Source organism: Spiroplasma endosymbiont of Phycita roborella (genome assembly GCF_964031195.1).
In the GTDB taxonomy this organism is placed as follows: Bacteria; Bacillota_I; Bacilli_A; order Mycoplasmatales; family VBWQ01; genus Spiroplasma_E; species Spiroplasma_E ixodetis_A.
Genome location: NZ_CAXIQJ010000006.1, coordinates 173,014 through 230,684 on the forward strand (window position 1 = coordinate 173,014; position 57,671 = coordinate 230,684).

General features: G+C 23.3%; 68 protein-coding genes and 3 pseudogenes (2 of these 71 only partly in view). 31 read left to right on the top strand and 40 right to left on the bottom strand.

What is annotated here, in order from left to right; genetic code table 4:
- From AAHM95_RS08670 to AAHM95_RS08695, 6 genes are all read left to right on the top strand, one after another.
- Positions 1-331, top strand: partial view of a hypothetical protein gene (locus AAHM95_RS08670; protein WP_342274658.1) — the 3' portion only. 239 nt of this gene lie to the left of the window's left edge; 331 of the gene's 570 nt are visible here — the last part of the coding sequence; its start codon lies off the left edge, out of view; it ends in the stop codon at positions 329-331.
- A 99-nt stretch (positions 332-430) separates the two neighbouring features.
- Positions 431-1,651, top strand: coding sequence for a hypothetical protein (locus tag AAHM95_RS08675; RefSeq protein ID WP_342274659.1), 1,221 nt, complete (start codon positions 431-433; stop codon positions 1,649-1,651).
- A gap of 148 nt (positions 1,652-1,799) precedes the next feature.
- Complete coding sequence (locus tag AAHM95_RS08680; protein WP_342274660.1) at positions 1,800-3,137, top strand: hypothetical protein; 1,338 nt, start codon at positions 1,800-1,802, stop codon at positions 3,135-3,137.
- An 86-nt stretch (positions 3,138-3,223) separates the two neighbouring features.
- Complete coding sequence (locus tag AAHM95_RS08685; protein WP_342274661.1) at positions 3,224-4,210, top strand: hypothetical protein; 987 nt, start codon at positions 3,224-3,226, stop codon at positions 4,208-4,210.
- Between the two features lie 483 nt (positions 4,211-4,693).
- Positions 4,694-5,365 (top strand): hypothetical protein, encoded by a 672-nt coding sequence (locus AAHM95_RS08690; RefSeq protein ID WP_342274662.1) that lies wholly within the window; start codon positions 4,694-4,696, stop codon positions 5,363-5,365.
- 20 nt (positions 5,366-5,385) lie between these two features.
- Positions 5,386-6,246 (top strand): hypothetical protein, encoded by an 861-nt coding sequence (locus AAHM95_RS08695; RefSeq protein WP_342274663.1) that lies wholly within the window; start codon positions 5,386-5,388, stop codon positions 6,244-6,246.
- On the opposite strand, the gene AAHM95_RS08700 is transcribed toward AAHM95_RS08695, so the two are convergent.
- The 9 genes from AAHM95_RS08700 to AAHM95_RS08740 all read right to left on the bottom strand — a co-directional run bounded on the left by AAHM95_RS08700 (position 6,202) and on the right by AAHM95_RS08740 (position 11,226).
- Positions 6,202-6,999, bottom strand: a complete 798-nt coding sequence (locus tag AAHM95_RS08700; protein ID WP_342274664.1) for an IS3 family transposase — start codon at positions 6,997-6,999, stop codon at positions 6,202-6,204. The two genes, AAHM95_RS08695 and AAHM95_RS08700, sit on opposite strands and share 45 nt — an antisense overlap.
- A gap of 41 nt (positions 7,000-7,040) precedes the next feature.
- Positions 7,041-7,211 (bottom strand): hypothetical protein, encoded by a 171-nt coding sequence (locus AAHM95_RS08705; RefSeq protein WP_342274665.1) that lies wholly within the window; start codon positions 7,209-7,211, stop codon positions 7,041-7,043.
- Positions 7,211-7,339 (bottom strand): hypothetical protein, encoded by a 129-nt coding sequence (locus AAHM95_RS08710; protein ID WP_281749165.1) that lies wholly within the window; start codon positions 7,337-7,339, stop codon positions 7,211-7,213. Before AAHM95_RS08710 ends, AAHM95_RS08705 begins: the two co-directional genes overlap by 1 nt.
- A gap of 16 nt (positions 7,340-7,355) precedes the next feature.
- A complete protein-coding gene (locus tag AAHM95_RS08715; protein WP_342274333.1) occupies positions 7,356-7,775 on the bottom strand; it encodes a hypothetical protein in 420 nt (139 codons plus the stop codon).
- Position 7,776: 1 nt separating this feature from the next.
- The gene (locus tag AAHM95_RS08720) at positions 7,777-8,640 is read right to left on the bottom strand and encodes a hypothetical protein (RefSeq protein WP_342274666.1); all 864 of its coding nucleotides are present in this window, start codon (positions 8,638-8,640) and stop codon (positions 7,777-7,779) included.
- Positions 8,641-8,985: 345 nt separating this feature from the next.
- Entirely contained in the window at positions 8,986-9,189 is a 204-nt protein-coding gene (locus tag AAHM95_RS08725; protein ID WP_342274667.1) for a hypothetical protein, read from the bottom strand.
- A gap of 60 nt (positions 9,190-9,249) precedes the next feature.
- Positions 9,250-9,525 carry a hypothetical protein gene (locus AAHM95_RS08730; protein WP_342274668.1) on the bottom strand — a complete coding sequence of 92 codons (276 nt, stop codon included), beginning with the start codon at positions 9,523-9,525 and terminating at the stop codon, positions 9,250-9,252.
- Between the two features lie 216 nt (positions 9,526-9,741).
- Complete coding sequence (locus tag AAHM95_RS08735) at positions 9,742-10,236, bottom strand: hypothetical protein (RefSeq protein ID WP_342274669.1); 495 nt, start codon at positions 10,234-10,236, stop codon at positions 9,742-9,744.
- A 69-nt stretch (positions 10,237-10,305) separates the two neighbouring features.
- Complete coding sequence (locus tag AAHM95_RS08740; RefSeq protein ID WP_342274670.1) at positions 10,306-11,226, bottom strand: rolling circle replication-associated protein; 921 nt, start codon at positions 11,224-11,226, stop codon at positions 10,306-10,308.
- 189 nt (positions 11,227-11,415) lie between these two features.
- Between AAHM95_RS08740 and AAHM95_RS09680 the strand changes: the two are divergent.
- Positions 11,416-12,662, top strand: a pseudogene (locus AAHM95_RS09680) (ISNCY family transposase).
- A gap of 119 nt (positions 12,663-12,781) precedes the next feature.
- Here the strand turns inward: AAHM95_RS09680 and AAHM95_RS08755 are convergent.
- From AAHM95_RS08755 to AAHM95_RS08785, 7 genes are all read right to left on the bottom strand, one after another.
- A complete protein-coding gene (locus tag AAHM95_RS08755) occupies positions 12,782-14,020 on the bottom strand; it encodes an IS256 family transposase (RefSeq protein ID WP_342274703.1) in 1,239 nt (412 codons plus the stop codon).
- 179 nt (positions 14,021-14,199) lie between these two features.
- Positions 14,200-14,607 carry a hypothetical protein gene (locus AAHM95_RS08760; protein WP_342274673.1) on the bottom strand — a complete coding sequence of 136 codons (408 nt, stop codon included), beginning with the start codon at positions 14,605-14,607 and terminating at the stop codon, positions 14,200-14,202.
- Between the two features lie 346 nt (positions 14,608-14,953).
- Positions 14,954-16,450, bottom strand: coding sequence for a dihydrolipoyl dehydrogenase (lpdA, locus tag AAHM95_RS08765; RefSeq protein ID WP_338975260.1), 1,497 nt, complete (start codon positions 16,448-16,450; stop codon positions 14,954-14,956).
- A 16-nt stretch (positions 16,451-16,466) separates the two neighbouring features.
- Complete coding sequence (locus AAHM95_RS08770) at positions 16,467-17,768, bottom strand: dihydrolipoamide acetyltransferase family protein (protein ID WP_342274674.1); 1,302 nt, start codon at positions 17,766-17,768, stop codon at positions 16,467-16,469.
- Positions 17,769-17,798: 30 nt separating this feature from the next.
- On the bottom strand, positions 17,799-18,839 hold the full coding sequence (locus AAHM95_RS08775) for an alpha-ketoacid dehydrogenase subunit beta (RefSeq protein WP_342274675.1): 1,041 nt from the start codon (positions 18,837-18,839) through the stop codon (positions 17,799-17,801).
- Positions 18,840-18,841: 2 nt separating this feature from the next.
- Positions 18,842-19,999, bottom strand: coding sequence for a thiamine pyrophosphate-dependent enzyme (locus AAHM95_RS08780; protein ID WP_281749245.1), 1,158 nt, complete (start codon positions 19,997-19,999; stop codon positions 18,842-18,844).
- Between the two features lie 449 nt (positions 20,000-20,448).
- Positions 20,449-20,775: a hypothetical protein gene (locus AAHM95_RS08785; protein ID WP_338987022.1), complete on the bottom strand. Its 327-nt coding sequence runs from the start codon at positions 20,773-20,775 to the stop codon at positions 20,449-20,451.
- 347 nt (positions 20,776-21,122) lie between these two features.
- Between AAHM95_RS08785 and AAHM95_RS08790 the strand changes: the two are divergent.
- The 3 genes and pseudogenes from AAHM95_RS08790 (at position 21,123) to AAHM95_RS08800 (ending at position 24,905) form a co-directional block, all read left to right on the top strand.
- A pseudogene (locus AAHM95_RS08790) lies at positions 21,123-22,241 on the top strand (IS3 family transposase).
- A gap of 56 nt (positions 22,242-22,297) precedes the next feature.
- Positions 22,298-22,933, top strand: a complete 636-nt coding sequence (locus AAHM95_RS08795) for a hypothetical protein (protein ID WP_342274676.1) — start codon at positions 22,298-22,300, stop codon at positions 22,931-22,933.
- Positions 22,884-24,905 carry a hypothetical protein gene (locus tag AAHM95_RS08800; protein ID WP_342274677.1) on the top strand — a complete coding sequence of 674 codons (2,022 nt, stop codon included), beginning with the start codon at positions 22,884-22,886 and terminating at the stop codon, positions 24,903-24,905. The genes AAHM95_RS08795 and AAHM95_RS08800 overlap by 50 nt, the downstream gene beginning before the upstream one ends.
- Positions 24,906-24,915: 10 nt before the next feature.
- Here AAHM95_RS08800 and AAHM95_RS08805 read toward each other — a convergent pair whose 3' ends face one another.
- Both AAHM95_RS08805 and AAHM95_RS08810 read right to left on the bottom strand, forming a co-directional pair.
- Positions 24,916-25,149 carry a hypothetical protein gene (locus AAHM95_RS08805; protein ID WP_342274678.1) on the bottom strand — a complete coding sequence of 78 codons (234 nt, stop codon included), beginning with the start codon at positions 25,147-25,149 and terminating at the stop codon, positions 24,916-24,918.
- Positions 25,150-25,282: 133 nt separating this feature from the next.
- On the bottom strand, positions 25,283-25,456 hold the full coding sequence (locus AAHM95_RS08810; protein WP_342274679.1) for a hypothetical protein: 174 nt from the start codon (positions 25,454-25,456) through the stop codon (positions 25,283-25,285).
- A 162-nt stretch (positions 25,457-25,618) separates the two neighbouring features.
- Here AAHM95_RS08810 and AAHM95_RS08815 point away from each other — a divergent pair, with 162 nt between their 5' ends.
- Positions 25,619-26,866: an ISNCY family transposase gene (locus AAHM95_RS08815; protein ID WP_342273919.1), complete on the top strand. Its 1,248-nt coding sequence runs from the start codon at positions 25,619-25,621 to the stop codon at positions 26,864-26,866.
- 156 nt (positions 26,867-27,022) lie between these two features.
- On the opposite strand, the gene AAHM95_RS08820 is transcribed toward AAHM95_RS08815, so the two are convergent.
- Positions 27,023-28,096, bottom strand: coding sequence for an ankyrin repeat domain-containing protein (locus AAHM95_RS08820; protein WP_342273918.1), 1,074 nt, complete (start codon positions 28,094-28,096; stop codon positions 27,023-27,025).
- Positions 28,097-28,618: 522 nt separating this feature from the next.
- Between AAHM95_RS08820 and AAHM95_RS08825 the strand changes: the two genes are divergently transcribed.
- Entirely contained in the window at positions 28,619-29,740 is a 1,122-nt protein-coding gene (locus AAHM95_RS08825) for an Mbov_0401 family ICE element transposase-like protein (protein ID WP_342273833.1), read from the top strand.
- A 652-nt stretch (positions 29,741-30,392) separates the two neighbouring features.
- Positions 30,393-30,851 (top strand): annotated as a pseudogene (locus AAHM95_RS08830) (transposase); the annotation flags it as partial.
- On the opposite strand, the gene AAHM95_RS08835 reads toward AAHM95_RS08830, so the two are convergent.
- A complete protein-coding gene (locus AAHM95_RS08835) occupies positions 30,838-31,440 on the bottom strand; it encodes a UPF0236 family transposase-like protein (RefSeq protein WP_342274680.1) in 603 nt (200 codons plus the stop codon). The pseudogene AAHM95_RS08830 and the gene AAHM95_RS08835 overlap by 14 nt on opposite strands.
- 63 nt (positions 31,441-31,503) lie before the next feature.
- Between AAHM95_RS08835 and AAHM95_RS08840 the strand changes: the two genes are divergently transcribed.
- The 3 genes from AAHM95_RS08840 to AAHM95_RS08850 all read left to right on the top strand — a co-directional run bounded on the left by AAHM95_RS08840 (position 31,504) and on the right by AAHM95_RS08850 (position 33,913).
- Positions 31,504-33,210 carry a hypothetical protein gene (locus tag AAHM95_RS08840; RefSeq protein WP_342274681.1) on the top strand — a complete coding sequence of 569 codons (1,707 nt, stop codon included), beginning with the start codon at positions 31,504-31,506 and terminating at the stop codon, positions 33,208-33,210.
- 150 nt (positions 33,211-33,360) lie between these two features.
- The gene (locus tag AAHM95_RS08845) at positions 33,361-33,567 is read left to right on the top strand and encodes a hypothetical protein (protein WP_338987812.1); all 207 of its coding nucleotides are present in this window, start codon (positions 33,361-33,363) and stop codon (positions 33,565-33,567) included.
- Between the two features lie 106 nt (positions 33,568-33,673).
- Complete coding sequence (locus AAHM95_RS08850) at positions 33,674-33,913, top strand: hypothetical protein (protein ID WP_338987811.1); 240 nt, start codon at positions 33,674-33,676, stop codon at positions 33,911-33,913.
- A 20-nt stretch (positions 33,914-33,933) separates the two neighbouring features.
- Here AAHM95_RS08850 and AAHM95_RS08855 read toward each other — a convergent pair whose 3' ends face one another.
- Positions 33,934-35,286: a hypothetical protein gene (locus AAHM95_RS08855; RefSeq protein ID WP_342274682.1), complete on the bottom strand. Its 1,353-nt coding sequence runs from the start codon at positions 35,284-35,286 to the stop codon at positions 33,934-33,936.
- 178 nt (positions 35,287-35,464) lie between these two features.
- Here AAHM95_RS08855 and AAHM95_RS08860 point away from each other — a divergent pair.
- Positions 35,465-36,582 (top strand): IS3 family transposase gene (locus AAHM95_RS08860; RefSeq protein WP_342273950.1). Its coding sequence is split into 2 segments (ribosomal slippage): positions 35,465-35,735 and positions 35,735-36,582, totalling 1,119 coding nucleotides; the frame shifts between segments, so codons are not numbered across the junction.
- 2 nt (positions 36,583-36,584) lie between these two features.
- On the opposite strand, the gene AAHM95_RS08865 is transcribed toward AAHM95_RS08860, so the two are convergent.
- The 19 genes from AAHM95_RS08865 to AAHM95_RS08955 form a co-directional block, all read right to left on the bottom strand.
- Complete coding sequence (locus tag AAHM95_RS08865; protein WP_342274683.1) at positions 36,585-37,175, bottom strand: hypothetical protein; 591 nt, start codon at positions 37,173-37,175, stop codon at positions 36,585-36,587.
- Positions 37,126-38,367, bottom strand: a complete 1,242-nt coding sequence (locus AAHM95_RS08870; RefSeq protein WP_342274684.1) for a hypothetical protein — start codon at positions 38,365-38,367, stop codon at positions 37,126-37,128. The genes AAHM95_RS08865 and AAHM95_RS08870 overlap by 50 nt, the downstream gene beginning before the upstream one ends.
- A 16-nt stretch (positions 38,368-38,383) precedes the next feature.
- Complete coding sequence (locus AAHM95_RS08875) at positions 38,384-38,506, bottom strand: hypothetical protein (RefSeq protein ID WP_338973392.1); 123 nt, start codon at positions 38,504-38,506, stop codon at positions 38,384-38,386.
- Between the two features lie 4 nt (positions 38,507-38,510).
- Positions 38,511-41,144 (bottom strand): hypothetical protein, encoded by a 2,634-nt coding sequence (locus AAHM95_RS08880; protein WP_342274685.1) that lies wholly within the window; start codon positions 41,142-41,144, stop codon positions 38,511-38,513.
- Between the two features lie 3 nt (positions 41,145-41,147).
- Positions 41,148-42,845 (bottom strand): hypothetical protein, encoded by a 1,698-nt coding sequence (locus AAHM95_RS08885; RefSeq protein ID WP_342274686.1) that lies wholly within the window; start codon positions 42,843-42,845, stop codon positions 41,148-41,150.
- Between the two features lie 14 nt (positions 42,846-42,859).
- Positions 42,860-44,041: a hypothetical protein gene (locus AAHM95_RS08890; protein ID WP_342274687.1), complete on the bottom strand. Its 1,182-nt coding sequence runs from the start codon at positions 44,039-44,041 to the stop codon at positions 42,860-42,862.
- 18 nt (positions 44,042-44,059) lie between these two features.
- On the bottom strand, positions 44,060-44,437 hold the full coding sequence (locus tag AAHM95_RS08895; RefSeq protein ID WP_342274688.1) for a hypothetical protein: 378 nt from the start codon (positions 44,435-44,437) through the stop codon (positions 44,060-44,062).
- A 17-nt stretch (positions 44,438-44,454) separates the two neighbouring features.
- Entirely contained in the window at positions 44,455-44,640 is a 186-nt protein-coding gene (locus tag AAHM95_RS08900) for a hypothetical protein (protein ID WP_342274689.1), read from the bottom strand.
- Position 44,641: 1 nt separating this feature from the next.
- On the bottom strand, positions 44,642-44,830 hold the full coding sequence (locus AAHM95_RS08905) for a hypothetical protein (RefSeq protein ID WP_342274690.1): 189 nt from the start codon (positions 44,828-44,830) through the stop codon (positions 44,642-44,644).
- A gap of 41 nt (positions 44,831-44,871) precedes the next feature.
- Positions 44,872-45,030 (bottom strand): hypothetical protein, encoded by a 159-nt coding sequence (locus AAHM95_RS08910; RefSeq protein ID WP_281748859.1) that lies wholly within the window; start codon positions 45,028-45,030, stop codon positions 44,872-44,874.
- Positions 45,031-45,044: 14 nt separating this feature from the next.
- Complete coding sequence (locus tag AAHM95_RS08915) at positions 45,045-45,869, bottom strand: hypothetical protein (RefSeq protein ID WP_342274691.1); 825 nt, start codon at positions 45,867-45,869, stop codon at positions 45,045-45,047.
- A gap of 11 nt (positions 45,870-45,880) precedes the next feature.
- On the bottom strand, positions 45,881-46,117 hold the full coding sequence (locus tag AAHM95_RS08920; protein WP_174480108.1) for a hypothetical protein: 237 nt from the start codon (positions 46,115-46,117) through the stop codon (positions 45,881-45,883).
- A 3-nt stretch (positions 46,118-46,120) separates the two neighbouring features.
- Complete coding sequence (locus AAHM95_RS08925) at positions 46,121-46,279, bottom strand: hypothetical protein (protein ID WP_342274692.1); 159 nt, start codon at positions 46,277-46,279, stop codon at positions 46,121-46,123.
- A gap of 3 nt (positions 46,280-46,282) precedes the next feature.
- Positions 46,283-46,576, bottom strand: a complete 294-nt coding sequence (locus AAHM95_RS08930; protein ID WP_342274693.1) for a hypothetical protein — start codon at positions 46,574-46,576, stop codon at positions 46,283-46,285.
- A 2-nt stretch (positions 46,577-46,578) separates the two neighbouring features.
- Positions 46,579-47,043 carry a hypothetical protein gene (locus AAHM95_RS08935; RefSeq protein WP_342274694.1) on the bottom strand — a complete coding sequence of 155 codons (465 nt, stop codon included), beginning with the start codon at positions 47,041-47,043 and terminating at the stop codon, positions 46,579-46,581.
- Between the two features lie 2 nt (positions 47,044-47,045).
- Positions 47,046-47,207, bottom strand: a complete 162-nt coding sequence (locus tag AAHM95_RS08940; RefSeq protein ID WP_338960339.1) for a hypothetical protein — start codon at positions 47,205-47,207, stop codon at positions 47,046-47,048.
- A gap of 134 nt (positions 47,208-47,341) precedes the next feature.
- On the bottom strand, positions 47,342-47,860 hold the full coding sequence (locus AAHM95_RS08945; RefSeq protein ID WP_342274695.1) for a hypothetical protein: 519 nt from the start codon (positions 47,858-47,860) through the stop codon (positions 47,342-47,344).
- 726 nt (positions 47,861-48,586) lie between these two features.
- Positions 48,587-50,869: a hypothetical protein gene (locus AAHM95_RS08950; RefSeq protein ID WP_342273752.1), complete on the bottom strand. Its 2,283-nt coding sequence runs from the start codon at positions 50,867-50,869 to the stop codon at positions 48,587-48,589.
- A 3-nt stretch (positions 50,870-50,872) separates the two neighbouring features.
- A complete protein-coding gene (locus AAHM95_RS08955) occupies positions 50,873-51,415 on the bottom strand; it encodes a hypothetical protein (RefSeq protein WP_342274696.1) in 543 nt (180 codons plus the stop codon).
- An 871-nt stretch (positions 51,416-52,286) separates the two neighbouring features.
- Here AAHM95_RS08955 and AAHM95_RS08960 point away from each other — a divergent pair.
- From AAHM95_RS08960 to AAHM95_RS09025, 14 genes are all read left to right on the top strand, one after another.
- Entirely contained in the window at positions 52,287-52,799 is a 513-nt protein-coding gene (locus tag AAHM95_RS08960; protein ID WP_338979028.1) for a hypothetical protein, read from the top strand.
- A gap of 208 nt (positions 52,800-53,007) precedes the next feature.
- On the top strand, positions 53,008-53,169 hold the full coding sequence (locus tag AAHM95_RS08965) for a hypothetical protein (RefSeq protein ID WP_338975224.1): 162 nt from the start codon (positions 53,008-53,010) through the stop codon (positions 53,167-53,169).
- Between the two features lie 8 nt (positions 53,170-53,177).
- On the top strand, positions 53,178-53,651 hold the full coding sequence (locus AAHM95_RS08970; RefSeq protein ID WP_338975223.1) for a hypothetical protein: 474 nt from the start codon (positions 53,178-53,180) through the stop codon (positions 53,649-53,651).
- Positions 53,605-53,898: a hypothetical protein gene (locus tag AAHM95_RS08975; RefSeq protein WP_338975222.1), complete on the top strand. Its 294-nt coding sequence runs from the start codon at positions 53,605-53,607 to the stop codon at positions 53,896-53,898. Before AAHM95_RS08970 ends, AAHM95_RS08975 begins: the two co-directional genes overlap by 47 nt.
- 3 nt (positions 53,899-53,901) lie before the next feature.
- Positions 53,902-54,060 carry a hypothetical protein gene (locus AAHM95_RS08980; protein ID WP_342273952.1) on the top strand — a complete coding sequence of 53 codons (159 nt, stop codon included), beginning with the start codon at positions 53,902-53,904 and terminating at the stop codon, positions 54,058-54,060.
- Position 54,061: 1 nt separating this feature from the next.
- The gene (locus AAHM95_RS08985; RefSeq protein WP_342273888.1) at positions 54,062-54,205 is read left to right on the top strand and encodes a hypothetical protein; all 144 of its coding nucleotides are present in this window, start codon (positions 54,062-54,064) and stop codon (positions 54,203-54,205) included.
- Positions 54,192-54,509, top strand: a complete 318-nt coding sequence (locus tag AAHM95_RS08990; RefSeq protein ID WP_342273889.1) for a hypothetical protein — start codon at positions 54,192-54,194, stop codon at positions 54,507-54,509. The genes AAHM95_RS08985 and AAHM95_RS08990 overlap by 14 nt, the downstream gene beginning before the upstream one ends.
- A complete protein-coding gene (locus tag AAHM95_RS08995) occupies positions 54,502-54,777 on the top strand; it encodes a hypothetical protein (RefSeq protein ID WP_342273890.1) in 276 nt (91 codons plus the stop codon). Before AAHM95_RS08990 ends, AAHM95_RS08995 begins: the two co-directional genes overlap by 8 nt.
- Positions 54,746-55,507 (top strand): hypothetical protein, encoded by a 762-nt coding sequence (locus tag AAHM95_RS09000; RefSeq protein ID WP_342273891.1) that lies wholly within the window; start codon positions 54,746-54,748, stop codon positions 55,505-55,507. Before AAHM95_RS08995 ends, AAHM95_RS09000 begins: the two co-directional genes overlap by 32 nt.
- A 16-nt stretch (positions 55,508-55,523) precedes the next feature.
- Positions 55,524-55,682 (top strand): hypothetical protein, encoded by a 159-nt coding sequence (locus AAHM95_RS09005; protein WP_174480523.1) that lies wholly within the window; start codon positions 55,524-55,526, stop codon positions 55,680-55,682.
- A gap of 34 nt (positions 55,683-55,716) precedes the next feature.
- Positions 55,717-55,905 carry a hypothetical protein gene (locus AAHM95_RS09010; protein WP_338975562.1) on the top strand — a complete coding sequence of 63 codons (189 nt, stop codon included), beginning with the start codon at positions 55,717-55,719 and terminating at the stop codon, positions 55,903-55,905.
- Between the two features lie 13 nt (positions 55,906-55,918).
- Complete coding sequence (locus AAHM95_RS09015) at positions 55,919-56,296, top strand: hypothetical protein (protein WP_338975557.1); 378 nt, start codon at positions 55,919-55,921, stop codon at positions 56,294-56,296.
- A 17-nt stretch (positions 56,297-56,313) separates the two neighbouring features.
- Positions 56,314-57,498, top strand: coding sequence for a hypothetical protein (locus AAHM95_RS09020; protein WP_342273892.1), 1,185 nt, complete (start codon positions 56,314-56,316; stop codon positions 57,496-57,498).
- Between the two features lie 14 nt (positions 57,499-57,512).
- Positions 57,513-57,671: the 5' portion of a hypothetical protein gene (locus AAHM95_RS09025; RefSeq protein WP_342273949.1), read on the top strand. Its footprint extends 1,560 nt past the window's final position; 159 of the gene's 1,719 nt are visible here — the first part of the coding sequence; the start codon lies at positions 57,513-57,515; its stop codon lies beyond the right edge, outside the window.

Consider the following 57,671-nt stretch of genomic DNA (forward strand, 5'->3'; position numbering starts at 1 on the left):
ATATCCAACATTAACTTTTGATGATAATTCATTTTTTTCTGTTTATTGTCAATATGGTAAGGAACAATATAGTGGTTCAAAATTAAGCATTGATACTTCTAAAATTGATACTAGTTACAATTTTAATCATAACTTTTGATCAGTAAGTGTTAATCATGATGGAGGAATATTTGGGGCTCATGTTGAAATAAAAGCTGATGCACAAATTTGACATGATGATCATAATATTTATATTAGTTATAGATGATATGAATATTCTAAATTTGCAACGGAAGGTGCTTTTTTCTCAACTACACTAAATCAATCATCTTTTATTAACATTATGAAATAAAATTTATAAAATGTTATATCTATTATTATAGATTAATAAGATATTTTAATTTATAAAAAATATTATTTTAGGATACTAAAAATAGAAAGGAAAAATACAATGAAACAATTATTAATTACTTTAAGTACATTAACAACATTAACTTTAACAAGTAATAGTATTATTAATACTATTGATGCTACTAATACTACCATTAATAAATTATTAGCAAATAAATCATCAATAAGTGATTCTGTAACTTCATTATTTAATAATCAATATGGCTATTTAAATGATAGTGATATAATAACTAATCAATCAATAACTGATCATAAGTTTTATAGTTATGACACATCAGCTTTAAAAAGTTATACTTTTGCTAATGCAAGAGATGTTTTTTTAGTAAATAATGAAGGAACTTTAATTTATAATCCTGATGTTATTATTCCTACTGATCAAAAATTAAATATTGAAAATACGATGCAAGAAATGATTAGTCATAAAAAAATAACTACAGTTAAAGCAAATTACAATTCTTATAGTAATAGTCAGTATTCATCTACCGATTTTAGTGGTGATAATACTGATTGACAATATATTCAATTTGGTGGTGTTAATAAACATATTGATATTTCCCAACAAGCAGGTGCTGATAAAGTTGAACATAGCAATAGTTTAAGTGAAACATCAGGTTTATATTATATTGCAAAAGCAGTAATTGAAAATAAGATTAGTCAGTCAGTTGCTATTAATTTGGGAATATATTTTATAGCACAAAGTAGTTTAAAAGGAAAAATTAATAATGACTTAATTACTAAAATTATTGATTTAATTATTAATAATAAATATGTTTATAATTTTATGTTAAATATGCCATTTTCAAATGATGATACGAGTTATGCCATTAGTTATATTTTTGATCATAATAATAATAATATTAAGTTAAATTATAATCATTATAGTTACGAAAAAAGTAATACAAGTAATTTTGAAACTCATGTTAGTCCTGGTCCTTTTGCTTCAGTTGATTATACAGGTGATATTTATATTAATTATCAAGATTTATATTATTTAATTAATAATCAAAATAATTGAGATGTAATTTATAAGTATTTTACTAATGGAAACTTATTTGATTATAGTAATATGGAGCATGAAATTGGTGATAATTGAACTTTTAAAAATTTTTGAAATTCTATATTTAAAGATAATTTAACAAAATTTTTAAATAATGTGGGTGTTAATGGAATAATAATTCATATTGACTGTTATGGTACAGATATATGACATCCTTCATTAGTTGATAAATTTTATATTAAAAGTATTTCTCAATGAAATTAAATACTTACATACTAAATTTACTTTTTAAAATGAGCATTTTATTAATCTTCTTAAATAAAATTAATAAAGTGTTATATTTAGTATAGATTAGCCAGATATTTTTTATAAAATAATTTTTAGTAAACTTAAAACGAAAGGAGAATGTAACATGAAACAATTACTAATGACATTAAGTACATTAACAACATTAACTTTAACAAGTAATAGTATTAATAATACTATTGATGTTGCTAACACTACTGTTAATAAACTATTAACAAATAAATTATCAATAAGTGATTCTGTAACTTCAATATTTAATAATCAATATGGTTATTTAAGTAGTAGTGATTGAATTACTAATCAAATAGATAATAACTATTATAGTTATGATACTAGTCATGCTAATTATTTATTAAGTGATGGTAAGACATCAGCACGAACATTATTTACTGTTGATAATAAAGGTGAATTAGTTTATAAAAAGGATGCTGTAATACCACCAAAAGATAAAATCGAAGTTGATGCTACTAAACAAGAAATGATTACTCATAAAAAAATTACCACAGTTAAAGATAAATATAATCTATATAGTAAAAGTGAATATTCTCATACATATTTTAGTGGTGATAATACTGATTGACAATATATTCAATTTGGTGGAGTTGAAAAACATATTGATATTTCACAACAAGCAGGTGCTGATAAAGTTGAACATAGCAATAGTTTAAGTGAAGCATTAGGTTTATATTATATTGCAAAAGCAGCAAAAAATAATTTAATTGATAATGCTATTGCTAATAAAATAGGTCAATATTTTATGACGCAAAGTAGTTTAAAAGGACAAATTAATGATAATTTAATTAATATTATTATTAATTTAATTAGTAACAATAATAATATTTTTAATTTTATATATAGTGCACCAATGAATGTAAATGATAAAAATTATTCAATTAATTATATTTTTGATAAAGATAATAATTTAATTGAAGTTTATTATACTGAATTTGATAAATCAAATATAGAAAATAACTTAAATTATAAATGAAATGATTCATATAATTGATTTAGTTCAAATTATAGTGATTATTCTAATACATATACAATAGTAAAATGAACTGACTATGCAAGTGATTGAAATACTTTTACTAATAAATATCCAACTTTTAATTTTGATGCTAATTCATATTTAAAAGTTTCAACGGGAAGTGGTAAAGAAGACTATAAATCTTTAAATTCTCAAGTCGCAACAACAAATATAAAAACTAATCAACAAAAAGATATTGATAATTCAATTTTTCAAGTCAATATTAGTACGTGACCACCATATGATCCAAATTACCCAGGAGGTGTAGGAACTGCTATTGATATTTATTTAGAACTTTGACGTGATGATAATAATATTTATTGAAAATGACATATAATGACAGCTACTTTTTTAGGTTCAACTTCATATTCTGATGTTAAATTAAATAATATAACATTTAATAATATTATGAATTAAATAAATATGTTTTTTCAAAGTAATTATTTATTATTAAATTTAATTACGATTTTAAAAATGGTAAAAAGTAAAAGAAGGTATTGTAAATGAAACAGTTTTTATTAACTCTAAGTACAGTAACAACATTAACAATAGCAAGTAATACAATGTTTAATAGTATGATGATAGTGGATCAAAAAAACAATAGTGCTAGTAAAAAGAAAATACTACCTGTCATTCCAATAAATCAAAATAAATCATTATTTAATAATCAATATGGTTATTTAAATAATAATGATTGAATTACTAATCAATCAATAATAGACAATAAGTATTATAGTTATGATACTAGTCATGCTGATTATCCATTAAGTGATGGTAAGACATTAGCACGAACATTATTTACTGTTGATAATAAAGGTGAATTAATTTATAAAAAAGATGCTATGATAACAGACAAAGATAAAGTTGACGTTAATAATACTAAACAAGAAATGATATTTCATCGTAAAGTTGCTACTATTAATAATCCAACTAACAGTTATAGTGGTAGCCAATATGATATTAATTATTTTGCTGGTGACGGTATTAATTGAAAATATGTTCAACAAAGTGAAGTGGAAACTCATATTGATATTTCACAACAAGAAAATGCTAATAATGTTGAAAATAATAATAGTTTAAGTGAAGGTTTAGGACTATATTATATTGCTAAGGCAGTAAGAGAATCAGATGGCTCTTTTAAAGAACAAGATGCTGATATTTTAGCACACTATTTTATTACTCAAAGTAGTCTAAACGGTAGTTTAAGTGATGTTTTAATTGACAAAATTGTTCATTTATTGATTACTAATGATAATGCTTATGATTATATGACTAATGTTCCGTTTTTAACTAATGATAATAGTAAGTATACAATTAATTACATTTTTGATGAGTTTAACAATATCATTCAAATTTATTACAGTTATTATGATAAAGCTTTTGATCTTTCAACTTTGTCATTAATAATTCCACAACAAGTAATATCAGTAAAAACACCAGAAGCAACTCCAATTACTGATATAAAAGTTAATTTAGTTAGTAAAATTTAAACAGAATTTAAACAAAAATTAAGTCAGCAATTAAAAATTAATTCAGAAGATATTAATGATAAATATTACAATATTTTTATTAAAGATAATAAACAAAATCAAGATTTTACTAAGGCAGTAAATATTGATTATAAAATAACTAGTTCTTGAAAAAATGCTAATCAATTAAATTTTGCAGGTACTTATCAAGGACAAGTTAGTGTAATTAATAAGTGTGTTGATTTAAGTAATGAAACAGATTTAAAAAATATTATTGAAAATGCTTACTATCATCAAAATGATAAATCTAAATGATTAAATGTTGATGTTGATAATACTATTGATAATAAAAATGTTGACACTAAATTAACACAAACTACTTTAGATTTAATTAATACTAATATTAGTACTACTATTAAAGTTATTGTTCAAAATTATTTTAAAACTCATGATACTGAACTTATTATTGATGAAACAGATTATGATGTAACAACTACTTTAGCGGTGGGTGATAATATTTTTAATAATAAATTAGGTAAAGATTTTACAATTAGTATTAAAGATAACGGTTCTACTTATAAATTAAAAAATAGTTTAGATAATATTAACGTTACTATTCATGGTCATAATAAAAAAAGTATTGCTGGTAATTTTTCAAGAACACCTTTTGATTTAGATGGTATTTGGTTAAAAGATGGTAAAGATGCAAACGTTTTACAGGAAGGTCAACATTTTTATGAACAAAACAAATTATTAGATAAATGAATTTCTAATAAAGATAGTTTATTAAATACAATTGTTAATAATTCTTATTATCCAATTGCTGATAGTTTTGGTGGAAACTTTATTATTAATTATATATTAGATGGCAAAAATAAAGGTAGTATGACAGCTGATATTAGTAAAGATATTACTAGCGATAAGGTAACTAATTTTTGAGATTTAATTACTAAAACTAAAAGTATTTTTTTAGAAACTGATGTTTCAGTAAGTTCAGATTGAGCTTTAAATAATGTAAAATTGATATTTACTAATGATGAAATACAACCAGCCAAAGATAATACGCTTTATATTTTTGATTTATCAGACAGATTTAAAGGTGAAACTGTTAGTGAACGTGCTACTTTAACATTTCCTGATTTTAATTTTAATTTTAATTACCAATTAATGAGTTAATAAAGAAAAGAGAATATAAAATGAAACAATTATTAATAACTTTAAGTACATTAACAACATTAACTTTAACAAGTAATACTATTATTAATAATATTAATGATAATACTGTTATTAACAGTAGATTAATAAACAAATCATCAATAAATAATATTTCAACTTCATTATTTAATAATCAATATGGTTACTTAAGTGATGATGATTGAATTACTAATCAATCAATAATAGACCATAAGTATTATAGTTATGATACTAGTCATGCTAATTATTTATTAAGTGATGGTAAGACATTAGCACGAACATTATTTACTGTTGATGATAAAGGTGAATTAGTTTATAAAAAAGATATTATAATACCAGAAAAAGATAAAGTTGATGTTAATAATACTAAACAAGAAATGATAACTAATTGTCAAGTAACAATAAATAATAATGATAATTTTTATAGTAATAGTCAATATTCAACAAATTATTTTACTGGTTTTAATAGTAATAAGTGAATGTTTTTTCAAGAAGGTGGAATTGAAAATCATATTGATATTTCACAACAAGCCGGTGGTCACAAAGTTGAACATAGTGATAATTTAAGTGAAACATTGGGATTATATTATATTGCTAAAGCAGTGCGACAAACAGGAGGAATTGATGAAAAAATTGCTGATTTATTAGCAAGTTATTTTATGGAACATAGTAGTTTAAAAAAAACATATGGAATAGTAAATAATATTATTAATTTAATTATCAATAATAATGATTTATATAATTTTATTAATCAAACTCCAATGTGTGATGGTACAAGTAATTTATATAAAAATTTGGAATGGCAACCCTTTTTAGGACTATTTTTTGGTAGACATTTGTTTTTGATAACTAATTGGAGTTAGGTAGTTTAGAGTACTGTGAATTCTTATGTTGTTATATCAATTGATGTAATCAAATAATTCTAATTTTAATTGGATTAATGATGTAAAATTTTTATCATTAATAAATTCAATTTTGAAAGTTTTAAAAGTTGCTTCAGCAACAGCATTGTCATAAGGACATCCTTTTTTGCTTAAAGATCGAGTTATGTTGAAAGCTAATAAAAGTTTATCAATAGTTTTATTATTGAATTCATTACCGCGATCAGTATGAAATATTTCAATATCTTTTAAACAGTGATTTGATTGCATAAATGCTTGATATACTAATGATGCATCTTTTTTAACTCCAACACTATGTCCAATAATTTCGCGGTTAAATAGGTCGATTAATAGGCAAATATAGTTTCATTTACCATTAACTTGAACATAAGTTAAATCACTAACAATAACTTCATTTTTAATTCTATTATTAAAGTTTCTATTAACAAGATTGGTTATTTGACTATCATTGACTTTATTATGATAATTTTTGAATGATAATTTAGTGTATTTTGATATTAAATTATGCTTATTCATAATTTCTTTAATTTTTCTGCGTGATAAATAAATTTCTTGGTTTGCTAGTATGACTTTTAATCTTCTAGTACCATAAACTTCTTTATTTTCTTTAAAAGCACTAATAACAGCTTGTTCATAAATATTATTTTGAATTTTATTTTTTTTCTTTAAATTAAAATAATATGTTGATTTAGAGAGTTTTAAAAAATGACACATTGTGCGAATTTTATATTTAGATTTATTATTTGCAATAATCTCTACTTTCTGCCTATTAGGAAATCTAAACCAATAAAAAAATCAAAATTACCATTTATAATATTATGTATTTCAGCAACAGTTCAAACCATAGAAAAGAAACCAACAATAAAACAAAAAACATGAAATTTAGAAGTGTCATACCACTTTTTTTTAATTTCTTTATTTTCCATTATTTTTTACCCCCTAATAAAAAATCATCATAATTCATATTTTCACTTAATCTTTGGTCAAAATTTCTTTTTGCCTTTTTCTTATGCAACTTTTGTCTTGACATATTTTTTCATTTATCTTTTTTCATAAAATTAATTCACTCCTTATAAAATAAACGTTTTTATTGTTTTATTTTGTTCATTAATCTTTGAATTTTCATTATTAATTTCTAATAATTTATTTTGAAATTCTAATGTTTGTTTTAAATCTTTTATTTGATTATTTAAATTTTCAAATTTTCTTTCTAATTTTTGTTTTTCATATCTTTTTCTTTCAACTTTTAAATCATTCTTTTTACTAAATTTATTTTCTTTTCTCTTAAAAACTCAATTTGTTATTTTAGTTTTAATATTATTTCATGGAATACCAATATAACCTACAACAATACCAATTAAAATAGATACTGGTTTAATTGCAACAATTCCTAAAACTATAATGCTAGGAATTAATCCTAAAAATATACTAAATGTAATACATCCAGTTAATGCCATAAATTTTAAAATTCATCACATATATATTTTCACTTTAAACACCACCTAGTGTATAAGCATAAGAATAATCCCAATTTAAACTTGCTCTATCTAAATTAATCTCCGACATACTATCATCATTTAAATCAACATCAGCCATACCGTCATCTGTACTTTGATAATCATTAACACTGCCATTAATTAATCTTGCTCTTTCATCTGTAAATACTTCTTGTAACTCTGTATTATTATGTGTATTTCCTAACGGTAATAATAAAGTATTAATAATCTCACTTGCTCCGGCAATAATTGTAGGAATAGCAAAATAATTATTAAAATTATTGTTTATACCCATAGCAACACCACTACTAATCAAACAGCCACCAGTAGCCATATTACAAATCTTTCTTATATTTTGAAATTTATTAGGTATTAATTCAGTTAAACCACTAATAACATTTGTTATACCAAAACTATTTAAAGATATATAAGTATCTCAATCTACAAAAGGAACATTGATTATCGGTTTAACAGTTGTAAAAGGTGGATAAGTTGGTCTTGGGGGTTCAGTAGGGCAAGGTGGTCAAAAATATGGTTCATCTCTTAATAAAGAAACTGACTTATCTACATACTGAACAAATTTAGCATAATTTATTAAACCAATTGTTCCTAATCCTAAAAATATCTTTTTATAACTATTAATAACTTTATTTCTAGTAGTAGGTCTTTGATTAATATTCCATATATCAATTCCTAACTTTTTACTAAATAATAATGAATTAATAGAACCTAATACTGGGTCTTTTAAATATTGACCATAATAAGCACTAACTCCTACCATAGCACTTAATGGGCTTAATCCAGTTCTTAAAATTTTAGTTAAAGTATAATTACTAGTTTGTTCTAATTCATTAGGCATATTTACTGTCTCCTTTATTTTTCACTTAATTTTTTTAAAATCTCTTGCAAACACTTATCTTGCTTAACATCTTTAAATGCCTTATCAATTAGCATATAGTCATACTTAAACTGTTTTCTTTTTTCCATAAATAAAACTCCTTACTTTATATACTAATAAGGAGCTTATTTATGAATTATAATCTAATCCATTGGGGCTTAATGAAAAATATATAATCCATATATAAGCCCCTTATTTAATTTTTATTTATTTCTTTTATTCTCTTTTCTTATTCGTTCCATTTCATTAGCAACTCTGTAACACATTTCACAACCAAATACTCTTTCATAAGTTCAATCACTACACTTATGTCTCATAATTTAACTTACTTTCTTGTTGTCTCATTGATTTATTTAAAGCAATATCTAATATACAATTTGGACAATAATATTTTCTAGTATATAAGTTTTGCAAAACTCTTTTAGGACAAATAACTTGGTCGCAAAGTTTACATATATAAACTGCTAAATGAAATGCTTGCTCACATGAACAATTATCATTTTTAGCCATAATTTAAACTTAACTCCTAACCTATTAATAATTATTTAAAATTACCCTTTTAATAAATAACTATTTTCAATTAGAAAGTTTTTTAATATTACCGCTTAAATCAAGTTCAAGTGAATAAAAATTACCAACTTTTAAATCAACAGTAGATAAACAATTATTAAAATCACTAGCAAATTCTGGATTATATCATTTATCACGTGTTTGACCAGTTGGCACGCTTGTTTGTTTATTTATTTCTACAAACTTCAAAACATCAAACTTTAATTTTTGACCTTTATTATTTTTATCGGGAATAATACGCCCTTTTTCAATATTAACTAACTGTACTTTAAACATAAAAAAATACTTAACCTCGCTAATTCATTAAAATTTAATTTAATAAGTTAAGCATAGTAGGGTAAACCTATACTTACAAAATTATTATAACATAAAAAATAAAAATACAATAAAAAAAAACGAACACTAGTAAGAATTAGCGTAATTACTAGTATCCATTAAGCATTATATATATATATATATATATATACAAGTATTTTATTAATATATTTAAAATTATTTTATTCATTTACTAAATTCAAAAAAATAAAAACATAAAATTAAACTTAATCAAATTAATGAAATAAAAGAGTAAATAATTATTTTTTTGATTCTTTCTTCTTTTAAAAATTTTATTTCAATATGATTATCACAAAAATAACCATTATCTTTAAATAATCAAAACAACATTGATAAAGGAGCAACTAAAAAAATAAAAAATCACTTTAAAAAGAAACCAGAATTTCTTTTTTCAACTTTATTACCAACTTCAACAATTTCTTTTTTTAATTCATTAGTTTTATAATATAATTTTCATTTTTCTAATTTTTCAGAAAAAATCAAATTTTCCTTTGATAATTTTAATAAAATTTCATAACAAATAATACAATTATTATCTAATTTTGCAATATGTAAGTCTGATTTTTCTTTAATATCAAAATCTTTTTTAATTACATCAACAGAATTATTAATATATTTTATTCTCTTTTTTCTAATACCAAATAAATCCATTATATTTAACCTTTCTATATTCCTTTTTAAAATAATTATAATATAAAAAATAAAAATATATAAATAAATTTAATGTAAAACTTTTTTCTTAAAATCTATTTTTTCAACTTTATTACCAAAAACTTTTTCTGTCCAAGTCAAAACATCTTTATCTCTTTGAATTAAATAACCGATTTCACTAGTCCGTAAATAATGCTTATACGATAAAGCACTTAAATATAAATAGCGTTCATAATCTTCATACTCTTTAAAATAATCATTAACAACAGTACTTTCAATAATCCCACCAATCATAACAGTATCACCATTATTATCTTTTTGAGTTTTAAAATAAAACACATTTGTTGCATTAAAACTTGCTTTAATTATATCTGCAATTGTTAATTTCTTAATTCCACGAACTACAATAGGATTTTTACAATTACGACTAAAAGCATAAGCTTTTACACCTATATCTGCTTGATTTAAAGACTTAACATCATCTATTGCTTTTGTAACATATTTTCCTAAATATTTAATAACAAATTCATTAGTACCTTTTTTAACTACCCTTAAATCATTAAAACCATGAGTTCATCATTCTGCTAACATACTTTTATGTATCTTTCTATTAAAAATTATATGAAAATGTATAGCACCACGAGATTGATATTCATAAACATAAAAATATTTTAATTCTCCTAAATAATGAAAACGTTTAGGGTCATTTCATCACTTCTTTAGTTTAAGAAAAAATAAACGAATATCTTTTTTTGCTTTTTTAATATCTTTTATATTATCTTTATAAGTTAAAGTAACAAAACTTAACATTTTACTATTATAAAAATTATGTAATGCTTTTTGAATTAAATTAGTTTTAGTACGAACAGTACTATTTCTTAATTTTTGTTTATTGCCAACATAAGACTTACCCCTAACATTCCCAATATTATTTAAAAAAGAAATAGGTAAAATTACATTTTTAACATAAAAATCTTGTTGAATATCCATACATAAAACTCGCTAATTCTAGGTTTTAAAAACCAATTTTATATATTTTAATAACAAACAAATCTTAACATAAAAAATTATAAAAACAAACAATAAAACAAAAACGTGTCATTATTTAGTGATAATTTCCTATTAGTTATCGAGTGAAAATTTCTCAAAAAGTGAAGTTAAATATACTTGGTGATAAAAATGGAAAGAAGCATGACTATGAAAGAAAAATATAAATACAAAATTATAAATGACATTGTTATTAATAAATTATCTAAACATCAAGCCAAAAATAAACTTAACCTAACTATTAGAAGAATTAACCAATTAATTCAAATTTTTAATAAAGAAGGTAAAGTTGGTTTTATTCATAAATCTCGCAATAAAATTTCTAATAAGGCAACAAAAATAGAAATTAAAAATAAAATTATAAACTTATATAAAACAAAATATTATAATTTTAATTTTCAACATTTTCAGGAAAAATTAATTAATGAAGAAAACACTAAAATTGCATATAGTACAGTTTATAATCTATTAATTCAAGAAAAAATCACTTCACCAAAAAGACATAAGAATAAAAAAATAACTTGCATCCCACAAGAAATCGTAGAACAAATTTTGGTGAATTAATTCAAATGGATGCAAGTAATCATCATTGATTTGGTAACGATAAACCAAAAGCATTTTTACATGCTGCAATTGATGATGCTACAGGAAATATTGTTGGACTATGATTTGATCACCAAGAGACATTAGATGGTTATTATAATGTTTTTTATCAAATTTTAACTAAATATGGCATACCAAAGATATTTTATACTGATAATAGAACAGTTTTTGGATATAAGAAAAAAATTGATTCAGGTAAAATAAACACAGAAAATGACACTTATACTCAATTTCAAAAATGCTGTAATGATTTAGGTGTTGAAGTAATTAGAACCTCAATTCTACAAGCTAAAGGCAGAATTGAACGATTATTTGGAACACTTCAAAGTCGCTTAATTAGTGAATTACGACTTAATAAAATTAAAAATTTAGAAGATGGTAATAAATTTCTTAAAACATATATAAACATTTTTAATAATCAGTTTGCTTTTCCTATTGATGATAATAAATCTGCTATGGTTAAAGCTCCTACACAAAATGAAATAAATGTTTATCTTTCAAGATTTTGTAAAAGAAAAACAGATAGTGGTTCAACTATAACATATTATGGTAAAAAATATTTTCCTTATAAAAATAACAAAGTTCAATATATACAACCTAGAACTGATGTAATTGTACTTAAATCATTTATTAATGAATTCTATCTTAGTTATAATAATAAAATATATGAACTAAAAGAAATAGCATTAAAACCAATTATTAAAGAAGATTTGATAAAAACTAAAAAAGTTTATATACCAAATAAAGACCATCCTTGAAGATATGGATATCAATAATTTTTAATTAAAAGTAAAAAAACATATTTTAGAAGAGATTTATTTTATTAATACTAAACCATATAAAATTTTAAAACGAGGCTTTTTAATAATCTGTGTATCTTTGTTTTACAAAGTTACTAATTTAGATTAATTCTGTCTTCAAATTTTATCATAAAATGAGCAATTGCTGTATTTCAATTTTGAATAGGCAATGTTCATTTTTTTGTTATATTTTCAATTGTCAAGTAAAATATTTTGAAAACTGCCATATCATTAGGAAAAACTTTTTTATTTCTGATGATTTTTCGTAATTGACTATTAACAGATTCAATAGCATTTGTAGTATAAATCACTCTTTTGATTTCTACTGGATAACTAATAAAAACCATTAAATTATCTCAATTTTTATATCAAGATTTAGTAATTTGAGGATATTGTTTATTTCATTTACTTTCAAACGATTCTAAAGCTTGCATTGCTTGTTCTTCACTACATGCACTATAAATTGGTTTTAAATCTGCAACTAGACCTTTTCGATGTTTGTATGAAACATATTTTAAACTATTTCTAATTTGATGAACAATGCATAATTGATGTTCTGTTTTAGGATAAACTGATTGTATTGCTTCTGACATGCCTGTTAAATTATCACTACAAGCAATAAGAATATCATTTAAGCCACGATTTTTCATTTCTGTGAAATTAGATAATCAAAACTTAGAACCTTCATTTTCACTAATTCATAATCCTAAAACATCTTTTTTGCCTTCTAAATCAACTCCTAATGCTATATAAACTGATTTGTTAATAATCCGTTTATCTTGTCGTACTTTAACTACTATACAATCAAAATAAACAATAGGATAAATACTTTCTAATGGTCGATTTTGTCATGCTTTAACATCATCAATAACATCATCAGTAATTTGACTAATAACACTTTCACTAATATCAGCACCATGATATAACTCTTGCAACTGCATTCTAATGTCAGATAATGTCATTCCTTTTGCATACAAGGAAAGAACTTGTTGATCAAAACCATCAAATCTTCTTTGCCTTTTAGGAACTATTACAGGAGTAAAATTACTATTGCGATCTCTTGGTACATCAATTTCAATTTTACCTTGTTGAGTTATTAATTTTTTTGAACTTGTACCATTACGAGCATTTTCAGTAGTACTATGTTGATTTTTTTCATATCCTAAATAATTTTGCATTTCAGAATTCAACATTTTTTCAACTAATCTTTTTGTTAATTCTTTATATAAACCGCCAGGTTTAAAAACTGTTGTTAAATCTTCAGTATTTTCTAGTAATAAATCTACTGCTTTTGATATTGGATCATTATTATTAAAGTTATCTTTTTTAGCCATCTGTAACTCACTCTTTCTAGTCATTTAATTATATTTACTAGAATTAATTAAACATAGTTATTTTTGTAAGTTACACAGATTACTAAACATTTCCTTTAAAATTTGTATATGAGCAAATTTGGTGTCTTAAAATCAATTTTAAAGATATAAAGATATTGCAAATGCAATATCTTCCCCTTTTACATCTGTGGTGAGCTTGGTTTATATCCACTTGTTAAAGGTTGATTTTCACTGTTTGCACTGCGTTTTCATTGTTCAAAAATTGAATCAAAATCATAATCTAAACTTGATTTTAATTTTAAATATTTTCCTACATTATCAACCCTTTTTTGTTCTTTTGATTCGATTTTATCTTCTAAATCATATATATTTAATTTTTCAATATATGGAATTATTTTATATTTCTTTTTTAAATTTTCATTTAATGTTTTTAGATATATTTCTAGTTTTTCTATTTCTTCTTTAAGATTTTTTTCAGTATTTATTATATTATCTAATTCTTTATTATCTTTAATTTTACCCTCTAATTTTTTTATTTCAGAATAATAAAATTCATAAACTGGTGAATTAGGTTTAACTTTAAACATTTTTTCTTTTCTCCTTTGAATAAATAATAAAAAAACTCATTTATTTTAAGATAAAATAATGAGTTAAAAACTTATATAATTTTTTGTATAAATTAATTATACAAAAAATTTTAAAAAATTAAAAAACTTTATTTCTATTTTTATCTAGAAAAGAATTTATTTGGAATTTATGTTTATTTAACAGTATAACTTTTCAAAATAATTTATTTTTTAAAAAATATTTTTGGGAAATTTTCACTCGATATTGACAACAATAAAACAAAAACGTTACTTAATTTAATCAATATTATATTAATTTTACAATAAAAATGTACCTTTAAATTTTTAGGTACATTTTTATTATTTTCTATTTTTTATTAACTTTGTATCATTCTAATTCTAAATCTTGTGCAACATCCATAACTACTTCTGACATTGTTGGATGTGGATGACAAGAAGAGGCTAATTCAACAATAGTACCTTCCGTTTGCATAATATTAACAATTTCAGCAATTATATCAGTAGCCGTTGAACATAAAATATGAGCACCTAGGATTTCTCCATATTTTTTATCAATAATTATTTTAACAAAACCATCAGTCTCACCATCAGCCAATGCCTTACCATTAATAGTAAATGGTATTTTCTTCATCAAATATTCTTTACCTAAAGATTTACATTCAGTTTCAGTTAAACCAACACTTGCCACTTCTGGGAATGAATAAATACAACTAGGCATTTTATTATAATCTACTTCTTGCTCTTTCAATGGATGATTATCAGCATCCGTTCTACCTTCTTTAACTAAAATATTATTAAGCGCTGCTAATCCTTGTGTTGATGCAACATGAGCAAGCATTCTTTGACCATTAGCATCTCCAATTACATATATATTATCAATAACATTATTGTTAGCATCTAAAGCTTCCAATTTATTATTTACGGCAAATGCTTGATTAGGCTTAATTTGAATTCCCAAATTAGTAAAACCTTCAGTAATCGGCGTTCTTCCAGTACTTAATAAACAATAGTCACTAGTTACTGTTAATGGTTTTTTATGTTCTTTATCGGTTGCAGCATAATAAGTTAAAGTTTTATCCTTTAATTCATTAACACTATGACCAGTAATAATATTAACACCATTTTTTTCAAGAATTTTAGTTAAAGTTGTGCTAATATCTTCATCTAGTAATGCTAAAATACGATCTAAATATTCAATAATAGTAACTTTAGTACCAAGTGTACTAAATAAACAAGCAAACTCAATTCCAATAACACCACCACCAATAATAGTCAGTGTTTTTGGAACTTCTTTTAAAGAAAGAATTTCAGTCGAAGTTAATAATGTTTGGTTTGTTTTTAAATCTTTTTCACTTAAACCTTGTGGACCATTAGGATTATCAAACATTTTTACTTTTGAACCAGTAGCAATTATCATATATTTAGTAGTATATTTCTTTTCTTTACCATCTTTAGCTTTCACTAAAATCGTATTTTTATCAATAGCACTTCCAATCCCTAATAATTGTTCTACCTTATTAGCTTTCATTAAAAAGCCAACTCCACCAGTTAAACCTTTAACAACACCAGTTTTACGATCTTGCATTACTTTTCAATTAATTTCAATATTTTTTTTATCTTTAATAGCAACACCATATTTATCAGCATTTTCAATATAATGAAAAACTTTTGCGCCCTTTAGTAACGTCTTAGTAGGAATACATCCAACATTTAAACAGACTCCACCTCAGTTATCTTTTTCAACAATTGCAGTTTTTAAACCCATCTTTGCTGCTCGAGCCGCTGTTACATAACCACCAGGGCCTGCCCCGATAATTATTAAATCAAAATCATAGTTAGACATCTTTTACATTTTCTCCTTAAGCTAAAATTAATGTTGGATTTTCTAATAACTCTTTAAGTCGAGAAAGGAAATAACCAGCAGGTGCACCATCAATAACACGATGATCAATTGAAAGTGATAATGGAAAGAACTTATGTTCAACAATTTTACCATCAGCAATAATTAGTTTTTTTTGCATCATCCCTAGACCCAAAATTGCTACCTCTGGATAATTAATAACTGGTGTTCCCATTTCAATTCCTGCTGAACCAAAATTAGTAATAGTAAATGATCCACCTTGCATTTCATCACCTTTTAATAGCCCCTTACGAGCTTTATCACCTAATGAATTAACTTGTCTTGCTATTTCAAATAATGAAAGTTGATCAGCATTTTTAATAACAGGAACTACTAAACCCTTTTCAGTATCAGCTGCCATACCAATGTTATAATATTTTTTAACAAGAATTTCATTATTAGCCATGTTCAAAGTTGAATTAAGTAATTTAAATCGTTCTTCTTTTAACGCTTTAGCAACAGCCTTTACAAAGAATGGCATAAATGTTAATTTAGCACTACCATCTGGATCTTTTTCCGCTGGTTCTTTTAAAGTTGCACGTAATTGTACTAAGTTTTCAGCATCAACATTAATCATTAAACTAACATGTGGTGCTGTATAAACTGATAATGACATTTGATTAGCAACAGCCTTACGAATTCCTGATAATGGTAAATGTTCAACATTACCAAAACTTTCGATTTTAGTAACATTAATACCTTGTGAACTAATAGTTGTAGCAGAAACTGAAGATATTGAATTAATAGGTGTTGTTGATGCAGTAGTACTGGTTGTTGTACCACCATTCTTGGTATTTAATAAATCATCTTTTAAAATTCTACCACGAGGACCAGTTCCTTTAATTGTTCCCATATCAACACCTAAGTCACGAGCCATTCTACGTGCTAATGGTGTTGCTAATACTTTACCCGTTTGTTGAATAGGTTGCACATTTTGTTTTGGTAATTCAACTGGTGATACTGTAGATGTACTAGCAACTGATTCAGATTTTGGTGAAGAATTTGTTGATGAAGGACTTTTATTATCACTAATCGTTCCACCAAACTCAACAATAACAGCACCTGATTTAATACTATCTCCTTCTTTAACAAGAATCTTAGAAACTTTACCATCCGCTTCGGCTTTAATACTATCTGAAGCTTTATCTGCTTCAATATCAACAACATTATCACCTTTTTTTACATTATCTCCAACTTTAACATGAATTTGAGTTACAGTAACTTCATCGATTCCATCCATATCTTTAAACTTCAATTCCATCTTTTCACTTTCCTTTCTTTAAACAACTAACTAAACTGGATAATTCATCATTAGTTTAACTTTTTCCATAATTTTATCTGGACTAATTATAAATCATTTTTCACCTTTAGACAGTGGAACAGTAATATCATAACCTGTTAATCTTGTTGGAGGACATTCTAAATATTCAAAACACTTTTCATTAACAACGGTAATAATTTCTGAAGCAACTGAAAATGAACGAACCGCTTCTGAAACAACTAATAATCTTCTTGTTTTTTTAACAGAATTAACAACTGTTTCTTCATCTCATGGTTGTAATGTTTGTAAATCAATTAATTCAATTTTAAAATTTTCTTTTTCTTCTAAAATTTTAACAGCAGCTTCACAATCATAAACTTTTGAACCATAAGTTACAATCGTTAAATCAGGTTTTTCTTCAGACTTATATTCTTTAAGAACTTTAGCTTTACCAAGAACAGCCACTTCATAAGCATCACTAACTTCTTCTCTAACATCATATGTATAATTATTGCTAGTATAACTATTGAAATAAGTTCCTAAACATTCTAAAACAATAACAGGATCTGGACTTTCAATTGCTGCCAATAATAATTTTTTAGTATCATTAGGTTTTGAAGTCATAACTACTTTTAAACCTGGAATATGACAAAATAAAGCTTCAATTGCTTCTGAATGATGCTCCAAAGCACCATTATTACCGTTATTTCAATCATATGAAGGCATACGTACTACCATTGGACAAGTGAATCTACCACGAGAACGATTTCTCATTCGTGCAGCATGACATAACAATTGTTGAAAAGCAGGGAAAGCAAATCCTGAAAATTGCATTTCAATAATTGGATTTAAACCATTAATTGCCATTCCAACGGCACTACCAGCAATAACTGCTTCAGCAATTGGTGCATCAAAACAACGATTAACGCCAAATTTTGCTTGTAAACCTTTAGTTGCTCGAAAAACACCACCAACATTACCGGCATCTTCACCATAAACAACAACATTAGGATTTTTTTTCATTGCTAATTCTAAGGCTAAAGTAATAGCTTGCACATTATTTCTTTTCATAATTATTTTTTCTCTCCTTCATTGAAGAAAGCTTTTGCTTCTGCTTTTTGTTCTATTAATTGTGGTGTTAATTTTTCATATGTATAATCAAATATTTCATCAATTGAAACATTTTCATTTTTTAATGCTCAAGTAATTGCATCATTAACCTTTTTAGTAATTTGTTTATCTAATTCTGCTTGTTTGTTGTCATCTCAAAGTTTAATTGATTTTAAATATTCTCTAATACGATCAATTGGATCTTTTTTTAATCATTCTTGTTCAATTTTATAATCTTCAGCAGAAAAATAATCTTTTTTAATATCAAAAGCAGAATGCGCATTTTGACGATAAGTAACAGCTTCAATTAATGAAGGACCATTACCTTTTTTTGCTCTTTCAATTGCTTCTTGTGTAGCATAATAAACAGCAAAAAAATCATTACCATCAACACGAATATTAGGTACGCCAAATGCTGTTCCTTTTTGTGCAAAAGTTGGACTCATTGTTGCTTTAGCAGTTGGTGTATCTAATGACCACTGATTATTTTCAACAAAGAAAACAACAGCTAATTTATGGATAGCAGCAAAATTAATTGCTTCAGAAAACTCACCTTCAGAAGTACCACCATCACCAATCGTAGTAATAACAATTCCTTTATCTTTTTTATATTTTTCAGCAAAAGCAATACCTGTTGCATGTGAATATTGAGTAGCAATTGGAATATTAACTGGTAAAATATTAACACCTTTCGGCATTTGACTTCCCATTTCATTTCCTAATCAATATTGAATTACTTTTTCAACTGGATATCCAGCAGTAATTCATGCTGCATTATTACGATAGGCTGGTACTAATCAATCAATACCTGGTCGTAAACAACTAGCATAAGCAACTTCAACACCTTCTTGACCTTTTGAAGATAAAAAGTTAATAACTTTTCCGATTACTTTTGGAATTCCATTTACTAATTTAACTTGTCCTTTTTCATCTTTTTCATAGTTTAATTCCATTTGCATTTGTTCTTGTATTCGTGAAAAACACATGTTTTCATATGCTTTTAATAAAACCTTACTATCAAATTTTTTTAAATAATCAACAAAATTAGGATTAATTACTCCTTTTTCATTTAATATTTGAAAAATTTCTTTTTGGGGATTATCAAATTTCTCAACTCACATTTAAATTTTCCTCCTAAATATTTTAGCTAATTGCAGTTACACTTTTAATTATACTAATTTTTAAAATAATGAATGAACATACCTTTTCATTATACTACTAATAATTGTTGGTTCAAGATAATTTGTACTAAAATATTAATTTATCTCCCGTTTTATTAATATCGTATTTTTTTATTTCCTATTATCATGTAAAAATGAAAAATATATTCTAACAATAAACAAAATAAAAGGGAGCATACCGATGTTGTCAATAATATTCAAATTTGTCTTAAAATTATAAAGTTAGACGAGAATAATTTTGACTTCAATATGCAATTGTATGTTAATCTTAACACTTGTAAAATATTAGTCAACAATAATACTTACTTTTATAATTCAAAAATTCTTATTAATAGTTACTTTAATAAGTTTTATTTTATTTTTAGTTTTTTAAAATCTTTAATTTTAATTTATAATAACTGGATGGCAGTATTTATTTGATAGCATTTAAAATTAACCATTTTTGTATACATATCAATATTATAAGTTCTATCACCAATCATATGCTTTAAAATTTGTTTAATATTAGTTTCAGTAAAGCAACCAATATTTTCAACTAATGCTTGATTTAATACACCATCTTTTGCATTAATAAAATAACCAACTTTTAATTTTTTATATTGTAAAGTTAATGATTGTAAAAAATCAATTAATTCATAATATTGACCTTTGGCAAATAAATTTATTGCATTTTCATAATGTAATTTAGCAATTTTATTTTTTCTTCTTCCAGCCATTATACCAAGAAATAAAACATGAAAAGCATGGAATTTATCTAAAATAAATTTAGCATTTAAAATTGTAGCAGTTTTTTTAATTCATTTTGCACTATCTCCACAAACTATTAAATTTGCTTGGTCAAAGTTTTCAAAATATAAATTACCATATGTTTGAATTAATTTAGCTGTTTTTTCTGCACCAATTTCTGTTTTTGATACTCTTATTTTACATACAGCTCTTTTATTAATTAATTTTCCATTTTTCTTTTTACCAGTACAAAATACTAATTGGATGGGTTACACTTTATTGGACACTAATTACATAGACAAGTGAACAAATTAGTTAAAAGAAAGGAATTATAATTATGGTCACTATTAACTCATATTCAGATGAATTTAAAAAACAAATAGTAGCTTTATATCAAAGTGGCAAATCAGTATCTTGCCTTGTTAAAGAATACAATGTTACAAGAGCAGCTACTTACAATTGAATTAAGCAATTTACTAATTCAGGTAGTTTTAAAACTAAAGATAATCTTTCAGATTTAGAAAAACAATTAATTCAAGCAAATAAAGAATTAAAACAGTTACGAATGGAAATTGATATTTTAAAGCAAGCAGCACTAATAATAGGCAGAAAGTAGAGATTATTGCAAATAATAAATCTAAATATAAAATTCGCACAATGTGTCATTTTTTAAAACTCTCTAAATCAACATATTATTTTAATTTAAAGAAAAAAAATAAAATTCAAAATAATATTTATGAACAAGCTGTTATTAGTGCTTTTAAAGAAAATAAAGAAGTTTATGGTACTAGAAGATTAAAAGTTATACTAGCAAACCAAGAAATTTATTTATCACGCAGAAAAATTAAAGAAATTATGAATAAGCATAATTTAATATCAAAATACACTAAATTATCATTCAAAAATTATCATAATAAAGTCAATGATAGTCAAATAACCAATCTTGTTAATAGAAACTTTAATAATAGAATTAAAAATGAAGTTATTGTTAGTGATTTAACTTATGTTCAAGTTAATGGTAAATGAAACTATATTTGCCTATTAATCGACCTATTTAACCGCGAAATTATTGGACATAGTGTTGGAGTTAAAAAAGATGCATCATTAGTATATCAAGCATTTATGCAATCAAATCACTGTTTAAAAGATATTGAAATATTTCATACTGATCGCGGTAATGAATTCAATAATAAAACTATTGATAAACTTTTATTAGCTTTCAACATAACTCGATCTTTAAGCAAAAAAGGATGTCCTTATGACAATGCTGTTGCTGAAGCAACTTTGTAAAACTTTCAAAATTGAATTTATTAATGATAAAAATTTTACATCATTAATCCAATTAAAATTAGAATTATTTGATTACATCAATTGATATAACAACATAAGAATTCACAGTACTCTAAACTACCTAACTCCAATTAGTTATCAAAAACAAATGTCTACCAAAAAATAGTCTTAAAAAGGGTTGCCATTCCAACACTAAATATTAATTATATACCAATAACAATTATGCGAAATAAAGCAAATGAGTTAGCAGATTGTAATAAAGTAATAGATAAAATTAAAGCATTAGATGTTATTTATGAACAAATTGTTTTAGATACCATTTTAAATTCACCTAAATTTATATTTAGTCAAACTTATGGTAATGTTCAATCAGCATTAGAAGAAGCAGTAAGAACATTAGTTACTAAAAACTACATATTTAAAAGTGGCGGAGATAATAATGAACAAAATGAAAATATCAATATGACAAATAGTAATTTTAAAGGTAAAAATTTAACTGATATATACGATTGAAATGTTAATGAAATATTTAAACGTTGTGGTATTCATATACCAAGTCAAAAGAAATCTGCACAACAATCAGTTCCCGAAAGTACAGCAGTAAATATTTCAACTATTAATTATATTGAACAAAAGTTATGACAATTTAATATTGATATTCTTAAATTTATTCAAATATTAGTAAGCATAGATAAAGACTTATTAAATAGTAAAACATTTAATATTAATGATGAACAAGAAATTAATAATTTAACAGTGAGATTAAAATTATTTAATCCCGAAAATAATCAATTAATAGGAGAGAATAATGGAAAACAACAACAAACCACAAACGAAGTTTCCACAGAAACAAACTAAACTTAATCAAGCAGAAGTAGAAAATGATTATTTAATTGATAATATTCCTTATGATTTTACTAATATGATGGGGGCTACTAGTGACCCAGATATTAATAGAGCATACGATGAATTTAAAAAAAGAACAATTTATATTTATGAAATTGAACGTTTATTTAAAAATAATGAAAATAATAGTTTAAGATTTTCAGCAAATACTATTAAAATTGGTTTTATTGATATTGATAAAGTTTTAAAAACTATTGCAGCTGAAACATCTGACTTTACTATGCAATTAAATCAAAGAGCAAGTACTAATATTAATGATAATACTATTGAATATAGTATGACTGATATTAAAAACTTAATCTTTCAAGAAATAAATTTATTAAATCAATTTAAGTTATATGCAGTATCTATTAATGAACCATTAACTGAAAATAATATTGATAATTTATATATCATTAATAATTATTCACAACCTTATCAAAATCCAAAAACAAGAAGTACTAAAAGTATTACTATTATTAAAATTAAAGATTTTAAAACAAGAGATGGTTATCCAATCATTATTAAATTACAAAAACCATTAGACAAAGATACAAAAGTAATTGGTTTAAAAATTAAAGCCCCTAGAAGCATGATTTTTGGCAATATAAAGGTACTTGGTGAAGTTGACAATATGGAAGTATACCCAAAGTTATTTGTTAAAGATAAGATAGCATTTCCACTATTATCAATGCCTATTGAAACTCAACCAAAAGTTAGAATATTACAACAATGATTTAGTGAACAAATATTACCATGAAACTTAGCAAAACAATTTATTGGACAAGAAAAATCAGTTTTAGATTTAATTGCTATTGGTGGTGGTAGAGATACAAGAAAAGAAATTATTAATAATGCAAGAGTTACTAATGCTTGATTAGGATATTTTATAAGTTCTTATGATTTTGGACAATGACCATTAAAAGAAAAACGAGAACTAAAAGATAAGGAAGTATGAAAAATTCATGATGCATTAGGTACAACATATACAAGTATTGCTACAAATGATGAATTTAAAGATGTTGAATTAGAAATAAAAGATAAACCACCAGTTGATAGTTTACAAAAAGTATTATTAGATATGCTAACTTATACATATACTTATAATAGAAATTTTGATGGTTTTGACCAATCAAAACTTAATGAAGACATTGCAAAATTACGTGCTAAATTTGAAAATCAAAAGCCAAGCGATGTTATTACTAATTTATTTAAACAATGAGAGTTAGATTACCCAAATTATATAAATTTACCACAAATTCAAATATTTAAACAAATAGTTATTATGATATCAAAAAATATTTATTCAACCATGTCTATTAATAATGGTTTAAATGATGACTATAAATTATTATTGCCTTATTACTTTGAATTAAAATCAAATCCTATACATTCTACAGCTGATAAAGTTTGAGAATTTAAAGATGCAAAAGTAATATTAAAATCTGCATATTTTGATTTTATTGATATAAATAATATTAAATTAAAAAATAATGATGTTAGTCAAAATGAATTATTCAAACTAGATGATAACCAATTTAACTGATTATCTATTACAAACGAGTTAGAAAGCAATAATATACCGTCATTAATTCCTGCTGATTGAACATTAGGTAATGGTGAGTATGGAAAGTATTTTACAAGAGCAATTATTAGTAATAATAAAATTGAAAATACTTTAAATTTATATGGTTCAAATAAATCTCAATTATTTTCTAAACTAGAATTCTATAAAGAAATTTCACAAATTGATAATAATAGTGAATTTGAGTTAAAAATTGAAAATCCGATTAATAACTTAAATCGGATTGAAATTAGTGGTATATTTGGTGCTGGAAATTATGATTTAATTTTAATAAGTGATAAACAAGAAATAAATTTAACTAATATTAATTTATTTGACAAATATAATGAAAATATTTCTTATATAAATATTGAAATTTAATATAATATATTTAATTTTGTAATTTATTATCAAAGTCACCATTTTCTATTTCTTTAATGAATTTTTTTCAAAGTTGAATTTCAAAGTCATTAAAAACTATCATTTCCATATTTTTAAATTCTGTTATTTCATCAGTATTTTTTGATTTTTGATTTTTCAATTTTAGTTGATTTTCAGTTTTTATTTTTTCACATATTTTAATTTTATCTTTTAATTTTTTAATTACTAATTCTTTACTAAGCATATTATTAATATCTCCTTAATTTATTTGTTAATTACTAAAATATCCATCGGGATAAATTCCATTTCATTTTATATCATTTTCAGATGTAGGTTTAAATCCAAAATAAAGTGATATTTTATGTTTATCACTTACTTTATATTCTCATATAGTTGCCCCCCCAGTGCGCATTACCATCATAATCTAAATAATAAGTTAAATCATTTGTTTTATGATGTGTTATTGCTCCAACTATTAATCCAGTTGTTGCTAAAAATAATGCTAAAATTGATGTTATTTTATAAAAATTTGTTTTTATTCATGTTTTCATATTAAATTACTCCTTTTTTCCTTGATTTTACTTATAAATTGTACTATTTTTGATTATTTTTACAAGTATGCTTTTAAATGTGTCATTATTTAGTGATAATTTCCTATTAGTTATCAAGTAAAAATTTCCCAAAAATAAAGTTAAATATACTTGGTGATAAATATGGAAAGAAGCATGACTATGAAAGAAAAATATAAGTATAAAATTATAAATGACATTATTACTAATAAATTATCTAAACATCAAGCCAAGAATAAACTTAACCTAACTATTAGAAGAATTAACCAATTAATTCAAATTTTTAATAGAGAAGGTAAAATTGGTTTTATTCATAAATCTCGAAATAAAATTTCTAATAAGGTAACAAATTTTGAAATCAAAATTAAGATTATAAATTTATATAAAACCAAATATTATAATTTTAATTTTCAACATTTCCATGAGAAATTAAACAATGAAGAAAAAATTAAAATTTCATATAGTACACTTTATAATATATTAATGAATGAAAAAATAATTTCACCAAAAAGACATAAAAATAAAAAAAATAACTTACATCCAACAAGAAATCGTAGAACAAATTTTGGTGAATTAATTCAAATGGATGCAAGTAATCATCATTGATTTGGTAAGGATAAACCAAAAGCATTTTTACATGCTGCAATTGATGATGCTACAGGCAATATTGTCGGACTATGATTTGATCATCAAGAAACATTAGATGGTTATTATAATGTTTTTTATCAAATTTTAACTAAATATGGCATACCAAAAACATTTTATACTGATAATAGAACAGTTTTTGGATATAAAAAACAAATCGATGCTGGCAAAATAAACACGGAAAATGATACTTATACTCAATTCCAAAAGTCTTGTAATGATTTAGGTGTTGAAATTATTAGAACTTCCATTCCACAAGCTAAGGGTAGAATCGAACGCTTATTTGGAACACTTCAAAGTCGCTTAATTAGTGAACTTAGACTTAATAAAATTAAAAATTTAGAAGAAGCTAATCAATTTCTTAAAACATATATAAGTATTTTTAATAATCAATTTGCCTTTGCTATTGATAATAATAAATCTGCTATGATTAAAGCTCCTACATCAGAAGAAATAAATATTTATCTTTCAAGATTTTCTAAAAGAAAAACGGATAGTGGTTCAACTATAACATATTATGGTAAAAAGTATTTTCCTTATAAAAATAACAAAGTTCAATACATACAACCTAGAACTGATGTAATTGTACTTAAATCGTTTATTAATGAGTTATATCTTAGTTACAATCATCAAGTATATGAATTAAAAGAAATAGCACCAAAACCAATTATCAAAGAAGAGTTGATAAAAACTAAAAAGGTTTATATACCAAATAAAAACCATCCTTGAAGATATGGATACCAATAATGTCAAATTAAAATTAGATAAAATTCTTTTTATAAAAGATTATTTTTGTGAATACTTAACTATATAAAATTTTAAATTGTTTGTCGAAAAGCAAATTTAATGCCTTAAAATTGATTTTAAAGATATAAAAAGATTGCAATTACAATCTCTTATTTTTTATATTCTTGGTGATGTATATCCACTTGTTGAAGGTTGATTTTGATAATTGCTTGAGTTTATTTCATCTGAATCAAAATCATTTTTGTAATTTTTAATTATATTAAGCATTTCATCTTTTGATATAATTTTACCTATAATTTTTTTCACTGACTCATTATCTGTTTTTTCATACGTAAGTTTTCAATCTACTACTTTATACTTTCCAGATAATTCCAAAGTAAATTTATCAGGACAAAATTTTTCATATTCCATTATTAAACATTTTTTTTCTAATTTTACTACTTGTTTAATTGTTTGACCTTTTTTATTCTTTTTCGTTAAATCTGCTCCTTTTTTAACTAATAATTTAAATATTTCAACATTATTAACATTTTGTGCATCAAATAAAGGTGTATCATCTCAATTATCTTTAATATTTAAATTGGCATTATTTTCAAGTAAAAATTTAACTATGTCCTTATTTTTATATCTAACTGCTAAATGTAAAGGTGTTTGACCATTTTTATTTTTTTTATCTACTTCAATTTTATTAATTAAATATTTTGCTATTTTATTTTTCTTTTCGATAATTGCAAGTTCTCATGGTGTTTTATTTTCATTTTTAGGATTTTGATAATTGATATTTGCACCACTTTCAACTAAAATCTCAACTAAATTTGGCTTGTTTTTTAAAATTGCTGCTTCTAATACACTCTTTTCAAACCTGTCATTTTCTGGTTCATTTACAGTTCTATATCAATTATAAAAATTGCCAATTAAATTAGGATTTGCATCGTTTTCACCATTTTTTAACATTAGTTCTCAAGTAAGTTTATTATCATGATTTGCAACATAAACTATTCTTTCTAAAATATTAACTGTAGAACTTTCTGCTGTATTTCCATCTGATGATACTATTCATGCACTTCAATATGGCTCTGTAACCATTCAATTTTGAAAATTACGATGTTCTTTATGTTTTAATACATGCATAAGGTTATTTTTAATGTATGTTCCATTACCTTCTTCTAAATTTTTAATAATATCATTATCTGCTGTCTCTTTTTTGAAACTTTCATTAATATTTCCCATTTTTATTACCTTCTTTACTTTTTAACATTAAAAAAACCATTTACTTTGAAATTAAAGCAAGGGATTAAAAACTATATTAAGTTTTTATTTATTTTTTTCCTAATTATTTTAATCTGTTTAAATTATACTTCTTTTTATAAAAATAATCCCTACATTAAAAAATAGGAATTAAAATTTTTAGGGATTATTCAGAATTAGTGTTTTTTGATCAATATTTTTGGGAAATTTTCACTCGATATTGACAGTATGCTTTTAAATGCAAAATAACACCTAAATTAAAGGCGTTTATTTTATGATACCTATACTATTAATTATATTGAAATTGTTTATTATATGGCAAATATGAAAGTACTTTTTTTCGCAATACCATTATTTTAATAATAATTACGTTCTTATGTGGATTATTGTGAATAAAATAAAGAAAAATAGATTATTATTTTAATTTACTATATTTTAACACTTTAAATTTATGTAAATTCAAATTAATAATTGATGCAGAAACAGATTAGGAGAGTAAAAAATATGAGTTTTAATTATAAATGAAATTTTAGAGAACAATATGCTAAAATTGATAAATTAGTTTTAGAACATATAACAAAGAAATGAGAAAAACGAGATTGAAGAATATTTAAAACAAGAGATAAAAAGAAATATAAAATTGTTGATTATCAATATAGAACAAGAAAAACAATGTATGGATTAGTAACTTATAAAAGAAGAATTTATGAATATTTTGATGAAAAATTACAAAAATTAGTTTGTGTTTGTTTAGTTGATGAATGACTAGAATTACCTAAATATAAAAGAATTGGTGAAGATATTGAACAAACTATTATTGAATATTTTGCTGACGGAAAAAGATACCATGATATTTGTGCTATTTGTAAAAAAGCAGGTATTAGTGTTAGTACTGTTCATAGAGTTTTTAAGAATTTAGAAGTAATTGAAGCAAATCCAATAAAAGTAAAATTAGAAAAAAATCAACCTATTTTTGTAGCAATTGATCATGGTCACCGAAAATTTTGAAATTTTAAACGTAAGGGTATAAAACATTCTATGCGTTTAATAGTAACATATACAGATAATATTAATCACAAAGTACAAAATAAAAGAGTAAAAGCAATTATAAGACCAACAAAAACAGCAATTGGTGTTAAAAAAACTGCTAAATTTGTTAAAGAACACTGTCAAAAATTTTATGAAAATATTGAGCAAGCAAAAATTATTATTTGTGGTGATAGTGCAGGATGAATTAAAGATGTGGCAGATTATTTAGGGGCACAGTTTGTTTTAGATAAATTCCATTTAATTAGAACATTATATCTTGGAATAATGGCTGGAAATAAAGGAAAATATTTAAAAGAATATAATCACTGTAAAAATTTAATTAATAATGGTAAATATGATGAATTAATTGACTATTTATATAATCAATTAGATAATCATAAAAAATTAAAGAAAAAATATTTTAAAAATAATAAACAAGGTATTGAAAATCAAGGTGCAAAATGAAATATTGGTTGTTTTACTGAAACTAATATTTGACATGTTTTAAAAGAAATGCTTGGTAATAGAACATATAATATTTTGATTTATATTAAAATGGTTATTTTTAAATGTAATAAAATAAATTTAGAAACATAATTTAATGAATATAGTAATTATTGATTATTTCACAATTTGCAATAAAGTCTCAAAAATTTTTATTTTTAATTTTTATTTTTAAATAAATTATTCATAAAATTAATAATATAGTTATAAATATTAAAATTGGTACTAAAATCTCGCAAAAAATAATTCCAATTTTAAATTGTAATAAAGAATAATGATAATAATTATGAACAGTATAATAGTTTCCAAAATTTTTAAGAGAAATATTATTATTACTTAGAATATAATATAAACTATATTTACTTCATAATATAAAACCATTATATTTAAATATTTTTTTTAAAATTTTATGTAAAGAAATATTTTTCGAGATTACTACTTCTTTTCCATGAAATAAACCTATTATTCACAATCCTATAATTAAAGTTAAAATAGTTAAAATAAATAGTAATACAGTTATTAACTGTAAATTTTTAAGTGCTTTAATTTTCATTTTTAAATTCTCCTTAATTTTATTTCATAAGTTTAACATTTAACAAACTTAATTATAAGTATTTTTGTTGCAATTTATTTAAAAAAATTATATTATTTAAATACAATTTCATAAAAATCCAAATTATTTCTTGTCTAAAATATAATAAGACTATATAGATTTAATTTATTTCGGATTTTTGACAATCTCCTTTTAACTTATGTTCAAGTTAATGGTAAATGAAACTATATTTGTCTATTAATCGACCTATTTAACCGCGAAATTATTGGACATAGTGTTGGAGTTAAAAAAGATGCATCATTAGTATATCAAGCATTTATGCAATCAAATCACTGTTTAAAAGATATTGAAATATTTCATACTGATCGCGGTAATGAATTCAATAATAAAACTATTGATAAACTTTTATTAGCTTTCAACATAACTCGATCTTTAAGCAAAAAAGGATGTCCTTATGACAATGCTGTTGCTGAAGCAACTTTTAAAACTTTCAAAATTGAATTTATTAATGATAAAAATTTTACATCATTAATCCAATTAAAATTAGAATTATTTGATTACATCAATTGATATAACAACATAAGAATTCACAGTACTCTAAACTACCTAACTCCAATTAGTTATCAAAAACAAATGTCTACCAAAAAATAGTCCTAAAAAGGGTTGCCATTCCAAATAATCTCATAGAACATTTTTTACAATTTTTAGTATTGTGTTTTTCATTAAACTTAAATTTTCTATGTCCATCATCAATATTTATATATAAAGTTTGATTTGGTTGCAATGGTATTTTAGGAATATTAGCTTTTGGTAATTGAAATTTTTGATAGGTTCTACAAACTGTACTAGTACTTATTAAATCCTCAATAAAAGTATCACAAATATCACGATATTTTTTACCATCAGCAAAATATTTTATAATTTGTTTAATAACATTTGGTGCAAGTTTACTATATTTTTTAACACCAAGATAATTATCTAGCAGTGAAACAAATTCCTTTTTTTGTGTTTTTGGGTTATAATATATACAAATACATCGTTTATAAGTTAATAAACCTTTTTTTGCTTTTAATTTTCGTTGTCTAAATCTATATGATTTATATTCAGATTTATTACATTCATTTCATAGTTGTTCATCTATTTTTGCAAATAATTCTTCTGTTTGTTTTAAACTTAATTCATCTTGATTAAAATCGTGTTTGTCTCAATCAAAAAGATTAGGGAATGGTAATTTTAACATTTTTAATGTTCCTTTCTTTTAAATAATTTAATTTTAACTTATATATGTTAATAAGGAGTAAATATGGATTTTATTACTAGTTATGCACAACTAAATAAAAAATATAATCTTAATTTTAGTGATAATAATTATGGTTTTAGTTGAGATATTTTTAAACAATTTGTTGGTGATGAATGAGCAGAATATTTTACTACTAATTGTTTTTATCGTTTTATACCAACAGCACGTGGAACAAGAAAAACTTGAAACTGCTTAGCATTTGATTTATTTATATGTTGTAATTTTAGTGATAGTAGTGTTCAAGAAGTAAGACGATATGAAAATACTCATAGTGAAACTACAATTGGTGCTTTAATGAATGTTTGTCAAGTTTTATTAGATACATATAATATTAATTTATTACCTAATAATCCACATGGAATTAAATGAAAAATTACTAAGGACGGTGGATGTATTATTTTTCCTAGTAATCAACAAATTGACTTTATTGGTTGTGCTAATGGTAATAAGATTTTTGGAAAAGAAGCTGGTGGTTCAAGTTTTTTAGGTTCAAGAACAGATGAAATTATTATGGCAGAAGAAAAGGAAACATTAACTGAAAAACAATTAACATATCGATATGAACGTTTACAAAACTCTATGTTTAGAAGTAATCGTATTAAAGTATCAAAAGAACCTATTAAAGAATGAACTTGAACTTTTATTGATAAAAATATATATAGTCCTACTTTTGGAAAATTAATTACTCGTTATTTTTATAAAAGTTTCTTTATTACTTTTACATGTAATCCTTATGATAAATATCATCCATTTTATTTAAAGTACTGTACTCCATTTTTACCATTAAATGATGAAATAATTGAAAATCTTAAAAAAATTGGTAAAGTTTATTATGAAAATAAAGACATATTTAGTGGTTTGGGTTTATTTGTTTTAAGATTTACTATTCAACCATTTTGAAATAAATTACCTGAAATTCAACAAAAAACTTTATTAGAAATGAAAAAAAGTAATCCAGATGAATATAATACTGTTTTTTATGGTTTTGAATTTTTAGATAGTGATGCAACAATTTTTCCATTTCAAAAAGTAGTAAAATATTGACAACCATATGATTTAAAACAATTTTATAATCAAGAAAAAGATATTTATAAATTTGATTTTTATAGTGTTGGTATTGATTGAGCTACGGGACCAAAAGACCATACTGTATTTATGGTAGTTGGTTTTAAAGAATATAATAATACTGGCTATTATGATGCTTATATCATTTGTGAATTAGTAGTTACTCCAAATGATTTTATAAATGAAAATGAAAAAATTAATGCTTATGTTAATGAAATTTTAGGATTAATGGATAATTTTGAGAATTTTGAACAAGCAATTTATTTTTATGATGATAAAGCAAGAACTGCCATGGATTGATTAAATCAAAAATTAATAGATGAACACGATACTATTTTAATAACACAAACTGCTATTAAACATGCTTCAAATTTAAATCAAGAAGCAGGATTAACTAATAGAGTAGTTTGAATGAGAAATATTATGAGTTATGGAAACTTTTATGCAAATAAAGATGATTTACCAAAAACAACTCAATGTTTAGAAGAATTACGTTATGACGAAACAAAAACTAACATTCCAGACAAAAATATGTACCAAGACCCATATGATGCTTTGTTTTATGCACTGTATCCATATAAAAATATAATTAGGGGTAAAAATAATGCTAGTGTGAAAAAAAGCATCTTCACATTTGCTATATAATAAACAATTTCAATATAATTAATAGTATAGGTATCATAAAATAAATGCCTTTAATTTAGGTGTTATTTTGCATTTAAAAGCATACTTGTAAAAATAATCAAAAATAGTACAATTTATAAGTAAAATCAAGGAAAAAAGGAGTAATTTAATATGAAAACATGAATAAAAACAAATTTAAGTAAAATTACATTAGCATTAGCACTAAGTGGTGCAGTCAGTGGAGTAACTGGTTTAATAATTGGTTCACTAGCACATAATAAAACAAATGATTTGACTTATTTTTTAGACCATGATTATAATGCGCACTGGGGGGGGCTTCTATTTGAGAAAGTCCAAGAAGCGACAATTATAAAATAGATTTATATTTTGCAGTTAAACCAGCTAATAATAATGATAAAAAATGAAATGGTAATTATCCTAATGGATATTTTGATAATTAAAATAAATTAAAGGACTTGAAAAAATGATTAGTAAACAATTTATGATTAAAAAACTACAAGCACAAATTAAAGAGAATAAGAAAATTTCAAAATTTTTGCAAACAGAACTTGAAGACAAAGAATTTGAAAAAAATCATGATGAAAATTTTATTATGGATACAATGCATATGTTGGTTTGTAATGAAGCTGAAATTCACGTTTATAAGGATTTAATTAAAAAAATTAAAAAAGGAGAATTTGATAATAACAATTTATTAAATTAAATATTTGTAATATTATTATATTATAATTCAAGATTTATATAAGAGATATTTTCATTGTATTTATCAAATAAATTAATATTTTTTAAATTTATTTCTTGTTTATCAGTTATTAAAACTAAATCATAATTACCCGCACCAAATATTCCACTAATTTCAATCCGATTTAAATTATTAATCGGATTTTTAATTTGTAACTCAAACTCATTATCATTGTCAATTTGCGAAATTTCTTCATAAAACTCTAATTTAGAAAATAATTGAGATTTATTTGAACCATATAAATTTAAAGCATTTTCAATTTTATTTTTTTCAATAATTATTCTTGTAAAGTATTTTCCATATTCACCATTACCTAATGTTCAATCTGCAGGAATTAATGAAGGAATATTATTACTTTCTAATTCGTTTGTAATAGATAATCAGTTAAATTGATTATCATCAAGTTTAAATAATTCATTTTGGCTAATATCCTTATTTTTTAATTTAATATTATTGATATCTGTAAAATCAAAATATTCAGATTTTAATATAACTTTTGCATCCTTAAACTCTCAAATTTCATCATAATTCTTATGAATTGGATTAGATTTTAATTCAAAATAATATGGTAATAAAATTTTATCATCATCATTTAAACCTTTATTAATTGACATATTAGAATAAATATTATTTGATAATAGAATAATTATTTTCTTAAGTATTTGTACTTGTAATAAATTTACATAATTTGGATAATCTAATTTTCATTGTTTAAACAAATTGCTAATTACTTCTTCGGGTTTTTGCCCCTCAAATTTTGCTCTTAATTTATCTAGTTCATTTGGTTTTTTTGTTGGGTCTAAACTCGCTCCATCAAAATTTCTATTATAAGTATATGTATAAGTTAGCATATCTAATAATACTTTTTGTAAACTATCAATTGGTGGTCTATCTTTTATTTCTAATTCAACATCATGAAATTTATTAGTTGTAGAAATAAATAGATTATTGTTACCTACTAAAAATCATGACTCTAATTTTGTATCTTTTAATTCTAGTTCATCAGATAATGGTCATACTTTTGAATTTTTAGTAACATCATAACCTATTTTAGCATTAGTTACTCTTGCATTATTAATAATTTCTTTTCTTGTTTCAGTACCACCACCAATAGCAATTAAATCTAAAACTGATTTTTCTTGTCCTATAAATTGTTTTGCTAAATTTCAAGGTAATATTTGTTCACTAAATCATTGTTGTAATATTCTAACTTTTGGTTGAGTTTCAATAGGCATTGATAATAGTGGAAATGCTATCTTATCTTTAACAAATAACTTTGGGTATACTTCCATATTATCAACTTCACCAAGTACCTTTATATTGCCAAAAATCATGCTTCTAGGTGCTTTAATTTTTAAACCAATAACTTTGGTATCTTTATCTAATGGTTTTTGTAATTTAATAATGATTGGATAACCATCTCTTGTTTTAAAATCTGGATGGGTTACACTTTATTGGACACTAATTACATAGACAAGTGAACAAATTAGTTAAAAGAAAGGAATTATAATTATGGTCACTATTAACTCATATTCAGATGAATTTAAAAAACAAATAGTAGCTTTATATCAAAGTGGCAAATCAGTATCTTGCCTTGTTAAAGAATACAATGTTACAAGAGCAGCTACTTACAATTGAATTAAGCAATTTACTAATTCAGGTAGTTTTAAAACTAAAGATAATCTTTCAGATTTAGAAAAACAATTAATTCAAGCAAATAAAGAATTAAAACAGTTACGAATGAAAATTGATATTTTAAAGCAAGCAGCACTAATAATAGGCAGAAAGTAGAGATTATTGCAAATAATAAATCTAAATATAAAATTCGCACAATGTGTCATTTTTTAAAACTCTCTAAATCAACATATTATTTTAATTTAAAGAAAAAAAATAAAATTCAAAATAATATTTATGAACAAGCTGTTATTAGTGCTTTTAAAGAAAATAAAGAAGTTTATGGTACTAGAAGATTAAAAGTCATACTAGCAAACCAAGAAATTTATTTATCACGCAGAAAAATTAAAGAAATTATGAATAAGCATAATTTAATATCAAAATACACTAAATTATCATTCAAAAATTATCATAATAAAGTCAATGATAGTCAAATAACCAATCTTGTTAATAGAAACTTTAATAATAGAATTAAAAATGAAGTTATTGTTAGTGATTTAACTTATGTTCAAGTTAATGGTAAATGAAACTATATTTGCCTATTAATCGACCTATTTAACCGCGAAATTATTGGACATAGTGTTGGAGTTAAAAAAGATGCATCATTAGTATATCAAGCATTTATGCAATCAAATCACTGTTTAAAAGATATTGAAATATTTCATACTGATCGCGGTAATGAATTCAATAATAAAACTATTGATAAACTTTTATTAGCTTTCAACATAACTCGATCTTTAAGCAAAAAAGGATGTCCTTATGACAATGCTGTTGCTGAAGCAACCTTTAAAACTTTCAAAATTGAATTTATTAATGATAAAAATTTTACATCATTAATCCAATTAAAATTAGAATTATTTGATTACATCAATTGATATAACAACATAAGAATTCACAGTACTCTAAACTACCTAACTCCAATTAGTTATCAAAAACAAATGTCTACCAAAAAATAGTCCTAAAAAGGGTTGCCATTCCAATCTTTAATTTTAATAATAGTTATACTTTTAGTACTTCTTGTTTTTGGATTTTGATAAGGTTGAGAATAATTATTAATAATATATAAATTATCAATATTAGTTTCTGTTAAAGGTTCATTAATAGATACAGCATATAATTTAAATTGATTTAATAAATTTATTTCTTGAAATATTAAATTTTTAATATCAGTCATACTATATTCAATAGTATTATCATTAATATTAGTACTTGCTCTTTGATTTAATTGCATAGTAAAATCAGATGTTTCAACAGCAGTAGTTTTTAATGCTTTCTCAATATCAATAAAACCAATTTTAATAGTATTTGCTGAAAATTTTAAACTATTATTTTCATTATTTTTAAATAAACGTTCAATTTCATAAATATAAATTGTTCTTTTTTTAAATTCATCGTATGCTCTATTAATATCGGGGTCACTAGTAGCGCGCATCATATTAGTAAAGTCATAAGGAATATTATCAATTAAATAATCATTTTCTACTTCTGCTTGATTAAGTTTAGTTTGTTTCTGTGGAAACTTCGTTTGTGGTTTGTTGTTGTTTTCCATTGTTATCTCCTATTAATTGGTTATTTTCGGGATTAAATAATTTTAATTTAACTATTAAATTATTAATTTCTTGTTCATCATTAATATTAAATGTTTTACTATTTAATAAATCTTTATCAATTCTCACTAATATTTGAATAAATTTAAGAATATCAATATTAAATTGTCATAATTTTTGTTCAATGTAATTAATAGTTGAAATATTTACTGCTGTACTTTCGGGAACTGATTGTTGTGCAGATTTCTTTTGACTTGGTATATGAATACCACAACGTTTAAATATTTCATTAACATTTCAATCGTATATATCAGTTAAATTTTTACCTTTAAAATTACTATTTGTCATATTGATATTTTCGTTTTGTTCATTATTATCTCCACCGCTTTTAAATATGTAGTTTTTAGTAACCAAAGTTCTTACTGCATCTTCTAATGCTGATTGAACATTACCATAAGTTTGACTAAATATAAATTTAGGTGAATTTAAAATGGTATCTAAAACAATTTGTTCATAAATAACATCTAATGCTTTAATTTTATCCATTACTTTATCACAATCTGCTAATTCATTTGCTTTATTTCGCATAATTGCTATTGGAATATAATTAATATTTAGTGTTTGTTCTTGCTCTAAATTTGGATTATTAATGTATGATTTAAAATGTAATGGAAATTGTTTTTTATTATCACTAATACTATAAATTGCACGATTAATAGTTACTTGTTCATTATTTAATGTATAAATTTCAAATAATCTTACAGTTTGTGCATTTTGTTGATAACTATCATAAAAAATAGTACATTGAATTAATTTATCAGTAATATCATAAACTCTTTGTTGGATATCTACTACTTGAAAATATAAATCATCATTAGCAATAAAAATTAAATAACCACTAATTCCTAATTTACTTAATTTAAAAATAGAATTTCAATTTTTTCTATAAAACTCTTGTTTAATTAAATATTGTTTAATAGTTTCATTATTAATATCTAATGGAGCATTATATAAATTAGCATTATTTTCTGCTACAAAATCAGTAAAATAAGTTTCATGATTAAAATCATTAAAACCAAAATAATTTAAAATGGAAGCATGTGTACTTTTATTTTTATTATTTAAAAATTTTACTTTTTCATTTTGATTATTACTAATATTACTTTTTTCTTTTCTCTTAAATGGATTTAACATAATATTCACCACCTTTCTAAAATATTTGATTAATTTTTAATACAATTTTTACTATAATAAATATAATTAAACCTGCTGTTGCAGAAGATAATAAAACTCCAATTAAACCTAAAATAATTTTTATAATTTTAAAAAACATAATATTATTCCTGTAATTCTTCTAATTTTCATACATTACCTTTTAAATTACCTTTTCCAGTATAAATAGTAATCAATTTAGCATGTTGAACTGATAAAATTACTATATTAGCACTATCATTAAAGGTTTGTATTTGTACACCAGCAATTTTTTTATCAGTTATAATAAATTCTTGAATAGTATAAACTGGATTATATATACTTCAAGAATAATAAACTCTATAATGTTTATTCTCTTGAAAATCATAAGTAATTTGTCAATTATCTCATTTATTTTTTTCTCTTGTTCCTACTTCTTTTCATTGTGGAATATTTGGAGTTGGTGTTGGATTATTTTTTAATTCAATATCTCATTCATTTTCTCTAATTTCATTAGTTTCTAAACTATATGAATTAATTTTTATAGGTTTTTCTATATCAATTTTTTCAGGAGCAATAATATTTAAAGTATTACTATTAATTTGATAAGTATTTTCTTTTATTTCTTCTTCTAATGAATGTAAACGACCTTCATTATAATTAAATCTTTCCATTGTAATATCTTTATCACTAAGAAGTAAATCAACATAATTACTTACAGCATTTTTTCCATAAGTTCCTTCAAAAAAATTATCTAATACTGTACCTTTTCCCTGTCATAAAAACTCAATATATGAAATTGCACTTTTTTCATTAGTATTTCAAGAATAACCAACTTTATATAAAGTATTTAATTTAAAATTATAATTAATTTTAATATCACTTTCTTTTGTACCAACATTTTTTCATTTAATAATATTTAAAGATTTTATTTTATCATCTATATATTTTTTATTTGGAATATCTAAATCATCAGTTATATTAGGATTATTTCTATAAATTAAAGTTTTACCTCCAACATTAGTTTTAATAACTTCATTAACTAATCTTGTAGTACTTTCTTTATCATCTTTATTATTAAATATCTTATCTTGTAAATTATCTATTTTATCTTGTTTTTTATTTACACTTTCACTAATTCATTCTTTAATAACTTTATTAGGTGGTATTCCTAAATCATCACCAAATTTTCCCTCTGGTAATTTATTATATTTTAATTCTCCATATGTCATATTTTCATTTATCAATAATAATTTATTTTGTTTTGTATCATTTTTTTCATCAACATATCTTTTATTTGTAGCATCTTGTGGTTGTTCAGGGTCTGCTATATAAACAATTCTAGTATTATTTGAAGTAATTAATCTTTTTTCTTTTGGTTGAATAATATTAGGTGAATTAGGGTCAATTAATCATAATGATTCATGACTTTCACCAATAGCACTAATAGTATTAGTTTTTTCATCAATCTTAATATTTTCACCAGCAATTAATTTATCTTGTTTTTTATCTAATAAATTATTAGTTTCTAGTTTTGTATAATAATCACGTTCAGTACCTTCTTCTGTTATAAATTCAATTGGTGTATCTTTTCCTATATATTGATATATATTATGAATTATTGGTATATACTTTTTTGTGCTATTAGTAGCAATAAACTTTATTAAATCAACATCATATAATAATGTTACTTTGTCAATATTAACATCAATATTTTCAACTATTATTTGTTTTTGTTCTATTTGACTATTAGTAATTCTTATATTAGATTTAATTAATTTATTATTACTTATAATAAGTTGTTTACTATCGATAAAATAATATGTTCAATCAATAATATATCATGTATCTGTTTTAATATTTTCATTTTTAACTTTTTTTCATAATGGACTAGTTTCAATATTAAATCAATTATTTTTAACATCATTAATATTTTCATTTGCTTTAATTAATTCATTATTTAATTTGATAATTTCATTTTCATTTGTAGTAATTCGTTTTTGTTGTTTAGCAGAAAAATCACAAGTTGGTGCATGTGTATAATCACCAATTTGTGGATTATTTTGTAATGCTTCGGGTGGTAATGTACCAATTTCATCAGGTCAATCTAAAATCATTGTTTCAGTTTCTTTATCATAATCTGTTGCAACATAACCTTTATTAACAAATTTACTAACGGGACCCCTATATATTTCATTTTCATTATCATTAACTAAATCATCATATAATTTAATTTGTTTTGATAATGTAAATTCTTTTTGTTGTTCGATTAATTCATCAACTTGATTTCTAGTATAAAATGCTTTTAAATCAATTTTTTCAACATCTATTTCATCATCATTATAATTTGATAATATTTGTTTTAATTCTGTTAGTCTTGCCCATATTTTCATTCTACTTGGTGCTAAATCTCAAACATTAATTGTAGGAATACTATTTGCACTAAATTGACTACCATTATTAAACTGAATAGTAGTATCAACATTAAATTCAATTGGTGTACGATTAAATACTCAATGTTCAGCGGTTACATAAACCATATCTCTTAATGTTTCTTTAATTAATTCATCTTTAAAACTATCAAAAGGAAATTTAGATAAAATAAAACCAAGATAAGCATTAATATCATTTTGAGCACGAATAGCAAAAGTTTTAAATCAATCATTAACATTTGGTCATGTTTGTATATATTGCTGTGGTGTTTCTGTAATTTTTCCAGTTAATGGATATCAGTTATTATAATTTTCTAGACTGACACCAGTTCAAAGTTTATTAATCATATTTTATCATTCCTTAAAAAATGCTTTTTTATAATGTTTAGTTTTTGTTTTAGTTTTTCTATGTGATATATGAATAATTTCTTTTTGTAATTTTTTCTTACCTTTTTCTGCAACTTGACTATATGCAAATTTTTCTAAATGATGTAATAATCCTGTACCAAATAAAGTATTAACTGAAAATTTTAAACCAACACTTTTAAATGATTTATTAATATTTTCAATAGGATTATTAATAACATTTGCTACTTTATGATAAGTTCTTACGATTCTAAATATTTCTCTATATACTTTAAAACTATCTCTAATTATTTGTTGTACCACTGGTGGAGCAAATGCTATTGCTTTTAATCATTTATTATGATTAACACCATAACCAATGTATCAACCACTATATCAACGATATCAATGAAATGGATGTATTTGAGTAACAAAAGTTTCTGCTTTAAGAATACTATCAACAACTGTAATGGGTTTATACTTAGGATTACGATAATAAATAGTAATTGCACATTTATCTAATGATAAAGGTTGAATTTTACAACCCATAAATACTGGTGAATTTAATGGAATTAATTGTGCATGTTTAATTGCTCTTTTTTCTGCACTAGTAAATAAATCAGTTGCTTTTTCTTTTAATTTTTTAATTTTCTCAAATGCTTGCTTTTCTAACTTTTCAAATTTTTCTTGTAATTTATATATACTTTCTCGTAATTTTTCAAAATATGGAGTATCTTTTCAAAATTTATTTAAACCTTTTTTTAAATAAAATCTAATATCAAAATATTTAAAAGTTTGATTTGCTTTTATAACAAGTTGATGAATAACATTATTTTTAAAATTAAATTTAATAGCATTAGCACGAATTTTTTGTAAATCTAAAATTAAAGATTTACCATATCTATTCTCTGCATGTATTGTATGAACTAAATTTAATCAATCATGTTGGTTCATTTTTAATACTTCTTTTAATTCAGTATTATATTTTTTTAAAAAATTATTTGCTTTTTCAATATCTTTAATTTTAAACTTTGGAGTTAATTGAGGACTTAATTTTGTTAATGTATTTTGTAATAATAAGTAATCTTTTAACTCTTTTGCTTCTAATTTTTGAAAATTATTTTTATATTGTCTTTCAGCAACATAACCTAAATCTCGTAATACTGTTTCACGATTAGGAGTAAAACTATAATTCATTAAATAACGTTTATTACCAATAATTTTATCTGTTAAAATTTCTTTTCCACTTACTTGACTAATAATTTCTTGTAAGTTTTTTGCTTCTTTAATTCCAACTTGTTCTAATGTTTTAGTTTTTTCTGCTAATTTAATAAATTTAGTAGTACGATAACCACGACTAATTTTATTAAGTCCAGCAAATGCTGGTAATATATTAAAAAAAGTATTTAATGATGTTACATTTCCTTTTAAATAATCATAAACTTGATTAATAGTAAAATCAGTTAAAAATTCTACACCAACAGCACTAATACTAGCAACTAAATCACTTGCACCTAATCCAAGTGCTACGCTTTCACTTAATCCACCAGTAAAAGGAGCAAGTGCTACTGCTATAACTTGTACACCAATCATTTCTAAAATTTCTCATCAAAAACTTTTATTTTCTTGTTGGTTACTTGTTCTAGTATGTTTTGGTTTATTTATGTTTAAAAGTATTGCTGTACTAGTTGTACCGATTGGCATGGTATTAATTTCCTTTATTTAAGAGTTATTTTAATTGGATTTGTTGAACCTTTATAATTTAAATCATTAACATTTGAAGAAATAACTATGTATAAGTCACCTGCTTTTTGTTTTTGATTACTTACATTAGTTTTTCCTTGTGCATCACTAAAATATTTAATAGTTGGATTTGTTAAATTGGGATTTAATGATTTAAGTTCATTAGTACTTTTTATTTGTGTATTTAATTCACTATTATTGTTATTAACATTTGCAGTAATATCAGTTGTTAAATTTGTAATTTTAGTTTTTAAATCAGTTTTATTATTATTAATAATGGCACATAACATTCAGCGTGAAGTTGTTTCTTCATTTGTTATATATGGTATTGATTCACCAGTTACTTCTCCACCAACTAAATATCTTCTTCCGACTTTACCATCAGCAATATCTTGAACATATACAACTGTATTTTGTAACATATATCTTTTCATTGCTCTTGGTGTAGCTAAAACAAAAGACATAATTTTAGTTTCATTATTATCAGTAAAAGTCATATAATCATCCATTACAATTTGACACAGCACACCTTTAATATATAAGTCATTTCCATTTAATCTTAATTGTTGTGCAATCTGATTGTCAGTAATTAAACCTTTATTATTAGCTAAATAAACAATATTATCATAAAGATTATTAGTAATAAAAAAACGACAATTATTACTATTTCTTAATTGAAATAAAGTATTTCAAGCATCTAACATTGATTTTAAATATCCTACTGGTGACTTATCAGTAATATCTACTTTAGTTGCATATTTTGCAATTACATTTGTATCATTATTTGCTAAATAATCTGCTAAATCATTAGCAACTTCATATTGCATTGTATTTAATAAATTTTGTCCATTTTCAGCATTTAAATCAACATTAGCAATTATTTCACCTGCAACTGCTTCTTCTTTAATTTCTTTTAAAATTTTAATAGTTTCAGCATAACTAACATCTAATCCTTTGCTTTTATCATTTCATTTTAGTATTTTCATTTCTGGATTTTTTGGTTTTTTAACTATAAATTCAATTTTTGTAGAATTAACCATTTCAATGGGAAAAAAACTTGCTCATGGTGAATTTGATTGTTTATAAAATTCTATAAATTCTGGTGCTTCTACTAATTTTTCGGTATTATCTAAATTTTTATTGAATGGTACTGCCATTTTTTATTTTCCTTTCTGTTATAAATTATTTTTCTTTTTATAATCCAATAAAGTGCTTTTTATTGAATTTGGTTGATTTGTTATTATTGTTTGTGGTTTGCCACCTGTATTAATTGTTTCTTTAAATACTGGTTGTTCTTTAATCATTTTTTTAATAGTTTCTTCAATTTTTGAATTTTCTAAATTATTAGTTTTAAATTTTAAATAATCATAAAATTCAGTTTTAACTTGATATTTTTTAAATATATTAATAATTTCTTTTTCTTTAATTTCTTGATTAAGTTTATTTAACTTATTTTCTGCTTCATTAACTTTATTTTCTATTTCTTGTGAAGAATCATTGTTTTCAGTTAAAGTTTCAGTTGTTTGTTGAACATTATTTTCATTTTCTAACATTTAACATTCTCCTAATCTTATCCCAATAATCAATCTTTAACTAATTGTGGCATTTCACTTATTAGTTTTTTATAATCATTAACAGCACTTTCCAATATGTCAATATCAGAAAATTTAAAACAATTATCAATATGTAAATCAAAATCTCTATCAATAGTGATATCTTGTTTTCTATATTTTTCATTAAATTCAATTTTTGTCATATTATTTTTTTCCTTTATTAATTTTTTCGTTTAATTTTGCTAATTTTTTTTGATGTTTTATAATTTTGTTATTTGCTCTAACATGTTTTGGAGTTGTGATAAATCTTTTTAATAAAACAATAATTTCTCTGCAAATTAATGTTCCAACACTTGTTCCAATAATTATTAATTCATGTAAAAATTCTTTCATCTCAATATTTTCCTTTCAACTATTTATTTTTTTATTTTTGATTATTCATCAAATTCACCTTTAATAATTCTTTCAATCATACATTTTGCATCCATTAAAAGATTTGCAATTAAACGTTCATTTAGTCGTATGTCTTCTAAATCTTTTTCATGTTGTTTTAATTTATCATCATAATATTGAATTAATTTTTCTTTATTCATATTTTTCACCTCCTTTATAAACTCATGTGATTATAATCTCAATTTAATGAAGCATTATCATTATTTAATGGTACTTCGCTCATATTATCACTACCATACTGACTGGTTGTTTCACTATTAATTGAAAATCTATTATCATTAATTAATCTTGCAATTTCATTATTAAATGATGTTTCTTGCATTTCTTCATTATGATGTGTAGTTTCCATAGGTAGTAAATTATGGATAATTTCACTTGCACCGGCGATTATAGTAGGTATTGCATAAGCATTATTAAAATCATTATTAATACCCATAGCAACACCACTTGATATTAAACATCCACCAGTTGCCATATTTGCTATTTTACGTATAGTTTCAAATCTATTAGGTATTAACTCAGTTAATCCACTAATAAGATTTGAAATACCATAAGCATTTAATGAAATATAAGTATCTCAATCCATTAATGACTGATTATCTTGTTTATCTAATAATAATCATGGTGGACCCTGAGTTGTAGTTGTAGTAGTTATTGGAGTTGGTGTTGTTGGAATAATTGGAGTAATATTATTTTCTGTTCATTTACTATAATTTGCTAATCCAATTGTTCCTAAACCTAGTAATATTTTTTTAGAACTATTAATTAATTTAGTTTTAGTATTTGGTCTTTGATTTAAATTTCATATATCTAAACCTAATTTTTTACCAAATAATAAACTATTAATTGAACCTAATACTGGATTACCTATTACTTGACCATAATAAGCACTTGTACCAATCATTGCACAAATCGGACTTATACCAGTTCTAATTAATTTAGTTAAAGTATAATTTGATTGATTTTCTATACTTGGCATTTTATTCTCCTTTAATTTTCTAATTTTTTAATTGTTACTTTAATTCAACCTTGATAAACATCATTATCACCAACTATTAATGCAACATTACTTTCAGGGTCAGAAACAATTATGTGTTTTGATTTAACATTTGGGTATTGTCTTAAAATAATTGCTCTAATATCATTACTTGTATGAATTGCTTTTGGAAATGGTGATAATATTTCAATTTCATCTTTATTTTCAAACAAAGTAGGTAATATTATCATTAATTATTTCTCCTTATTTTCAATTTGATTAGCAATTTCATTTAATGTTTTTAATACTTTATATTCATTTTTTAATTCTTTAATTATATAAATTAAAAATATTATTAGTGTTATAATTGTTATTAATATTGGTACTATTAATAAAATTTTTCATAATATCATTTTTTACTCTTTTCATTTTTTAAATCATTTAACATTTATTGAACAAAATGCACGATTTATATTCATATTTCAATTATTAAAGATTTCACCAGTTACTAAAATTTCATCATTTTTGTTTAATAAAATACATCGATTATAAAGTTTTGGGTTATTAAAAATTAAAGTAACATAATTTAATCCATTTCATTGACCACGAACACTATAATATAATTCTTTATTACCTTTTTTGTAATATTTTGCTTCAATACTGTTACTCAGTTTTACTGTTAATTTGACATAATTTGCTTTATCTTTCATGTTTATAATTTCCTTAAATAATTATCAAAAATTAATATTTTTTTATGATTTTTTAAATAATATTTAATATGCTTAAAAGCATCTTGTTCATGTTTTGTTAATTTTATATTTCCTTTATAATTTTCTATTTTAGTTTTATTTTTTGGGTGATTTTCGAAATAATCTCAGTTGAAAACATCTTGTACTAATACCATTAATGCACCAATAACTTTAGGGGTTGCTAATGGATTAGTTAATAATTGTTTTGAACTTAAAAAGAAATTTTCTACAATAACTAATATTTTTTTATTAATAAATTTTTCTTTAATTAATTGAAATTTTTCTTTATAAATATTTTTAGTTCATAAAACAGTTAATGTATTGAATGTTTCATTAAAAATAATATTATTAGTTTCATTTGAATATATAACAATTCCATTATTACCAATACCAGCAGGGTCAATTCCAATAATTAAGTCATATTTCATTATTAATCAAATTCTCTGCATTGTATTTTATTAATTAAAATTTTAATAATATCAATTGAACCTTTTAATTTATTTAAATAATATATGTCTTTTTCTTTATTATATTGTTCTATATCACTATCTAAAATTAAATTTAATCAACTAATTAATTTTTCTTTATCCATATTTATACCTCCTACTTAACCTAATATTTAAAATACAGTCATAACAAATTGCTTTACTATTTTTATCTCTTAAAAAATATTTTCTTGTTTTTATATCATTAGTATTAAAGAATAAATAATCAAATTTATGTTGTTTACATGTTCAACAAAAATACTTTTTCATTATGAGTTGAAATTTCCTTATAAGAAGTAACTATATAATTAATTGGTAAATCATCATGTTTATATGGATTATTTATTTTAAAACCTTTTCTGTTTTCTTCTCACGTAATGTTATATTTAAAACAAGGATTAGTAATTTTAGTTTTGTTATCAGTTATTTCACCCATAAATCAACTATTATGCTGTTCATAAAATGTTAATGGTTCAAGTTTTATATCATTAAGATAATATTCTTTTGGAGTCGTTGGTTTATTAACAGTTATTTTTTGGTCTTTAATATATGGTTCTAATAATTTTATTAATTCATTACCACTTAATTCTCTTTTAATATTTTCTAAATTAAAAACTCAATATGTATATTTATCATCAGCAATAAAAGTATTATTTTTAACCATTCATTTTGGACATTGTAATTTATATTCACCATAATCAATAAGAATAGATTGTGGTTTATCTTTAATAATTTGTTCTTTTTTAAATTCTATTTGCATAATAATCCTTTCCTAATATGTTCTGTTGCTTCTAGCATAAAGAACATATAATTTGATTTTTAGATTATTAATATACTACTATTCGTTTTATTCATTCCATCAATTCTGGGCTCAAAAATAAATTGTGAAATTTTAAAAAACATTGAGGCATTCGATTCAATATTTATTTAATTTGCGTTTAGCAAATTAATATTTTAATTGAACCGGCACCGCTCAATTTTTTTTACAAGTTTGAAATTTATTTTCTCGCCCAAAAAAATTTTCAAAAAAAAAATAAAAAATAAAACCAACACTTGCTCACTGGATAGTGGCAAGGTTGGTTAAATTAAGAATAATAATAGTTCGTCCCCACTCCGGGTCTATATATACTAGTTTCCAATTCGCTCCCACCCCAAGAATTACCATTACTGGTTAGTATATTTTATTAGGTATCACTCCACTTTTTATTTATCCATGCAAGTCCACATGCTAGCTACTATTTTTAACAACTGTGTTGTAGTTCACTTTTTTAGTTCCCTAACACGTGTTGATAATAGTGCTAAAGAGGTTTATTAAAAATTTTAAAATTTTACAATTACAAAAAAAGACAAGATTTTTATTCTCGTCTTTTGTCATTTATTTTTAATTCAAGGGTAAAAAAAAGAAAGTGTTTATTTTTGAAAATGATTAGTTACCGACATCTTCGACACGCTCCCAATAATTTTTATAATTTTAAAAAACATAATATTATTCTTGTAATTCTTCTAATTTTCATACATTACCTTTTAAATTACCTTTTCCACTATAAATAGTAATAAATTTAGCATGTTGAACTGATAAAATTACTATATTAGCACTATCATTAAAGGTTTGTATTGGTACACCAGCAATTTTTTTATCAGTTATAATAAATTCTTGAATAGTATAAACTGGATTATATATACTTCAAGAATAATAAACTCTATAATGTTTATTCTCTTGAAAATAATAAGTAATTTGTCAATTATCTCATTTATTTTTCTCTCTTGTTCCTACTTCTTTTCAATTTGAACCACTTGGACTTGGTGTTGGATTATTTTTTAATTCAATATCTCAAATATTTTCTTCTATTTCATTTGTAGTTAAACTACCAGACCTTATTTGTAATTTTGATTTAATATCAACTTTAATAGTATCTTGTAATTCTTCTAATGAAAATATATTCCCATATTGTTTATTTCCACCAATAATAATTAATTGACTTTTATTACCATCAACAGTTCCTAGTTTAATAATTAATGAAGCATCTTCATTATCAATTTTACCTTTAACAAGCATATAATCTCCACCTATATATGCAGAACTCTTAAACTCTATTTTTAGTTTTACACTTGTTTGATTAAAAGGTGGTTTATCTCATGTTATAAATACTCTATAATATTTATTAAAACTAAGAGCAAAATCTTCTCATGTACGATTATCAAGACTTTTACCTATTATTTTTCAATTTTCTTTATCTTGTTTTTTATCAATATTACTTTTATTTTCATTAATAGCACCAACAACTGTTTTATTAGTAGTTTCTAAATTAGGAATTTCTTGACCAATAGCATTCATAGAAAAAGCAATTGGAAATAATGCTTTTGTATCTTCTAATTTTTTATCTATTTCTTCTTTTTTATAATAATCAGTTAAATCAGTAGAACCACCAATAGCACTAATTTTATTATTTTCATCAATAGTTATATTAGTACCAGCAATTAATTTATTTTGTTTTTTATCTAATAAATTATTAGTTTCTAGTTTTGTATAATAATCACGTTCAGTATTTTCTTCTGCTATAAATTCAGTTGGTGTACCTATTCCTTGATATTGATATATATTATGAATTATTGGTTTATACTTTTTTGTGTTATTAGTAGCAATAAACTTTATTAAATCAACATCATATAATAATGTTACTTTATCAATATTAACATCAATATTTTCAATTATTATTTGCTTTTGTTCTATTTGACTATTAGTAATTCTTATATTAGATTTAGTTAATTTATTATTACTTATAATAAGTTGTTTACTATCGATAAAATAATATGTTCAATCAATAATATATCATATATCTGTTTTAATATTTTCATTTTTAACTTTCTTTCATAAAGGACTAGTTTCAATATTAAATCAATTATTTTTAACATCATTAATATTTTCATTTGCTTTAATTAATTCAGTATTTAATTTGGTAATTTCATTTTCATTAGTAGTAATTCGTTTTTGTTGTTTAGCAGAAAAATCACAAGTTGGTGCATGAGTAAAATCACCAATTTGCGGATTATTTTGTAATGCTTCTGGTGGTAATGTTCCAATTTCATCTGGTCAATCTAAAATCATTGTTTCAGTTTCTTTATCATAATCTGTTGCAACATAACCTTTATTAATAAATTTACTAACAGGACCTCTATATATTTCATTTTCATTATCATCAACTAAATCATCATATAATTTAATTTGTTTTGATAATGTAAATTCTTTTTGTTGTTCAATTAATTCATCAACTTGATTTCTAGTATAAAATGCTTTTAAGTCAATTTTTTCAACATCTATTTCATCATCATTATAACTTGAAAATATTTGTTTTAATTCTGTTAATCTTGCTCATATTTTCATTCTACTAGGTGCTAAATCTCAAACATTAATTGTAGGAGTACTATTTGCACTAAATTGAGTACCATTATTAAATTGAATAGTAGCATCAACATTAAATTCAATTGGTGTACGATTAAATACTCAATGTTCAACCATAACATAAACCATATCTCTTAATGTTTCTTTAATTAATTCATCTTTAAAACTATCGAAAGGAAATTTAGATAAAATAAAATCAAGATAAGCATTAATATCATTTTGAGCACGAATAGCAAAAGTTTTAAATCAATCATTAACATTAGATCATGTTTGTATATATTGCTGTGGGGTTTCTGTAATTTTTCCAGTTAATGGATATCAGTTATTATAATTTTCAAGACTGACATCAGTTCAAAGTTTATTAATCATAATTTATCATTCCTTAAAAAATGCTTTTTTATAATGCTTAGTTTTTGTTTTAGTTTTTCTATGTGAAATATGGATAATTTCTTTTTGCAACTTTTTCTTACCCTTTTCTACAACTTGACTATATGCAAATTTTTCTAAATGATGTAATAATCCAGTACCAAATAAAGTGTTTACTGAAAATTTTAAACCAACATTTTTAAATGATTTGTTAATATTTTCAATAGGATTATTAATAACATTTACTACTTTATGATAAGTTCTAATAGTTCTAAATATTTCTCTATATACTTTAAAACTATCTCTAATTACTTGTTGAACAACTGGTGGAGCAAATGCTATTGCTTTTAATCATTTATTACGATTAACACCATAACCAATGTATCAACCACTATATCAACGATATCAATGAAATGGATGTATTTGAGTAACAAAAGTTTTTGCTTTAAGAATACTATCAACAACTGTAATTGGTTTATATTTAGGATTACGATGATAAATAGTAATTGCACATTTATCTAATGACAAAGGTTGAATTTTACAACCCATAAATACTGGTGAATTTAATGGAATTAATTGTGCGTGTTTAATTGCTCTTTTTTCTGCACTAGTAAATAAATCAGTTGCTTTTTCTTTTAATTTATTAATTTTTTCGGGAGCGTGTCGAAGATGTCGATAACTAAAAAGTTTTAAAAATAGCTCCTTTCTTTTTTAAATCCTTGAATTAAAAATAAATGACAAAAGACGAGAATAAAATTCTTGTCTTTTTTTTGTAATTGTAAAATTTTAAAATTTTTATTATTAACATCCTTTAAATATCTACTACACGCAGTGACCAAGTAGGAGAAAGTTAATAATTAATAATCTTCTTTAACGCTATTATCAACACGTGTTAGGGAACTAAAAAAGTGAACTACAACACAGTTGTTAAAAATAGTAGCTAGAACATGTGGACTTGCATGGATAAATAAAAAGTGGAGTGATACCTAATAAAATATACTAACCATTTAATGGTAATTCTTGGGGTGGGAGCGAATTGGAAACTAGTATATATAGACCTGTTGTAGGGACCTATTGTATTAATTCTATTCTTTATTTAACCAACCTTGCCACTCCCCAGTGAGCAAGTGTTGGTTTTATTTTTTATTTTTTTTGAAAAATTTTTTTGGGCGAGAAAATAAATTTCAAACTTGTAAAAAAAATTGAGCGGTGCCGGTTCAATTAAAATATTAATTTATTAAACATAAATTAAATAAATATTGAATCGAATGCCTCAATGTTTTTTAAAATTTCACAATTTATTTTTGAGCCCAGAATTTCTGGAATGAATAAAACTAATAATAGTATTATTAATAATTTAAAAATCAAAATATATGTCCTTTATGCTAGAAGCAACAGGACATATTAGGAAAGGATTATTATGCAAATAGAATTTAAAAAAGAACAAATTGTTAAAGATAAACCACAATCTATTCTTATTGATTATGTTGAATATAAATTATCACTTCCAAAATGAATGATTAAAAATAATTCTTTTATTGTTGATAATAATTACACATATTGGGTTTTTAATTCTGAAAATATTAAAAGAGAATTAAATGGTGATGAATTAACAAAATTATTAGAACCATATATTTCTGAACAGAAAATAACTGTTAATAAACCAGAAACACCCAAAGAATATTATCTTAATGATATAAAACTTGAACCATTAACATTTTATGAACAGCATAATAGTTGATTTATTGGTGAAATAACTGATAGTAAAACAAAGATTACTAATCCTTGTTTTAAATATAATGTTACATGAGAAGAAAACAGAAAAGGTTTTAAACTAAATAATCCATATAACCATAATGATTTGTCAATTAATTATATAGTCACTTCTTATAAACATATTTCAACTCATAATGAAAAGATATTTTATTTATAAAGAAAAAAACTATGAATAATAAAAATAAAAAATGTGAATTAAGAGTTTGTATGGATAAAGTTTGAAAAGAATGTATTAATAATTCTACTAAAACTATTAAATATAAAAATTGACCAATACCTTATTTAATATGTGACAGTTGTTATAACAAAATACCTAAATACCTTAAACAAACAGCAAAAATAATTGAAAAGGGATGATTTACATAATGGAAAAAAAGATTATTGAATATAAAGTAGGATTAATCAAACAAATTGATAGTTTACAAAAAAATAATTTAGTTTGTGGACATAAAGAGTTTATCGAAGAATGTAAATATTGCTGAAGTAATTGTGATTTAGAAATTATTAAAACAATTGTTAGAGGTTAATTTGATTAATGCAATATGACTTAATTATTGGAATTGACCCTGCTGGTATTGGTAGTAATGGAATTATTATATACTCAAATGAAACTAATAATATTGTTTTTAATGAAACATTTAAAACTAAAACAGTTTTAAAAAGCAAAAATCTATTTAAAGAATACTTTTTATTAATTAAAAAACATTTTGATAATAAAAAAATATTAGTTATTGTAGAAAATTTCTTTTTAAATTCAAAACAATTATTAACAAATCCATTAGCAACTCCTAAAATTATTGGTGCTTTAATAGTATTAGCAGAAGATGTTATGAATTGAGATTATTTAGAAAGTGAACCAAAAAATAAAAACAAAATAGAAAATTATAAAGGAAATATAAAATTAACAAAACATGAACAAGATGCATATAAGCATATTAAATATTATTTAAGGAATTATAAAAATGAAAGAGAAAGCCAATTATGTCAAATTAACAGTAAAACTGAGTAACACTATTGAAACAAAATATTACGAAAAAGGTAATAAAGAATTATATTATAGTGTTCGAGGTCAATGAAATGGATTAAACTATGTTACTTTAATTTTTAACAACCCAAAATTTTATAGACGCTGTATTTTATTAAACAAAAACGATGAAATTATTGTAACTGGTCAAATTTTTAACACTTTAAATATTCCTAAAAATCGTGCATTTTGTTCAATAAATGTTAAATGATTTAAAAAATGAAAAGAGTAAAAAATGATATTATGAAAAATTTTATTAATAATACCAATATTAATAACAAGCATAACACTAATAATATTTTTAATATTTATTAGTAAAGAATTAAAAAATGAATATAAAGTATTAAAAATATTAAGTGAAATTGCTAATCAAATTAAAAATAAGGAGAAATAATATGAAATATGAAGATAAATGTTCTATGTGCAATAAAGTAAAAGAAAACTTTTTATCCAATACCTGTAATAGTTGTTGATTAGAATCAGTTAATAAATGAAATAGAAGAAGTTGAAGAAATTTAGGAGACATTGATAATCAATAAAGAAAATATACCATGTTGTTTTAGTGAAGTTAATGAACTTGGTAAACATATAACAAATTGTAATAATTTACCAACAAAATTAGATAAAGATAATGTTCAAGTAAGATATTTTTGTGATAAACATATGATAAAAGTTGAAAATATAAGAAGAAAAATTGTCCAAAAATATATTAATGAATATAAAGAAAAATTAATTTTAGATATCGATGAAATTATAAATGATAAAAATCCACATAGAACTTATACAGAATATGTCTTTTCTTTAAAAGAAAGAATTGAAAATGGAGAATTTGATAATGATTAAATTAAAAGATTTATTTGGTGAAGATAAAATAGAAATATTTTCACCAAATCCCAAAGATTTAACAGATAGTAATGATATAAAAGCATTGATTTTATGAAAATATCCCAATGTCATTGCTAAATATTTAATTGTTTCTCAACCACATGCTAATACTGCAATTTTAGTTGGAGATAACTTTAATTATCAAGGTTGAATAGAAGTTTTTATTAAACAGAAAGTAGAAGGAGTAGAAGAAAATGCCAAATGACATAACTGTACAATCAAGTAATTACACTTTATTAAAATTAATAAGAACTGGAGCAAGTCCATTATTTGGTATGATAGGAACTTCTGCATACTATGGTCAACTTATTGGTAATCCAATATTAGGTAGTATAAATGCTTTATTATTTTCTAAAAAATTAGGAATTGATATATGAAATTTAAATCAAATGCCAAATTTAAAAAGTAAACTATTAAATTCAAGTAAAAAAATAGCATTAGGATTAGGAACAATTGGTTTAGCAAATTATAGTAAATTTACTGAAACAATAAATCCTATCACCCCAACTACAACCACTACAGAAACTCCGCCATGACCAGCATTAACATTATCAGTAACTAACAATAATGTTAATGACCAATCTTTAATGGATTGAGATACTTATATATCTTTAAATTCATATGGTATTGCAAATTTGGTTGCTGGAATTACAGAATTAATACCAAGTAAATTTGAAACTATACGTAAAATAGCAAATATGGCAACTGGTGGTTGTTTGATTAGTAGTGGTGTTGCTATGGGTATTAATAATGATTTTATGAATGCTTATGCAGTTCCGACTATTATTGCTGGTGCATCTGAAATTATCCATAATTTACTACCAATGGAAACAACTAATCATGTTGAAGAAATGCAAGAAACAACATTTACTAGTGAAAATGCAAGATTAATTAATGATGTTGTAGATAGAATATCACCAGTATATAGACCAACTACATATTATGACAGTTTATAAAGGAGGTGAGTAATTTATGAATAAAGAAAAATTAATTGAATATTATAATCACGAAATAAAAATACATAAAGAAAGGATGGAACAATTAAATAAAGAAATTTCTTTATTAGTAACTATTATAAGTAATTATCAGTCAATGGTTGAAAGAATTAATGGTGGTCAATTTGACGAATAATTAAAAAATAAATAATTGAAAGGAAAATATTGAAATGAAAGAATTATTGCATGAATTAATCATTATTGGAACAAGTGTAGGAACATTAATTTGCAGAGAATTAATTGTTTGATTTAAACGATTTATTACAACTCCAAAACATGTTCGAGCAAATAATAAAGTAATAAAACATCAAAAAAAATTAGCAAAATTAAATGAAAAAATTAATAAAGAAAATAAATAAAGGTGTAATGTAAATGTTAGAAAATGAAACTAATGTTCAAGAAACAACTGAACCTTTAACTGAAAATAATGATTTGCAAAAAGAACAAGAAACTAAGATTGTTGAATTAGAAAATAAGTTAAATAAACTTAATGAAGAAATTAAAGAAAAAGAAATGCTTAATATATTTAAAAAATATCAAGTTAAAAAAGAATTTTATGATTTTTTAAAATTTAAAACAAGTAATATAGAAAATTCAAAAGTAGAAGACACTATTAAAAAAATGATTAAAGAACAACCAGTATTTAAAGAACCAATTAATACAGGTGGTAAACAAGAAACAATATTAACAAATCAATCGAATTCAATAAAAAGTAGTTTATTGGATTATAAAAAGAAAAATAATTTATAACAGAAAGGAAAATAAAAATGGCAATTAATATTCAAACAAACTTAAATAATACAGAAAAACTAGTTGAAGCACCAGAATTTATTGAATTTTTCAAACAATCAAATAGTCCATGAGCAAACTTTTTTCCTATTGAAATAGTTAATTCTACTAAAATAGAATTTATTATTAAAGTTCCAAAAGACCCATCAATTAAAGTTATTGCATGAAATGATAAAAGTCAAAGAATAGATGTAACTTATGCACAAACTGATACTATTCCAAAAATAATTGAAAAATTATATGTTGCTGGTGAAACTATTGCAGCAATTGACTTAAATGCTGAAAATGGACAAAATTTATTAGAAAGTATGCAATATGAAGTCGCTAATGATTTAGCAGATAAATTAGCAACTGATGATATACAAGTAATTAGCGATAACGGAACTAAAGTAATAATTAGTGACACATCACCAACAGGGCATATACAGGCAATGTTATCTGCTTGAAATACTTTATTTCAATTAAGAAATAGTGCAAATTGTCGTTTCTTTATTACAAATAATCTTTATGATACTATTGTTTATTTGGCTAATAATAAAGGTTTAATTACAGATAACCAAATTGCTCAACAACTAAGATTAAATGGTAATGATTTATATATAAAAGGTGTATTATGTCAAATTGTAATGGATGATTATATGACATTTACTGATAGTGAAAATAAAAAACAAATTATACCTTTTATTTTAGCAACATCAAGAGCAATGAAAAGATATATGTTACAACAAACAATTGTTTATGTTCAAGAAATTGCTGATGGCAAACTTGGTAGAGCATATAAAGTTGGTGGTGAAGTACTAGGTCAATTAATTCCTTATATGTCAAAAAAAGAAACAACATCACGTTGAATGCTATGTGGAATTATTACTAAAACAGATTTAAGTAGTAAACTTACAATTTTAACAACTGATATTACTGCTAATACGAATAGAAAAAATCAATTACTAGATACAGCAATAAAAAATGCAAGAGAAATTACTGGTTTGAATCCAGCATTAGATTTAGTACATGCAAATATTAAATATTTTAGTGATGCACAAGGCAAAACTGATGTAAGTAATCAAAATCAAAAAGCAGGAGATTTATATGTAATTATTACTGCAGATATTAATGATGCAAATTATCAAGGTTCAACAAATCCTATAAAAATAACTCTTAAATAATAAGGACATTAATTATGCCTATTGGTACAGCAAATACAGCCACACTCTTAAAAATAAATAAACCCAAACATACTAGAATTAGTCAACAACAAGAACATAAAAGTTTATGATGAGAAATTTTAGAAATGATTGGTGTACAAGTTATAGCAGTAGCACTTGCTCCTTTTACTGGT